This is a genomic window from Petrotoga mobilis SJ95 (assembly GCF_000018605.1).
Taxonomy (GTDB): Bacteria; Thermotogota; Thermotogae; order Petrotogales; family Petrotogaceae; genus Petrotoga; species Petrotoga mobilis.
This window is the reverse complement of the sequence record NC_010003.1, coordinates 472501-530171: the sequence shown is the minus strand read 5'-3', so window position 1 is coordinate 530171 and position 57671 is coordinate 472501. Positions and strand designations below refer to the sequence as shown.

Annotated in this window: 50 protein-coding genes and 2 tRNA genes (2 of these 52 only partly in view); 30 read left to right on the top strand and 22 right to left on the bottom strand. The window is 33.8% G+C overall.

Translation table 11 applies throughout. The annotated features are described in order from the left end of the window. Together PMOB_RS02515 and PMOB_RS02510 are read right to left on the bottom strand one after the other, a co-directional pair. On the bottom strand, nt 1-1317 hold the 5' portion of the coding sequence (locus tag PMOB_RS02515) for an ABC transporter substrate-binding protein (RefSeq protein WP_012208328.1). The gene continues 414 nt to the left of window position 1, outside the view; only the first 1317 of its 1731 coding nucleotides appear in the window; it begins with the start codon at nt 1315-1317; its stop codon lies off the left edge, out of view. 274 nt (nt 1318-1591) lie between these two features. Then, nucleotides 1592-2071 (bottom strand): GNAT family N-acetyltransferase, encoded by a 480-nt coding sequence (locus PMOB_RS02510; protein ID WP_012208327.1) that lies wholly within the window; start codon nt 2069-2071, stop codon nt 1592-1594. A gap of 175 nt (nt 2072-2246) precedes the next feature. On the opposite strand from PMOB_RS02510, the gene polX reads away from it, so the two are divergent. Continuing rightward, the gene (gene polX / locus PMOB_RS02505; RefSeq protein ID WP_012208326.1) at nt 2247-3959 is read left to right on the top strand and encodes a DNA polymerase/3'-5' exonuclease PolX; all 1713 of its coding nucleotides are present in this window, start codon (nt 2247-2249) and stop codon (nt 3957-3959) included. Nucleotides 3960-4007: 48 nt separating this feature from the next. Here the strand turns inward: polX and murQ are convergent, their stop codons facing one another. Genes murQ through PMOB_RS02490 form a run of 3 tightly spaced genes read right to left on the bottom strand, consistent with a single transcriptional unit; the run spans nt 4008 to nt 7601 of the window. Further along, on the bottom strand, nt 4008-4904 hold the full coding sequence (gene murQ, locus PMOB_RS02500) for an N-acetylmuramic acid 6-phosphate etherase (RefSeq protein WP_012208325.1): 897 nt from the start codon (nt 4902-4904) through the stop codon (nt 4008-4010). After that, nucleotides 4873-6459, bottom strand: a complete 1587-nt coding sequence (gene nagZ / locus PMOB_RS02495) for a beta-N-acetylhexosaminidase (RefSeq protein ID WP_012208324.1) — start codon at nt 6457-6459, stop codon at nt 4873-4875. Before nagZ ends, murQ begins: the two co-directional genes overlap by 32 nt. After that, nucleotides 6447-7601: an exo-beta-N-acetylmuramidase NamZ family protein gene (locus tag PMOB_RS02490; RefSeq protein ID WP_012208323.1), complete on the bottom strand. Its 1155-nt coding sequence runs from the start codon at nt 7599-7601 to the stop codon at nt 6447-6449. Before PMOB_RS02490 ends, nagZ begins: the two co-directional genes overlap by 13 nt. A gap of 511 nt (nt 7602-8112) precedes the next feature. Between PMOB_RS02490 and PMOB_RS02485 the strand changes: the two genes are divergently transcribed. From PMOB_RS02485 to PMOB_RS02455, 7 genes are read left to right on the top strand one after another with little or no spacing between them, the layout of a single operon-like run. Further along, nucleotides 8113-9708, top strand: a complete 1596-nt coding sequence (locus PMOB_RS02485; RefSeq protein WP_012208322.1) for an ABC transporter substrate-binding protein — start codon at nt 8113-8115, stop codon at nt 9706-9708. Nucleotides 9709-9768: 60 nt separating this feature from the next. Continuing rightward, complete coding sequence (locus PMOB_RS02480; RefSeq protein ID WP_012208321.1) at nt 9769-10743, top strand: ABC transporter permease; 975 nt, start codon at nt 9769-9771, stop codon at nt 10741-10743. A 6-nt stretch (nt 10744-10749) separates the two neighbouring features. After that, a complete protein-coding gene (locus PMOB_RS02475; RefSeq protein WP_012208320.1) occupies nt 10750-11574 on the top strand; it encodes an ABC transporter permease in 825 nt (274 codons plus the stop codon). A 3-nt stretch (nt 11575-11577) separates the two neighbouring features. After that, nucleotides 11578-12525 carry an ABC transporter ATP-binding protein gene (locus PMOB_RS02470; protein WP_012208319.1) on the top strand — a complete coding sequence of 316 codons (948 nt, stop codon included), beginning with the start codon at nt 11578-11580 and terminating at the stop codon, nt 12523-12525. Beyond that, complete coding sequence (locus PMOB_RS02465; RefSeq protein WP_012208318.1) at nt 12507-13469, top strand: ABC transporter ATP-binding protein; 963 nt, start codon at nt 12507-12509, stop codon at nt 13467-13469. Before PMOB_RS02470 ends, PMOB_RS02465 begins: the two co-directional genes overlap by 19 nt. Next, the gene (gene lysA, locus PMOB_RS02460) at nt 13456-14748 is read left to right on the top strand and encodes a diaminopimelate decarboxylase (RefSeq protein WP_012208317.1); all 1293 of its coding nucleotides are present in this window, start codon (nt 13456-13458) and stop codon (nt 14746-14748) included. The genes PMOB_RS02465 and lysA overlap by 14 nt, the downstream gene beginning before the upstream one ends. A gap of 3 nt (nt 14749-14751) precedes the next feature. Next, nucleotides 14752-16131, top strand: coding sequence for an NlpC/P60 family protein (locus PMOB_RS02455; protein ID WP_012208316.1), 1380 nt, complete (start codon nt 14752-14754; stop codon nt 16129-16131). Between the two features lie 118 nt (nt 16132-16249). Here PMOB_RS02455 and PMOB_RS02450 read toward each other — a convergent pair whose 3' ends face one another. Genes PMOB_RS02450 through PMOB_RS02440 form a run of 3 tightly spaced genes read right to left on the bottom strand, consistent with a single transcriptional unit; the run spans nt 16250 to nt 19224 of the window. Further along, nucleotides 16250-17080, bottom strand: a complete 831-nt coding sequence (locus tag PMOB_RS02450; RefSeq protein ID WP_012208315.1) for a carbohydrate ABC transporter permease — start codon at nt 17078-17080, stop codon at nt 16250-16252. Continuing rightward, nucleotides 17077-17952, bottom strand: a complete 876-nt coding sequence (locus PMOB_RS02445; protein WP_012208314.1) for a carbohydrate ABC transporter permease — start codon at nt 17950-17952, stop codon at nt 17077-17079. The genes PMOB_RS02450 and PMOB_RS02445 overlap by 4 nt, the downstream gene beginning before the upstream one ends. Before the next feature lie 9 nt (nt 17953-17961). Further along, nucleotides 17962-19224 (bottom strand): ABC transporter substrate-binding protein, encoded by a 1263-nt coding sequence (locus tag PMOB_RS02440; protein WP_012208313.1) that lies wholly within the window; start codon nt 19222-19224, stop codon nt 17962-17964. Between the two features lie 245 nt (nt 19225-19469). Between PMOB_RS02440 and PMOB_RS10160 the strand changes: the two genes are divergently transcribed. The 10 genes from PMOB_RS10160 to PMOB_RS02390 all read left to right on the top strand — a co-directional run bounded on the left by PMOB_RS10160 (nt 19470) and on the right by PMOB_RS02390 (nt 30415). Beyond that, nucleotides 19470-21155 carry a protein O-GlcNAcase gene (locus PMOB_RS10160; RefSeq protein ID WP_012208312.1) on the top strand — a complete coding sequence of 562 codons (1686 nt, stop codon included), beginning with the start codon at nt 19470-19472 and terminating at the stop codon, nt 21153-21155. 4 nt (nt 21156-21159) lie between these two features. After that, the gene (locus PMOB_RS02430) at nt 21160-22170 is read left to right on the top strand and encodes a serine hydrolase domain-containing protein (protein ID WP_012208311.1); all 1011 of its coding nucleotides are present in this window, start codon (nt 21160-21162) and stop codon (nt 22168-22170) included. Nucleotides 22171-22173: 3 nt separating this feature from the next. Continuing rightward, a complete protein-coding gene (locus tag PMOB_RS02425; RefSeq protein ID WP_012208310.1) occupies nt 22174-23391 on the top strand; it encodes an anhydro-N-acetylmuramic acid kinase in 1218 nt (405 codons plus the stop codon). A 40-nt stretch (nt 23392-23431) separates the two neighbouring features. After that, nucleotides 23432-23506 (top strand) — tRNA-Asn (locus PMOB_RS02420). Between the two features lie 146 nt (nt 23507-23652). Beyond that, nucleotides 23653-24402 carry a hypothetical protein gene (locus PMOB_RS02415; RefSeq protein ID WP_155811040.1) on the top strand — a complete coding sequence of 250 codons (750 nt, stop codon included), beginning with the start codon at nt 23653-23655 and terminating at the stop codon, nt 24400-24402. Nucleotides 24403-24433: 31 nt separating this feature from the next. Then, nucleotides 24434-24919, top strand: coding sequence for a SixA phosphatase family protein (locus PMOB_RS02410; RefSeq protein ID WP_012208308.1), 486 nt, complete (start codon nt 24434-24436; stop codon nt 24917-24919). Next, nucleotides 24886-25764, top strand: coding sequence for a CHAD domain-containing protein (locus PMOB_RS02405; RefSeq protein WP_041534024.1), 879 nt, complete (start codon nt 24886-24888; stop codon nt 25762-25764). The genes PMOB_RS02410 and PMOB_RS02405 overlap by 34 nt, the downstream gene beginning before the upstream one ends. 30 nt (nt 25765-25794) lie before the next feature. Next, a complete protein-coding gene (locus PMOB_RS02400) occupies nt 25795-26736 on the top strand; it encodes an ROK family protein (RefSeq protein WP_012208306.1) in 942 nt (313 codons plus the stop codon). Nucleotides 26737-26738: 2 nt separating this feature from the next. Next, a complete protein-coding gene (locus PMOB_RS02395; RefSeq protein ID WP_012208305.1) occupies nt 26739-28262 on the top strand; it encodes a Ppx/GppA phosphatase family protein in 1524 nt (507 codons plus the stop codon). A 14-nt stretch (nt 28263-28276) separates the two neighbouring features. After that, nucleotides 28277-30415 (top strand): RNA degradosome polyphosphate kinase, encoded by a 2139-nt coding sequence (locus tag PMOB_RS02390; RefSeq protein ID WP_012208304.1) that lies wholly within the window; start codon nt 28277-28279, stop codon nt 30413-30415. Between the two features lie 20 nt (nt 30416-30435). Here PMOB_RS02390 and PMOB_RS02385 read toward each other — a convergent pair whose 3' ends face one another. From PMOB_RS02385 to PMOB_RS02345, 9 genes are all read right to left on the bottom strand, one after another. After that, complete coding sequence (locus PMOB_RS02385) at nt 30436-32466, bottom strand: alpha-amylase family protein (RefSeq protein WP_012208303.1); 2031 nt, start codon at nt 32464-32466, stop codon at nt 30436-30438. 27 nt (nt 32467-32493) lie between these two features. Next, a tRNA-Ser gene (locus PMOB_RS02380) sits at nt 32494-32582 on the bottom strand. Nucleotides 32583-32597: 15 nt separating this feature from the next. After that, nucleotides 32598-33491 (bottom strand): glycine betaine ABC transporter substrate-binding protein, encoded by an 894-nt coding sequence (locus PMOB_RS02375; protein WP_012208302.1) that lies wholly within the window; start codon nt 33489-33491, stop codon nt 32598-32600. 57 nt (nt 33492-33548) lie between these two features. Continuing rightward, entirely contained in the window at nt 33549-34013 is a 465-nt protein-coding gene (locus PMOB_RS02370; protein WP_012208301.1) for a DUF192 domain-containing protein, read from the bottom strand. A 65-nt stretch (nt 34014-34078) separates the two neighbouring features. Continuing rightward, a complete protein-coding gene (locus PMOB_RS02365; RefSeq protein ID WP_012208300.1) occupies nt 34079-34534 on the bottom strand; it encodes a peroxiredoxin in 456 nt (151 codons plus the stop codon). An 11-nt stretch (nt 34535-34545) separates the two neighbouring features. Continuing rightward, entirely contained in the window at nt 34546-35424 is an 879-nt protein-coding gene (locus PMOB_RS02360; RefSeq protein ID WP_012208299.1) for a thiamine pyrophosphate-dependent enzyme, read from the bottom strand. After that, a complete protein-coding gene (locus PMOB_RS02355) occupies nt 35421-37133 on the bottom strand; it encodes a 2-oxoacid:acceptor oxidoreductase subunit alpha (RefSeq protein WP_012208298.1) in 1713 nt (570 codons plus the stop codon). Before PMOB_RS02355 ends, PMOB_RS02360 begins: the two co-directional genes overlap by 4 nt. A gap of 115 nt (nt 37134-37248) precedes the next feature. Continuing rightward, entirely contained in the window at nt 37249-38064 is an 816-nt protein-coding gene (locus PMOB_RS02350; RefSeq protein ID WP_012208297.1) for a type I phosphomannose isomerase catalytic subunit, read from the bottom strand. Nucleotides 38065-38066: 2 nt separating this feature from the next. Beyond that, a complete protein-coding gene (locus PMOB_RS02345) occupies nt 38067-38666 on the bottom strand; it encodes a hypothetical protein (protein ID WP_012208296.1) in 600 nt (199 codons plus the stop codon). Between the two features lie 218 nt (nt 38667-38884). Here PMOB_RS02345 and PMOB_RS02340 point away from each other — a divergent pair, with 218 nt between their 5' ends. The 4 genes from PMOB_RS02340 to PMOB_RS02325 all read left to right on the top strand — a co-directional run bounded on the left by PMOB_RS02340 (nt 38885) and on the right by PMOB_RS02325 (nt 43324). After that, complete coding sequence (locus PMOB_RS02340) at nt 38885-39676, top strand: energy-coupling factor transporter transmembrane component T family protein (RefSeq protein ID WP_012208295.1); 792 nt, start codon at nt 38885-38887, stop codon at nt 39674-39676. 61 nt (nt 39677-39737) lie between these two features. Then, on the top strand, nt 39738-40676 hold the full coding sequence (locus tag PMOB_RS02335; protein WP_012208294.1) for a radical SAM protein: 939 nt from the start codon (nt 39738-39740) through the stop codon (nt 40674-40676). A 4-nt stretch (nt 40677-40680) separates the two neighbouring features. Beyond that, complete coding sequence (gene ftsH, locus PMOB_RS02330; RefSeq protein WP_012208293.1) at nt 40681-42642, top strand: ATP-dependent zinc metalloprotease FtsH; 1962 nt, start codon at nt 40681-40683, stop codon at nt 42640-42642. A 16-nt stretch (nt 42643-42658) separates the two neighbouring features. After that, the gene (locus PMOB_RS02325) at nt 42659-43324 is read left to right on the top strand and encodes an HAD family hydrolase (RefSeq protein WP_012208292.1); all 666 of its coding nucleotides are present in this window, start codon (nt 42659-42661) and stop codon (nt 43322-43324) included. A gap of 2 nt (nt 43325-43326) precedes the next feature. On the opposite strand, the gene PMOB_RS02320 is transcribed toward PMOB_RS02325, so the two are convergent. The 3 genes from PMOB_RS02320 to PMOB_RS02310 form a co-directional block, all read right to left on the bottom strand. After that, nucleotides 43327-43746, bottom strand: coding sequence for a hypothetical protein (locus PMOB_RS02320; RefSeq protein WP_155811038.1), 420 nt, complete (start codon nt 43744-43746; stop codon nt 43327-43329). 237 nt (nt 43747-43983) lie between these two features. Next, a complete protein-coding gene (locus PMOB_RS02315) occupies nt 43984-45861 on the bottom strand; it encodes a BMP family ABC transporter substrate-binding protein (RefSeq protein ID WP_012208290.1) in 1878 nt (625 codons plus the stop codon). A 191-nt stretch (nt 45862-46052) separates the two neighbouring features. Beyond that, nucleotides 46053-46778: a metallophosphoesterase family protein gene (locus PMOB_RS02310; protein ID WP_012208289.1), complete on the bottom strand. Its 726-nt coding sequence runs from the start codon at nt 46776-46778 to the stop codon at nt 46053-46055. A gap of 67 nt (nt 46779-46845) precedes the next feature. On the opposite strand from PMOB_RS02310, the gene PMOB_RS11130 reads away from it, so the two are divergent. Beyond that, nucleotides 46846-47238, top strand: coding sequence for an ABC transporter permease subunit (locus PMOB_RS11130; protein WP_158245462.1), 393 nt, complete (start codon nt 46846-46848; stop codon nt 47236-47238). On the opposite strand, the gene PMOB_RS02305 is transcribed toward PMOB_RS11130, so the two are convergent. Then, nucleotides 47156-48445 (bottom strand): RNA-guided endonuclease InsQ/TnpB family protein, encoded by a 1290-nt coding sequence (locus tag PMOB_RS02305; RefSeq protein WP_049755214.1) that lies wholly within the window; start codon nt 48443-48445, stop codon nt 47156-47158. The genes PMOB_RS11130 and PMOB_RS02305 overlap by 83 nt on opposite strands. Before the next feature lie 242 nt (nt 48446-48687). Here PMOB_RS02305 and PMOB_RS10155 point away from each other — a divergent pair, with 242 nt between their 5' ends. The 7 genes from PMOB_RS10155 to PMOB_RS02270 all read left to right on the top strand — a co-directional run bounded on the left by PMOB_RS10155 (nt 48688) and on the right by PMOB_RS02270 (nt 56705). Then, the gene (locus PMOB_RS10155) at nt 48688-49353 is read left to right on the top strand and encodes a PIG-L deacetylase family protein (RefSeq protein ID WP_012208288.1); all 666 of its coding nucleotides are present in this window, start codon (nt 48688-48690) and stop codon (nt 49351-49353) included. After that, entirely contained in the window at nt 49343-51124 is a 1782-nt protein-coding gene (locus PMOB_RS10150; RefSeq protein ID WP_012208287.1) for an amylo-alpha-1,6-glucosidase, read from the top strand. The genes PMOB_RS10155 and PMOB_RS10150 overlap by 11 nt, the downstream gene beginning before the upstream one ends. 133 nt (nt 51125-51257) lie before the next feature. Next, entirely contained in the window at nt 51258-52082 is an 825-nt protein-coding gene (locus PMOB_RS02290; protein ID WP_012208286.1) for an SDR family oxidoreductase, read from the top strand. A gap of 59 nt (nt 52083-52141) precedes the next feature. Continuing rightward, the gene (gndA, locus tag PMOB_RS02285) at nt 52142-53560 is read left to right on the top strand and encodes an NADP-dependent phosphogluconate dehydrogenase (RefSeq protein WP_012208285.1); all 1419 of its coding nucleotides are present in this window, start codon (nt 52142-52144) and stop codon (nt 53558-53560) included. 20 nt (nt 53561-53580) lie between these two features. Beyond that, nucleotides 53581-54609, top strand: a complete 1029-nt coding sequence (locus PMOB_RS02280; protein ID WP_012208284.1) for a D-isomer specific 2-hydroxyacid dehydrogenase family protein — start codon at nt 53581-53583, stop codon at nt 54607-54609. A 165-nt stretch (nt 54610-54774) separates the two neighbouring features. After that, the gene (locus PMOB_RS02275) at nt 54775-56292 is read left to right on the top strand and encodes a gluconokinase (protein WP_012208283.1); all 1518 of its coding nucleotides are present in this window, start codon (nt 54775-54777) and stop codon (nt 56290-56292) included. Next, nucleotides 56283-56705: a GNAT family N-acetyltransferase gene (locus PMOB_RS02270; RefSeq protein ID WP_012208282.1), complete on the top strand. Its 423-nt coding sequence runs from the start codon at nt 56283-56285 to the stop codon at nt 56703-56705. The genes PMOB_RS02275 and PMOB_RS02270 overlap by 10 nt, the downstream gene beginning before the upstream one ends. Nucleotide 56706: 1 nt before the next feature. On the opposite strand, the gene PMOB_RS02265 is transcribed toward PMOB_RS02270, so the two are convergent. Next, nucleotides 56707-57671: the 3' portion of an MFS transporter gene (locus tag PMOB_RS02265; protein WP_012208281.1), read on the bottom strand. 220 nt of this gene lie beyond the right edge of the window; only the last 965 of its 1185 coding nucleotides appear in the window; its start codon lies off the right edge, out of view; its stop codon occupies nt 56707-56709.

Genomic DNA, 57671 nt, shown 5'->3' with positions numbered 1-57671 from the left:
ATAAGCTATAGGTGCATCAGGGAAAGATGTTTGGATGTCTATACCTACTGCTCTTGCTCCTTGTGCCACGATTTGTAAAGAAGCATTCCAGTCTGTCCAACCGTATGGGCATTCTACGGTAAATGGGCCAAGTCTTGTTCCATCAGGAAGAACATATATTCCATCTTTACCTTTTGTTGCTCCCAAATCTTCTTCTAATATCCTTATAGCTTCTTTCGGATTGTATTCCCAACCGTATTGTTTTACCAAGTTTTCATCGAAGTATTTTGCTTCACCACCGTAGGGCATTATAAGACTGGCTTGAACCTTAGGAGAATAATTAGACATGGCAAGTTCGGAAATTCTTGCGTAATTTACCGAATATGCAATAGCTTTTCTAACTTCAGGCAAACTGAGAGGATATTTGTTCACGTTAAACCACAACGAAGGCATTGTTGCAGGCATATGATAAGGGATCTCGTCGTACCATGTACCAACAGGAAGCCCTTTCTTTTCCCACATTTCCCATATTCTTGGAGTGAATTGCTGAGAAACGTCTACTTCACCATTTTCAAAGGCCAAACTACCTTCGTCATTACTTTTGAAAATAGGATGCACTATGTATTTAGCTGCGGGTTTTTTCCCACCGTGTAAAGCTTCGTTTCCCCAATAATTATCTACTCTTACTAAAATAATAGTTTCTGGACTTTCATAAAAAACTTTGTATGGACCAGAGCCTACAGGATTTTCATTTCTAAACTGTCTGATTTTGGTCAAATCATAATTATTTTCTGCTTCAACCTTAGACCAAATATGTTCTGGAAGAATGAAGGTAGCTCCAAGTGCGTCTTCTACCATCAATCTGTTTGGATTATCTGGTTTCATCTCGAAGATTACAGTGTGGTTATCTACCTTGTAAACATCTTTCAACCATTCCCAAATCTGAAGACCTAGTGGATATTTTTGCCCTAATTTGTAGGAATATACAACATCATCTGCAGTAACGGGTTCTCCATCGTGGAAATACGCTTTTGGATTTACTTTTACCTCTAATCTTAGTTCATCAACCCACTTATAGGATTCTCCCAAAATAGGAACATACTTTCCATTGAGGGCATCCCATGTGAATAATGTTTCATATATCCAAATATGTTGTCTAGGATCAGAAACGAACGTCATTGGCCCACCTGCAAGCGGATTATCCGTTGTTGGTGGTCCCCACTGAAAACCTGCGACATACACTGCTTCTTCTCTGGGGATTTGGGTTACTTGAGCGAATAACGCGCTTCCCATAACCAAACTTGCCAATAAAAGAAACACAACAAACGCTTTTTTCATACTCTTTTCAGCTCCAATATTTTTGTTACATTATCAAGGAAAGGCCTTTCCATGAAAAAATTATATTAAATTCCCCTATCTCCCTTTAACATCCCAGCTTAATTTCAAAAAGGTGGAAGGTGCTCGTAGTATCGAAAATACAAGTTTCATTGAGACTCAACACAATACTACCCTGAAACATGTTACATCGCAAATCTGATTATGGGTGATGAGAAGCAATTAGGAGTAATTATTTTAATTTATTTAATAAAAACTCTGTTTTTTGTAGTTTTTCTTAATTTTTCAAAATCCCTTTATAGAATCCTGGTTCAGAATTTTCTATCAATGTAGCGTTTGCCACTTTTTCGTAAAATTTAGCAGGACCAACTCCTCCGATTATGGCATATGCATAACCACTTTCTTCCATGCTCTTTAGCGCTATTAAAAGTAACGCTTTACCAATATCTTTTCCTCGGTAATTTTTGTCTACACCCATTGGACCAAAGAAATTTTTGCTTGTAGCATCAAAACAAGAAAAACCAATAATTTTGTTCTTATCTTCGTCTACAGCTATGAAACAACTGATAGGTTTGTTAGAAAAAGATACATCGCATTCGCTTGCCCAGTGATCACCAAATTCTTTTTTGATCCAATTCAAAACGATAAATTTTTCAGGTGCCTTTGCTCTCCGTACTGTTATTTTTGAATCTTTTAATTCAGTAAATACCTTCTCATCGTAATTCAAATCGTAAAGTTTCACAAGCATATCTGCCATTTTTTCACTCCTCTTAATTTATTTGAGTTACTAAAGTTTAAACGATTATACCATCAGATTAATCGTTTTAAAATGGACGTTAAGAATGATATAATATCAACCGAGGTCAACTGCTTTTCCAGCCCTACCCAATCCTATCTGGGAGAGTTGCTGAACGAAGGAGAGCTGAAGTAAAATGGATAAAAAAACTGTTATAGATATTCTCGACGAGATAAGTCTTTTACTGGAATTAAAAGGAGAAAACCCTTTTAAAATCAGGGCGTATTATAATGCTGCACGTGCTCTAGAAACTCTTGATGAAGATATAGAAGTATTAGTCAAGAATAACAAACTAAAAGAGGTCAAAGGAATAGGCGAAGCCATCAATAAAAAGATAACCGAACTTATCACCACAGGAAGACTCGAATACTACGAAAATTTAAAGGCATCGATTCCCGGAGGTCTGGTTGAGATGTTAAAAATACCAGGTCTGGGACCTAAGAAGATAAAAACTTTGTACGATAAATTGGATATAAAAACCGTTGGAGAACTGGAGTATGCTTGCCTTGAAAATAGGCTGGTTGAGCTCCCCGGATTTGGAGAAAAGACTCAAAAGAAAATCTTAGAAGGTATTAAATTTGTAAAAAGGTTTAGCAACCAGCATCTATTTTCAGAAGCATATTCCGAAGCTGATTCACTCAAACAATATTTACTTAAAACAGGGCTCGTTATAAGATGTGAGATAGCTGGAAGTATCAGAAGAAAAAAGGAGATAGTAAAAGATATAGATATATTGGCAACTACTAACGATCCTCAAAAATTAATGGAAATATTTGTAGAATATGACAAAACAAGAGATGTGATTGCTAAAGGAGATACGAAGACAAGTATAACTTTAGAATCAGGGATTAACACTGATTTAAGGGTAGTAAAGGATGAAGAGTACCCGTACGCCTTGCACCACTTCACCGGTAGTAAAGAGCATAACACCGCCATGAGGCATAGGGCAAAACGAATGGGTATAAAGATGAACGAATATGGTTTGTTTAAAGGGGATACTCTCATCAAATGCCAAGATGAGGAAGAGATATTCAGAAAATTAAATTTGTCTTATATCCCACCTGAAATTCGAGAAAATATGGGTGAAATTGAAGCAGCCGAGAAAGGTGAGATACCAGTATTGATTGAAGAAAAAGATATCAAAGGTGTTTTTCACGTACATACTAATTACAGCGATGGGGCGAATACTCTTACCGAGATGGTAAATGGTGCAAGAGAACTAGGTTACAAGTATATCGGTATTACAGATCACAGTAAATCTGCCCGATATGCAAATGGTTTAAAAGAGGAAGATATATTAAGACAGTTCGATGAAATTGATAGATTGAATGAAAAATATACGGATATAAAGATACTAAAAGGCATAGAATCAGATATCTTGAAAGATGGTTCACTGGACTATGAAGAAGATTTATTAAAACAGTTTGATTTTGTAATTGCTTCGGTACATTCTAATTTTAAGATGAGCAAAGAAGAGATGACTGAAAGGATTATAAAAGCTGTAAAGAACAAATACACAACGATTTTAGGACACTTAACGGGTAGGTTATTACTTTCAAGAGATGGATATGATCTTGACGTTTATAAAGTTATCGATGCTTGTGCTGAATACAATAAAATAATTGAAATAAACTCAAACCCTCATAGGTTAGATATTGATTGGCGATACATTAAATATGCAAAAGAAAAAGGAGTTAAACTTGCCATCTGTCCAGACGCTCATAGAGTGGAAGGGCTACTAGACGTAAAATATGGAGTAGGTATTGCACGTAAAGGTTGGCTTAAAGCGAAAGACGTGATAAATACCTATAATATCGATCAAGTGTATGAAATTTTCAAACGAAAATGAAATATAATTTGATAAAAAATCCCCAAATATGGGGATTTTCCTATGAGTTTAATTCTTTAATGTTTTCAATGCTTCATGCAATACTTCGTTTTTCTTTAGAGCTTCGATACAAAATTCTTTGTCTTTTCCAGATAGAATCATCAGTATTGCCAATTTGGGTTTCATATCAGCCTTGATTAAGTACTCTTTGCAGGTTTTTTTATCTAATCCGGTTACCTCAGAAATTATTCTTACTGCTCTTTCTTCTAATTTTTGATTCATGATTTTTACGTCCACCATGTAGTTTTTAAAAGTCTTTCCAAGTTTTATCATGGTGACAGTGCTTATCATATTTAAAACCATTTTTTGGGCTGTGCCCGCTTTCATTCTTGTACTTCCTGCAATGACTTCTGGGCCCGTTCTCAAAGAAACTACAATATCCGAAAATTCCATCAATTCAGGGTTTTTTACGTTGCATATTAAAGCAGTTTTACATCCTATTTCTTTTGCCAGAGATAAAGCACCTTTTACATAAGGGGTTCGCCCGCTAGCAGTTATCCCTATTACGTAATCTTCAGAACGGACGTTATTTTTTTCTAAGTCTTTTTTCCCGCTTTCTTCGTAATCTTCAACATGTTCTGTAGCTTGAAAGAAGGCTTTTTCTCCTCCCGCGATTAAGGGGAGAAAAATCCCGGAATCTATACCAAAAGTTGGAACTGTTTCTACCGCATCTACAACGGCCACTCTACCACTCGTCCCTGCCCCAACATATATGATCCTTCCGTGATTCTTAATAGCTGAAATACAGTTGGCAACCACATTTTCTATATTCTCTAAATTTTCGGCGATGGATAACGCTATTGTTGCATCCTCTTGATTAATTATTCTTAGTATTTCATGTATGTCCATCTCGTCCAAATTCTGAGTCTTAGGGTTACTTTTTTCGGTTTCCAGATTCTCTAGCATTTTCTAGCCTCCGTTTAATTGGTAAATTCCCAGTTGGTTTTATTTCTCCTTTGAGAATTTTAAGCAAAGAAGTTTGAATATTTTCATTAAAACCGTATGTGCAAATTCCGTACTTTACTTTAGGAATAAATACGTCATATGGGTTTCTTAAAGCAACTAAAATTAGTTTTTTTGATTTTTGGGACATGTTACTTATCAAATCAACCAATTCTGAATGCAAATATGCATTTTCAGCTAGAACCAAGATAGTTTTGTTTTTAGAGTTTTGAATTATTTCTTCCCTTACCAGAGGGTCAATTATTTTACTCGTTTCTAAAATGTTTACTTTTGCTTTGAGTTCTTTTGATATTGGCTCAATAATATAAGAAATTTGTGTTCTTTTGTCTTCGATTCCGTAAGATAATGACTCTTTAGCAAAGTAATAAATTTCATCAACGTTTTTTAAAGGCAAAAAGCTTTTGTCATGAGACATATTAAGAACAGTGATAGATTTATCAAAAATATTTTTAGCTAAGTTTATATATTCTTTTTTGCCAATTTCTTCTAGTGATATTTTATTATTGTTTTTCTCCCTCAAATCTGCTGAAATTTTCATTAACGATTGGATTCTCTCTAGTGATGAATTTATCTTCTTTTTAAAATTTTCGTTATTTTTATACTCTCTCAATACAGCGTTTTTGGCTGCTGATTGTTTTTCAAAAGAATGGCAGATACTAACTATGTCCATTCCGGCATTCAGTGATTTTATTACTGCCTCTTGGGCTGAATAAAAGTTTGCTACTCCCCCCATCTCAAAATCATCCGCAACCAAAACTCCTTTATATTTTAGTTCTTCCCTTGCCAATCCTGTTAAAATCTCTTCTGATAAAGATGCTGGTTCTTTTTTATTTTGTATCTTGGAAAGGTACACATGAGTCGGCATCCATGAAGGAGAATCAATATTTAGAAACGGGAATAACTCTGTTGAAAGAAGATCATCTTTGCTTAATTCGCCTTGGGGAAGGTCTAAATGAGGATCGGTGTTGACGTTCCCAATACCAGGGAAATGTTTTAGACAAGAAAGTACTCCCCCGTCATGCAATCCCTTCACATATTCACGGGCAAACTTTAGTACCACATTTTTATCATCGGAAAAACTTCTAATTCCAATTACAGAATTCTTTGGGTTGTTGTTGATATCAACAACTGGAGCAAGATTCCAATCGATTCCAACTGCTAACATTTCTTTTGCAAGTAAATTTGCAGAAAGATATGCATTCTCTGCTTCGTTAGTCGCAGTTATACCCATAGCGCTGGGTACAACAGTAAATCCTTTTTTTAATCTTGCTACCGTTCCACCTTCTTGATCGATACAAAATAAGGGTTCGTAATCTAAAAAATTTTTAATATCTTCGATAAACTTGCTAAGTTGATATTTGTTTTCTATGTTTCGTGAAAAGAAAATGATAACCCCAGGCAAAGTTGATTTTAAAACCTTCATATTTTCGTTGTTTAAAGAGGTTCCTTGAATCCCTATTAAGAATAGTTTCCCCAAAGCCTTCTCTAAACTTTCCATAGTTTTAATCCTCCATATAATAGTATATCTTCACAAAAATCAATGAAATCTTGGGAGCTCTTGTACAATTCATTTAAATAAGTGTCATTATTCTCAAAGAAAATTTTTTTATCCTCCCCCAATAAATTTTCTATATGATCTCTTTGTGTTTGACTTCCTTTATCTATGTATTTTCTAAACTCAAATTCTTCTTTTTGTTGAATTAAGTGGCGTATAATCTCTATGGCAACAATGGTAAAATTATCTTTAATTTCAGGGAAAAATTCTATGCCCTTGCACAATTCACCTTGGTATTTAGAAGAATTTGGTATAAAATACCTTTTTCTTAAAATTAAATAGGGAAATTTTTCTTTTATGAATTTGTATAGAATGTTTTCATCTATCCAAGGAGCTCCCACGAAACAGAAAGGTTTAGGAGTTCCCCTTCCTTCACTTACATTAGTCCCCTCTATGAGACAAGTTCCACTGTAAGCCAAGGTACAATCAAATGTTGGAAGAGAGGGTGAGGGAATATTCCACTTCAATTTAGTGTTTTCAAATGATTCTCCTTTCCATCCTTCAATAGGAATGATTTCAAGATCTAAATCAAGGTCAAGATATTTTTTGTAGTACTTTGCTAATTCACCTGGTGTCAAACCATATCTTAAAGGAAGTTCATATCCACCAACAAAAGTTGAATATTCTTTTTTTATTCGTGAACCAAAAACAATCCTTCCTAAAGGATTTATTCTGTCTAATATGATTATTTTTTTACTATTTTCTTGGGCGGAAATTATTGTATTAGCTAGAGTGTATATAAAAGTATAAAATCGTAAGCCAACATCTTGAATATCGTATACTAGTATGTCGATATCTTCTAACATTTCTTGTGTAGGCTTTTTGTGCTTTCCATATAAGCTAATAATTGGTATATTATATAAAGGATGAATCTGATCTGAGTATTCAACTCCATCAGCAAGACCATATAATCCATGTTCGGGTGTAAATATTTTTCTTATATCTACTCCATTTTTCAACATTATTTCTATGCCATCTTCCATATTTTTGTTAACTAAGGAATAATTTATTACCAAACCAACTTTTTTGTTTTTTAATTTTGTGAACCCATCTTTTTCCATTAAATCCAAACCTTGAAGAATCATTTAATATTCTCCCCCACTTTTTTTTATTATACATATTGTATCTTAAGTTATAACAATATGTCAATTCTATTTTTTTTAATTAAGAGCGATTATTTGGAATTATAGGCAATTATTTTGGATTAGAAGATTATATCTCGTTATCTCTAATTTGCAAAAGAAAAATTATAGTAGTATAATAAAAAAGTATAAATGTTTCAAATAAAAGTCATTACTTAAATACAAATTAAATTTCTTTTTTTTACAGTTTGATACTTTCTAAATCTTCACAAAATTTTGGTATTATACTAACTATACGAAGAGGGCAAATGTATAAAATCTGTGTATACGGTTAACCCTAGTACCACATCTATGCAATAAAGTTAATACGAAAGAGAAAGAGTTTGAAATTTGAAACCAAATTTACTTTGATTATGCTTGAATGAATTAGGGAGTATAGAAGAGAAGGAGTATAAAATAGGTTTTAGTTTTTCTGAATATAGTATTTTCAAAAAATTTTAAGGAGGGAACAAAGATGAAAAAGATACTTTTGTTTGTAGTGATTTCTGTTTTAAGTGTGTTTTCGTTTGCAAGTACTCTTTCTATGATCATGGATGTGACAGGGCCGTTTTCAAGAAATTTCAACCCTTATTTTTCAGGTGGTAGTAACTTCTCGGCTAGAGGTTTCATTTACGAAACTTTGTTTTACATTAACGGATATACTGGCGAGGTTGTCCCATGGTTAGCCACAGATTACGAATGGTCTGATGATTATTTGGAACTTGAAGTTACATTAAGGGAAAATGTTAAATGGTCTGATGGAGAGAATTTTAACGCAGATGATGTGGTATTTACTTTTAACATGATTAAAAGTTATCCCGCTCTGGATACTGGAGGTATGTGGAAAAAAGGCTTGAAAGAGGTAACCAAAGTGGATAATCAACATGTTAAGTTTGTTTTATCTCAAGTTGATACACTCATATATACAGATATTTTTAGCGTATACATTGTCCCCGAACATATCTGGTTAAATCTAAGTGATCCAACCACTTACACTGCTGAAAACCCTATTGGAACAGGTGCTTACTTGTTAGGACAATTTACTAGCCAAGTTTATACATTGGAGAAAAATCCAAATTATTGGCAGAAAGAAAAGGTGAAAGTCGATACTATTAGAATTCCTGCCTTTACTGGAAACGACGCTGCTCAACTGGCTTTAATGAATAAAGAAATTGATTGGGGGACTTTGTTCTTTCCAAATATTGAGAATATATTTATTAAAGCCGATCCAGAGAACAGAGGTTATTGGCTCCCGGAAGGGAACCCAGTCCTACTCTTCTTTAACCTTGATGATGAAAGGTTTAAAGATGAGAATTTCCGAAAAGCTATTGCTTTGGGTATAGATAATGAACAGCTGGTACAGATAGGAATGTCGAATTTAGCCACTGTTTCTAATCCGGTATTGATAAAAGGTGGTTTCTCAGAATTAATCAATGATAATTTAAAACATATGTGGTATGACAAAGATGCCGAACAAGCAAAAGAGATGTTGAATGATTTGGGGTATAGTATCGGTAGAGATGGCATATTCACTGATAGTAATGGAAACAAATTAAGTTTTGAACTGATAGTTCCTGCTGGATGGACAGACTGGATAGCAGTGTCACAAGTACTTTCCTCCCAATTAAAACAAATAGGGATAGATGTAGTTGTATCACAAGTCGATTTTGGATTGTATTTAGAGAGAATTAGAAATAAAGATTTTGAATTGGCGTTGAGTTGGGTGAATTACGGTATAAATCCTTACTTTTTCTATGAAAGGTGGTTGCACTCTAGGAATGCTTATAGTGGTGACAACAGAGGTGGTTGGATTAGCTTAACCACAGACTCTTTGTTGGAAATTTTCAGAAAGACTTCAGATGAAAAAGAGAGACAACTTGCTATTTCCTCACTCCAACTCATTGTTTTGCAAGAAATTCCTGCTATTCCTTTATTTTACAATCCAACATGGTTTGAATATACTACATATAATTTTGAAGGATGGCCTAATAAGGAGAATCCATATGCTTTACCAACTATAACCGGAATGGATAAAGCATACATAATGATGAACTTGGAACCTGTTAAGTAAGTGAATTCAGGGAATAATAACGACCCGCCCCTTTTGGGGCGGTTTTTGGAGGTATAACGTATGAAATATTTGAGAGAAAAGATTTTCTTTTTTGTAATAGCTTTAATTGCTGCACTTACAATCAACTTTATATTGCCGCGGTTGATGCCTGGCGATCCTGCAGAAAGAATACTTTTAAGAATGGGTGGAGAGGTGCAGCCTGAAGCAGTTGACGCAATGAGAATAGCGTTGGGCGTCGATAAAGAAACACCTATACTCAAACAATACTTCTCTTATTTAAAAAATACTTTAACTTTTAATTTTGGTGTGTCGTATTCATATTACCCTGTTGAGGTAAAGGATTTAATTTTTTCATCTTTACCATGGACTATTGGGCTTGTGGGAATTTCAACGGTAATCAGCTTTATTTTAGGAACTTCTTTGGGAATAAGAGCGGGGTGGAAAAGAAATACACCATTTGATTCTTTTGTAACAATCATTGGCCTAATAATTAGAGGTTTTCCATATTTTTGGTTAGCCTTGATTTTGCTTTATGTTTTTGGATTTATGTTAGGAGCATTTCCACTTTCAAATGCTTATTCAACACAAGAATTTTTAACTGGATGGCGATTTGTAGGAAGTGTGTTATATCACGGATTTCTTCCTGCTCTTACATTAGTCTTAGCTTCCTTAGGTACCTGGATCTTAACCATGAGAAATAATATGATATCAACACTTTCAGAAGATTTTATAGTGGTTGCCGAAGCTAAGGGTCTGAAAGATAAAGAGATTATGAATAGGTATGCAGCAAGAAACGCGCTTCTTCCCAGCGTAACTTCTTTTGGTCTTTCTTTAGGTTATATAGTAGGCGGAGCATTATTGACAGAAATTGTTTTTTCATATCCTGGAATAGGATATTTAATGTATAAGGGTGTTACTAGCCAGGATTACCCGCTAATGCAAGCCATTTTCTTCATTATATCTTTATCCGTTTTGTTAGCTAACTTTTTGCTTGATTTTATTTACATTTTCCTAGATCCAAGGACAAGGGGTTGATAGTATATGATAAAAAAGCTAAACAAAAAAGCCATTGTGGGGTTATCAATAATATTATTTTTTGTTATAGTAGCTGTATTTGCTCCTTTTTTTGCACCTTACAATCCCAACGATTTTGTAGGACCCCCATATAGTCAGCCTACCTTTAATCATCCGTTAGGGCTTGATAGGATGGGAAGGGACATATTATCTCAATTGATTTATGGAACGAGGCTTTCTTTAATAGTTGGGCTTTCAACAGGGGCTTTGATGACGAGTATTTCGATATTAATAGGGATGACAGCTGGATATTTTGGAGGATTAGTTGATAGGATACTTTCCACAATAATAGACGTTTTTATGGTAATTCCGGGTTTGCCTTTAATGATAGTTATAGCTTCTTACATAAGAATTAGGGGAGTTGTACCTATTATTTTAGTAATAGCATTCACAAGTTGGGCTCCTGGAGCAAGGGTTATAAGATCACAAACGCTGACAATGAGGGGTCGCGAGTTCATCCTTGCTTCAAAAATAACAGGTGAAAAAAGTGGAAGAATAATCTTTTCTGAGATCATGCCAAACATGTTTTCTTTGCTTTCTTCTAACTTTTTTATGGCTTGTTTAACAGCGATTGTTGGTGAAGCTTCATTAGAATTTCTTGGATTTGGAGATGTTAGTTCTATAACCTGGGGAACAATGTTGTATTGGGCCCAAAACAGCAGTGCCCTATTAAATAATTCATGGGGCTGGGTTTTGGCTCCTGGAGCAGCTATAGCAACATTAGGTGCCAGTTTTGCTTTGCTTAATTTCTCTATTGATGAGATTACAAATCCAAGACTAAGAGGGGTGTGAGTAGTGCTTTTAGAAGTCAAAAATTTAAATGCTGGATATAGAAGCAACAATAAAATAGTGAGGGCAGTTAAAAACGTAAGTTTCAACGTGGAAGAGGATGACTTCTTAGGAATAGCCGGTGAATCAGGATGTGGTAAATCTACTTTACTTTTTTCTATGCTCAAACTTTTAAAAAAACCAGGTGAAATTTTTGGAGGAGAAATTATATATAAGGGTGAAAATATTCTAAAAATGGATAAAGAAAAGCTCAGAAAGAAAAGATGGGTAGAATTTTCGTTAGTCACCCAAAGCGCAATGAATGCTTTAAACCCTGTTTATAAGATAAAAGATCAGATTATGGATGTAATATTCGAACATAGTAACTACTCAAAAAGTGAAGCGATAGGTATGGTTGAAAAAGTTTTACACATGGTTGGAATTCAAAAAGAAAGAATGGAAAGTTATCCCCATCAATTATCTGGAGGAATGAAACAACGAGTGGCTATAGCAATGGCTTTAGTTTTTTCTCCTTCATTAGTGGTAATGGATGAACCAACTACATCGCTAGATGTTGTCGTTCAAAGGTCTATTATGGAACAAATAGATGAGATAAGGAGCAAAAATAAATTTTCAATTATTTTTGTAACCCACGACATATCTTTGTTATTTGAGCTATCAAAAAGGATTTCAATCATGTATGCAGGAGAAATGGTTGAAATAGGCCCTACTAAAGCTGTATATTCAAACCCATTGCATCCATATACTGAAGGATTAATAAATTCTTTTCCAAAGTTAACGGATGTATCAAAAGAATATAAAGGAATACCTGGTAGAATACCAGATCTCTCAAAAGAAATAAAAGGATGTCCATTTAAAGAAAGGTGCAAATACAGAAAAGATTTATGTGATAAAAAACCAGAATTTAAAGAGGTTACTCCGGGGAGGTGGGTTGCATGTCATTTTCCCCGGTAATATCTTTTGATAATGTAACAAAGAAGTTTCCTGTTAGAAAAGGATTTAAAACTCAATATGTCCATGCTCTGAGAAATATTTATTTGGATGTTTTTCCAAAAGAAATCATCTCAATAGTTGGAGAAAGTGGGTCAGGTAAGACTACTTTGTTAAGGGTATTATCTCGTGTTTACTTGGAAAACAACGGAAGTATAAAATTCAAAGGTGAAATAATTCCTAAAAAATTTAAGAGGAATGAAGAATTAAAATTCCGAGAACAGATTCAGATGATCTTTCAAGACCCTTTCTCTTCCCTCAATCCAGTAAAAAGAGTGTATCAAATATTAAAAAGACCTCTTGAACTTCATAAATTTGAACAAGTAAACCAAAGGATAAAAGAAGTTCTTGAAGAGGTTGAACTTACGCCAGTAGAAAACTTTATCAATAAATATCCTCACGAACTATCTGGAGGTCAAAGGCAGAGAGTAGTTATTGCAAGGGCCATAGTTACAAAGCCTTCTGTAATATTGGCGGATGAACCTACTTCTATGTTAGATGTTTCCATTAGAGCGGGTATAATGAAATTAATGTTGAAAATTAGAGATGATTTAGATACAACATATATTCACGTAACTCATGATTTAGCAGCTGCTAGATACATTTCAGATAGAATAGCCGTGATGTATGCAGGTATGATAATGGAAGAAGGAACAGCGGATGAAGTAGTATTAGACCCATTACATCCTTACACAAAATTACTAAGGAAAGCCGCACCCGATCCAGACAAAATAACTTCAGAAAAGTTAGGAAATACTGGAGAAGTACCAGATTTAATTAATCTTCCCAAGGGTTGCCCTTTTGAACCTCGTTGTCCCTTTGCTATGGAAAAATGTAAAAATTATCTACCCCAATACTTTCAGGTAGATAACAGAAAAGTGAGATGTTTTTTGTATGAAAATAGATAAAGATGGTGTATTGGAAATTTCTGGGGTAAAAAGTACTCACTTAGCTAACGAGTATGGTACTCCATTATTAGTATTGGATGAAGCTCAAATTAGGGAGAATATCAAAAGGTTAAAAAGTGCCTTCGAGAGTGCTGATTATACTAATTATGAAATCGCTTATGCTTCGAAGGCATTTTTGAATACAGAGCTTTGTAGAATTTTACAAAGTGAAAATGTGTCTTTAGATGTGGTTTCGGGTGGAGAACTGTATATAGCCTTTCATAGTTCTTTTCCTGCAAACAAAATTTTTTTTAACGGAAACAGTAAGACTAACGAAGAATTAGTTATGGCTCTAGAGAATGATGTAGGTCACATTATAGTTGATAATGAAGATGAATTTAGAAACATTGAAAGGATCAGTAAAAGATTAAGAAAAAAGGCAAAAATTTATTTTAGGGTTATCCCCAACATTACTCCAGACACTCATAAGTATATTTCAACCGGTCAAAAAGATTCCAAATTTGGGATGTCTTTTGATGACATGTTGAAACTTATTAAATCCATCAAAAATTCTGAAAATTTGGAGATAAAAGGTATTCATGCACATATAGGTTCTCAAATAAACGAGGCAGAACCTTATGTGGAGTTAGTAAAGACTTTTTTTGATCTTTTGAACAAAATAAGAGAAGAAACAGGGGCTGTTTTACCAGAAATTGATATTGGTGGAGGATTCGGTGTAGCGCACTCGACTTTTGAAAAAGCTATAGATATTCAGGAGGCTATAAAAGGAGTCATTCAAGAAGTTAGATTTTTATCAAGTAAATTTCATTATCCTTCTCCAAAAATAATAGTAGAACCAGGTAGATATATTATTTCTAGCGCTGGAACCACACTGTACACTGTTGGCACAATCAAGAGAACAGAAAATAAAAAATATGTGGTTGTTGATGGAGGCATGGCTGATAATATTCGGCCTGCATTATATGGTGCAAAATATGAGGTGTTTATTGCGAATCGGCCAAAAGATACAATCAACTTAGAAAAGGTTACAATAGCTGGTAGGGCCTGTGAATCAGGAGATATTTTGATTGAAGAGACTTGTCTTCCAGAAATAAAACCTGGAGATTTGTTAGCGATCCCATCTACTGGAGATTATACCAATTCGATGTCAAATAATTATAATGGTTTTCTAAAACCCGCCATTGTTTTAGTCAAGAATGGGAAACATAAGCTGATAACAAGAAGAGAAGTTTACGATGATTTGATAAAAAGGGATATCGAAAATAGCGAATGGAGATAAAGAATGGTAAGTGAATTTATATGTACTCATTTAAAAGATAAAAGGTTATATGATCCAGATTTTTGGATTGATAGGTTGCATAACCCCGATGAAATTTTGGTGGATGAATATGAAATAAAATCATTCAACCATCTTCTATATAAGAAGATGGTTGAATCTCATTTAGAAAACTATTATTATGTTTTCTCTGATTCTAAAAAAGAAGTAACATCAGATGATTTTATAAACGAAATTGAAAAGATAATGTCGATGGAAGATTTAGAAAAATTAATGCAAGAAAATTTATTTTTCAAAGATAGTGAAAAAATAAAACCATTGAATAAATATCAATTAAAAGAGTTCCTTTCAAACTTTCGAGATTTCAAAAAGGGGATTTCTGCGGATATTCCGATATCTTTTGGCTTAATAACCAATAGAAGTGGCCTAAAATCGATCCCTTTTAAATATCCATTGGGAATAACACCAAATTATCCTTTTCATGATATTACCAGGCTCACTACTCTTTCACCAGGAGAACCGATTTTAATATACAGAAGAAGTTTTAAACTGAATTGGTATTTTGTTCAGAGCTCTTTTTATTCAGGATGGATAAACAGAAAAAGTTTAATTGAAGTTTCTAAAAAAGAATTTTTTGATTACAATAAATCAACAAGAACTCTAATATTGATGGAAAGTAAAGTTTGCACCGAAGAGTTGCCTACCATTGGTAAATTTCGTTTTCAGATGGGAGATAAGTTAGTTCTAGCAGATGAAAATGAAACAAAAAAATTTTATTTTGAAATGAACACCCTATTTCCTGAAGGGTGTTATCCGATAAAAATCCCTCTTAAAAATAGATTGGACAATGAAACATATGGGATTTTTCCAGTTTCTTCGGCAAAAGAAGTAAAAACTTCTTTCCTTGATTTCAACCAGAGAAATTTAATTAAACAAGCGTTTAAAATGGTTGGTGAAAGATATGGCTGGGGAGGGAGCGATTACAATAGAGATTGTTCACGTTTCATAATGGATATATTTAAGTGTTTTGGAATATATTTGCCAAGAGATACTAAGTATCAAGAAATCATGACTCCTGCTGAAAGAACTTCTTTTCCTCAGCAAACAGAGGAAAGGAAAATAATTTTAGATGGTTTAAAAACCGGGGATATTCTTTTTATGAAAGGTCACGTGATGATGTATTTAGGTAAATTTGGAAATGAATACTATGTAATACATCAAGGGGCGGGCTTTAAAGAGAAAAAAACTAATGGAGATTTTGAGAGTTTCGATATTCATGGTACATTTATTATGCCTCTTTCTGCTTATACTTTAGGTACGAGAACTACTTATTTGGACTCTCTTTCATCGGCTGTAAAAATCACACAAGGCCTTAATAAAATATAAAAATTATCAGAGCTTATATTTTTCTATCTTTTTGGGTGAAGCATATTTTTTGAAATTTTTTTAGTTTTTTCCTAAAGCTTTTTTGGTGAAAGAAGAAATGATTGTTTTAAAATCCTTATCAGTCTTTTAAACTTCCCTGTGTAAGGCCTGCAATAATATACTTTTGAGAGATCGAAAATACTATAATTGTTGGTAAAAGAGCGATCACAATTCCAGCAGCCAGCACATTCCACTGAACACCTGCCTTTGATACAATAGAATATAGCCCAACAGGTACGGTATATTTGTCGGAGGTGTTTAAAAACATCACAGCAGTAAACAGCTCATTCCAGTTATTTACAAAAGAAAAACTAAGAATAGCCGATAAACCAGGTAACATTAAGGGAATAGTGATTTTAAATAGAGATTGGATTTCATTACATCCGTCAATTAAAGCAGCTTCTTCGATACTTTTTGGAATTCTATCAAAAAAACCCTTAGCCATTATTGTACTAAAAGCAGCTCCAAAACCACTATAAATTATTACTAAGCTGATTAGTTTGTTGATTAAATTTAAATTTGAAAACATTGTATATTGTGGAACCATGATTAAATAAGTTGGGATCATCTGAGAAAAAAATAAAAATAATATAATAGGATATTTCCATTTGAATTCTTTTCTTGAAAGTATATACCCACTTAGCATGGCAAATATTGTTGAAACAAAGGAAGCGCCTAAAGATACGAAAATACTGTTTACAAAATACCTTTTAAAATTGACGAATTCAAATAATCTCTTGTACCCTAATAGAGTAGGATTATTTGTCCAATACCTAATTGGAAAGGAGTATATTTCTTGGGGTGGTTTTAACGAAGTTAGTATAATCCAATATAACGGGAAACTTGCAAAAATAAAAAACATAGATAGTAAAATTATACGTATAAATTTAGGCAAAATTTTTTTCTTCATAGGCTAAACTCCCGTTTAGAAGTTAATTTTAAGTACATCATAGTATAAATGAAAAGAATTAAAATGATAACTACACCATGTGCTGCGGCTTTACTATAGTCTGATTCATAAAAAACGGTATTTATCATCTTTACAGCTAAAATCTCAGTACTTCCACCAGGTCCACCACGTGTCATGCCGTAAATGATATCAGGGAAATTCATAACCCATATAGTTCTCAATAAAATGGTATTTATCAGAGTAGGTTTTATATAAGGTATAGTGATATTAAAAAGCTTTGTGAAGTAACCTGCGCCGTCGATTTCCGCAGCGTCGTAAAGAGAATCAGGGACAGACTGTAAGGCTGCTAAAATCATAATGGCAAAAAAAGGTATTCCATACCAAACATTCACTAAAATAACAGAAAACATTGCTAACGAAGGATCCGAAAGGAAACTAATGTTTTCTTCAATAATTCCAATTTTTATTAATATATCATTGATCACCCCAAATTGACCATTTAACAACCATGACCATATTAAGCCTATGGCAAATCCAGAGATTGCCCATGGATAAAAGACTAATCCTGCATATATGCCTCTACCTTTAAAAGGCTCTTTCATTAAAAGAGCTAAAATAAAACCTAAGATTAGCTGGAAAAGCACAGAGAATAAAACCCATTCCAAAGTGTTCCAAATAGTATCTATATAAAAAGGGTCGGAAAAAATGGCTTTAAAATTTTCAAAGCCTATCCATTCAATGTTTTGGAAGTTATAAAGGGAGTAATTTTTAAAAGACAACATTACCCCACTGATAGTGGGGTATAAAATGATAAAAGATATTAATAACAAAGTGGGTAATAACAAGAAAAAAATGAATTTTCTTCGTTTCAATTAAACCACCTATTTAATGCCTGCATCTTTCCAAAAGTCAGTCCATTGTTTTAAGCAACTTTCCACAGAAAGTTGCCCGAGCAACACCTGCTGCATTGTTTTTTCCTGGAATTCATTCCACTTTCCCCAGTTTTCATTATCTAAGGGGTACTGAGTAAATTGATAATGTTCGGGATCGTCAAACATCCTGGTCCAACCTTCGAAAATTTCTGAGCTGAAATATGAATCGTACGTATAAACTGATTCTAATACTGGTAAAGCACCATAACTCTTGCTCCAATATCCGTTTATTTCAGCTGAAGCAACGAATTTAATGAATTTCCAAGCCAAATCCTTATGTTCTGAATATGTAGGAATTCCCCAGCCAACGAATCCAAAGGAAGGGTAAGCTTTTCCACTTGTTCCTAGGGGAAGTGGGGCAGTTTTATATTGGCCTGGTTGAAGCATTTCGTTTAGCATGCCAGTGGTGTCAGGATCTTGAAATAATAGAGGTGTTATGCCAGAAACAAACGAATTAACTTGTTCATCCCATCCCCAGTTAATTGAATCTTTTGGAGATGTGTCTTTATACAAACTAACATAGAAATTTAACGCTTCTACAGCCCTTGGATCTTCAAAAATAATTTCACCAGATTTAGTTAAATACATATTGTTTGGATCTATATCATCAAAGAATGAAGTGATAACAATATCAATAAACGCGGTTGGATAACCCTTACCTCTAAATGCGAAACCATACTGATTTTTGCCGGATTCTGTTAATGTCTTTGATATTTCGTACAATTCAGGCATTGTTTTTGGATAGTTTTCAATCCCGTATTTTGCTAAAATATCTGGTCTGTAAAAGAGTGCTTTTACAAAAATGCCGTGAGGTAACAAATAAGGGATACCTTGGTAAATGCTGGCGGCTTCTAAAACTCCTTCGACCATGTCATCTTTTTCAGGCCAGGACTCGATATAGGGAGTCAAATCTTCTAATTTCCCCATAGCAGCTAATGCACTTAAATCCCAGTCGCCTATCTCTACAATATCAAGTGGTTGTTCTGTACTTACCATTAAATTGATCTTTTGATAGGCTGTTTCGTATGGTGGAGAGATAACATTAATTTTTACTCCAGGATTCAAAGTCTCGAACATTTGTATTATGTTGTTTAAGGTAGGTGTTCTGTAGGGGCTTGAAAAGGCTTCAATTAAATTCAAAGTTATAACTTCTTCAGAAAAAACGAACAAACTAACAATCAAAACACACATTAAAACAAGTAATTTTTTCATAAAACACACCCCCTAGTTTAATAAGTTTTGTATAATTATATCATATCTGCGAAAAAGATGAACATTTTAAAAATAAACATGATATAATACAAAAAACAATTATTGATAATAAAGTAATTACTTTATTCCATATTAAAATATTTTAGAAATAAAAAAAGGGTGGGGAGCGGGGCGAAGGGGCGCTAAATCAAGTTATAGAATTTTTAAAAACAGTATTTATTTCATATTTGAATGGAGGAGTTTTAATGGATTTGTTTCTCAGATTAAATCCAAAACCAAAAAAATTATTCTATGAAGGTGCAAATATTCACTTTGAAAGTTCGAAGCTTTCTATTTTGAAAAATTTCGAAGAAGAAAGCTTTATTAAGATTTTTCCGAGTGAAGATTTTGTCTTTGTAATAGACCCAGTTTATTCCGACTTAAAAATAGAATCTTTTATTTCTCCTTCTGAAAAGGACTTAAATGAATTTATCAAAAGCAATGATATAGAGTTAAGTATCGATATTATGGATTTAGAAAGCTATTTGATTAAAGTCGAAAAAGAAAATAGGACGGTTAAAATCTTTTCAAAATCAAAGAAAGGTATTTTTTATGGATTACAAACTCTAAAACAACTTATTGACTTAGAAAACAAAATTCTACCAGTAGTAGAGATATTCGATTCTCCTTCTTTTAAAATGAGAGGAGTAATTGAAGGTTTTTATGGGGAACCATGGAGCCATGAAAACAGATTGGATATGATAAATTTTTGTGGAAGAAATAAAATGAATACCTATTGGTACGCTCCAAAAGACGATCCATATCACAGGGAAAAATGGCGAGAGGATTATCCAGAGGAAGAAATGGAAAAAATAGATGAGTTAATAAAAGTCTCAAAAGACAATTTTGTCGATTTTGTGTTTTGTGTAAGCCCAGGACTTAGCATGAAATTTAGCGATCAAAAAGAGTTTGATTTATTGTGCAAAAAATACTATGAAATTTTAAGTAAAGGTGTAAAAAAATTTGCTATTCTTTTCGATGATATCCCTGAAAAATTGAATTACGAAGAGGATGAAAAAAAGTTTGAAGGGAATTACGGTTTGGCTCAGACATATATAGCAAACAAGTTATTCGAGTTTTTAAAGGGGAAAGATTCAGAGGTTAACCTGTACTTCTGTCCAACGGAATATTGGCAGGAAGAGGATTCGATGTACAGAAGGACGATGAAAGAACACTTAAATCCTGAAATTCCTGTAATATGGACAGGGAATGGTGTATGGTCAAAAAGAGTAAGTAGAAAAAACGCAGATAAGATTTCAAACCAGTTCGGTCATGATTTGATCTTATGGGATAATTATCCGGTAAACGATGCAGATCAAGGCGAACTTTTCTTAGCCCCGTTAATGAACAGAGAAAACGACTTATGCATTTCAAGAGTAAAAGGGGTTATCTCAAATCCGATGAATCAGCCATATGCATCGATGCTTGCAGAACAAACAATAGCTGATTATCTTTGGAATTCACAAGGTTACGATCCTTGGCGGTCTTGGAACAAATCTATTTTTAATTTGGTAGGGTCAGACTTTTTTGAAGATATGAAATTATTCAGTGAAAATTTTCTAAAATCGAGAATTTTTGAGGAGACATCCTTTAAGTTGAAAAGTCTAATAAAAGAATTCAGAAAAGATCCTTTGAATAAGGGAAAAGAGCTAAAAGAATACTTGGAGAGGTTGGGCAATCTTGATAGAAAATTGAAATATATGAAAGATAAAAAATTATATGAAGATATACAACCGTGGTTAAAAAAGCTTTCCCAGCTTGCAGAAATCGCTAGTAAACTGCTTAGTTCTAATGAAAAAGTTGAGATAAAAATTGAAGTAGATAGATTAGGTTCTTATGTTGTTTGTGATGGTATTTTAGAAAGATTTATAGAAGATTTCGAAGGGAAGTGATGATTTGAAAGACAAAGATATCGAATCTTTAAACGAAATTGTTTCATCGGGAGTAAATAATGTGTATACAGGGGCATCCATTTTAATAGGTAAAAAAGAAAAAATATTGTATAAAAATACTTTCGGAACAAAAGATGAAAAAGAAAGACTTACTGAAGAGGATATCTTTGATTTAGCAAGTGTTACCAAAGTGGTTGGAACTGCAACCGCAGTTATGAGACTAATAGATGAAAATCAAATAAAATTGGAAGATAAAATAGGCAAATTCATAGAGGTAAGTAGTCCAAAAAGCGAAATTACTATCTTTGAATTATTAACTCATACTTCTGGAATGCAAGCTTATTCAAATCTATGGGAAGAGTATCGAGGAGAAGAGTTGCTTAAGCACATAATCAATATTCAGCCCCAAGAAAACCCTTACAAGTGTTACGAATATTCTTGTTTGAATTTCATAACACTGATGAAAATTGTTGAAGAAGTTACTCAAAAGAATTACCAAGAGTATGTTGAAGGTATTTTTAAAAAAATAGGGATGGAAAATACTTGTTTCAACCCAAAGAATCAAGATAAAGCCGTATCCACATCTATCCGAGAAGGTAAAAGGTTAAAAGGTGTGGTCGAGGATGAACTCGCCTACTATTTAGGTGGAGTGAGTGGTAACGCAGGTTTGTTTTCTAATGCAAGTGATTTAAGGATTTTCATAATCAGTTTGTTAAATGGGGAAATAGTTTCAAAAGACACTTTAGATCTTTTTACCACTACTGTGGTAAAAAGAGGGGAAAATGCTACTCATATAGCCTGGATGGCTCCACCTGTTGCAGGATGCCAATACTCACTTGATAGTACAGGATTCGGCCACAATGGTTTTACAGGTACATCCATTTGGATTAGAAAAGACGGGTTATTTTCAATATTTTTGACAAATTCTGTTTATTACGATAGATTCTTAAAAAAACCTGAATTGAATGTGATAAGAAATAAGATAAATAATATAATTTTTCGAAAAGATCATTAATAAATGAACACTTTAGAAGTAAAAGGAGAAGATATTATGTTGGTTATAGGTTTAATGTCAGGGACGTCAGTGGATGGAATAGATGCTGCACTAGTTGAAATAACAGAACAGGGTGAGCAAAAGTTAAATGTAAAGGTTGTTAATTTTATAAATACACCTTATAGTAAAAAAATGAGAGGGAAAATTTTAGAATGTTCCGACCCTGCAACTGGTAGCGTAGATAAAATCTGCAGATTGAATTTCGAGCTTGGAGAATTGTTTGCTCAAGCCGCCAAAGAGGTTGTTGAATCAAAAGGTTTGAATATGCAAGATGTTAGTTTAATAGGTTCCCATGGTCAAACTATCTACCATTATGTGAGTGATGATTTTATTTCCACGCTTCAAATAGGTGAAGCTAGTGTAATAGCAGAAAGAACTCAAGTTACCACCGTTAGCAATTTTAGGGCGAGAGATATCGCAGCGGGAGGGCAAGGTGCACCACTTGTACCATATGTTGATTATATTTTGTTCAAAAGTAATTATTACAACAGGGTTATGCAAAATATTGGAGGAATAGGAAACTTCACCTATATACCAAAAAAATCCAAGTTAGAAGATATAAAAGGTACTGACACAGGCCCAGGAAATATGCTTATAGACGGCGTAGTTCAAATTCTAACCAATGGAGAACAAAGTTATGACAAAGATGGAAGGATTAGTGAAAGAGGTGAGATTTCTGAGGCTCTTTTAGCTGATCTAATGGCTCATCCTTTTATAAAAAAAGAACCTCCCAAAACAACAGGAAGAGAAGTTTTTGGGTTAAATTATGCTAAAGAGGTGATAAACAAAGGAAAAAGTATGAAATTAAACGACGAAGATATTGTTGCAACCGTAACAGCTTTTACAGCTAAATCGATTGTCGATGCTTACTTAAGATTTATAGGTACTAACATAGACCAAGTTATAATCTCTGGTGGAGGAAGTTATAATCCTACTTTGGTATCGATGATAGAAGATTATGCAAAAAAGATGATAAGCAAAAAAGCTTCCGTGATGGTGCTCGAAGAATTAGGTTTTTCAAGTGACGCTAAAGAAGCGGTAGCGTTTGCAGTGATAGCTTATCAAACTTACAAAGAAAGAAAAAATAATGTACCTCAAATAACTGGAGCCAAAAGGTTTGTTACCCTTGGTGAAGTAGCCCCCGTAGATAAAAATAAAAATATTGACAAAACACCATTTTGATGATATAATCATTTTTGGATTTTGAAAGTATTTTATTTTTTCCGGGTTAGCTCAACGGTAGAGCGGGTGGCTGTTAACCACTAGGTTGGGGGTTCGAATCCCTCACCCGGAGCCACCATAGTCGTATCATCCCCTCATAGCAGCGAATTATTTCGCTGCTTTTTTTGTTTTTGTATCTAAATGGTATAATTGAAATAAATTATAGAATATGCAAAAACTTAAAATGAGGTGATATCAATTACACCAAGATTTTCGAAAACATTGAAAAAAGCAAAAATAGAATTTGACAAAATTCATCACTTTTTGGTAAGAGATCCTGTGGTGAAAGAAACCTTGTTTACTTCAAGTTCAACGGTTTATTCTGTTTTAAGAACTATTAACTTGTTTTTTTCTTTTGTTGTATTTATCCCTATTATAGGAAGCATTTGGGATTTTAACTTACCACATTTTTTAGGATACCTTTTAAGTGCTTTTGGAGTTTATTTAACTTGGGTTTTTGAATGGGTAACAAAATCTACGATTCTTGAAGAAATACGTACAGTAACAATAATACAAATTTCTTTACATAGTGTATTTGGTATGTGGTATCAATTTTATGATCGCTTTGAAATTTACGATTTTATTCTTCATTTTACAGGAGGTATTTGGCTTTCATTTCTTATATATCCCTTAGTAATGGGCTCTGAACTAATCTGGACTAGGATGAAAATGTCTTTTTTCTTTCTAAAAGTATTTGTTATTACTCTTTCTATTGTTATGACACTAGGAGTGTTTTGGGAAATAGGAGAGTTTATTTCGGATTTAATCTTTAGAGATTATCCTGGATACAGAATAGCTCAAGAGGACAGCCTTTTCGATACAATGACGGATTTTATTGGGAATTTTATAGGTAGTCTTACTGGAATATATATTTTTTGGAATACTCTCAAAAGATTGAACAAAACTCGTGATATGGATTCCTTATTAGAAAGAATCGGATCAACTTTAAGAGATTATGTGAATTCTTTTTAAAAACCGTTTATACGAGGAGGAATGTTTGCATATGAAAAACCTAATAATAGTTAGGCACGCTAAAGCAGAAAAAAGATCCGTGGAAATTGATGATATTGAAAGGAAGTTGACAAAAGTCGGTAAGAGCGATGCTAAAGAAGTTGCTGAATATGTTACTAAAGCCGCAAATAAGGTTGATCTTTTGATTACCTCTCCTGCTTTAAGGGCAAAAGAAACAGCAGAAATCTTTGCAAAGTCTTTTGAATCTAAGCCAAAGATAGTAGAAGAAGAATTATTGTATGAAGGAGAAGTAGAAGAGATAATTGAAAAAATCTCAAATATTACAAAGGGATATAACAATGTGATCATGTTTGGACACAATCCAACTTTTGACGAACTTGCAAAAAAATTAACAGGTGATGATTTGCATTTGAGAAAGGCCGGAGTAATTTGTATTGAAGGAGAATCATTCGATGATATTTTATCTGGGAAAGGAAAATTAAAATGGATGGTGGATCCGAAGTCACTAAGCTCTTAAACGATATTTTAGTAAATCCATGGATGTTTTTGAAAGAGTACATCGAATATTTTGAAAAGATGAAAAACCGTCTTCTAAAAAACATCTCTAATGTTTTAGATGAAGAGGGTGTCGATACTGTTCACGACATGAGAACATCGTGTAGAAGGATAGAAGCAAGTATAGATTTTTTGGAAGGATTTTCAAAACGCGAAAGCTCTAAGAAAGCTAAGAAAAAAGTAAATAAGATATTAAAAAAAAGCAATAAATCAAGAGATTATCAAGTTCACATAGACTTTCTTTTAAAAATTGAAGGGCAAAATAATGAAATAATCGATTATTTCGAGAAAAAATACAGTAAAGAGAAGGAGAAGGTTAAAAGTTATTTAAAATCTTTAAAAATCTCAAAGTTAGATCATCTACTAGAAAGTTGTTTAAGCTTCTTGGTGTTTGATTTTATACAAAATTTTCAGATAAATAAGCCTTATTTTGCCAATCTTTACACAAAAGAATTTGAGGAAGTTTATGAAGAGTTTAAAAATACCGATAAAAGTGACGATAAAAAACTGCATAAAATAAGGATAAAGGTTAAAGATCTGCGTTATAAAATAGAGATATTAGGGGAGTTGAAAGGTAAAACTTTACCTGAAGAAGACATGTTTAAGCAGATTCAAGATATTTTGGGGACTCATCATGATTTGATTGTTTTAAAGAAAAAGTTGGTAAAAAAAATTCAAGGAGATAATGTCATTGCGTTATTAAAAGAAATGGATAAGGAACTAACCCAAATACAAGGAAAGATTAACGTTGATGTGAACGAGATTTTTGAAAAGTTATGCAACAATATTTCTAGTCAAGAGGCTTAAATTTGAATCTTATAAAAAGGGGTGTAAAAAATGAGCAATTGGATTGGGATAGACATAGGGGGAACTAAAATACTCGGGACTTTATTCGATGAGAAAGGTAACAAATTGAAGACGGAAAAAAAGAGTTCCAAAAGTTCAAAAGGCAAAGAAAAAGTTGTCGAACAATTGAAGAAAGTTTTAGATTCCCTGCTGACAGAAAATAAAGATGTAAAAGGGATAGGGATAGGGGTACCGGGGGTTATAAAAGATGGAAAAATTACCTTTACTCCTAACATGCCTTTGAATGAATTTAATGTAGTCGATTTTGTTGAGCAAGAGTACAACATCAAAACTATTATAGAAAATGATGCCAATGCGAGTATGTATGGGGAATGGAAGTTTGGTGCCGCTAAAGGAGCAAAAAATGCCGTAGGTTATTTTGTAGGAACTGGAATTGGAGGCGGTTTAATATTGAATGAATCATTATATAAAGGTTCATTCAATTTTGCTGCTGAGATTGGACACATGAATGTGTACCCTGAAGGACCTCTTTGCGGTTGTAATCTTCGTGGCTGTTTGGAAAGTTTGTCTTCTAAAGTAGCTATCCAAAGAGAAATAGTTAGAAAAAAAGAGAGAGGCGAAAAGACCTTAATAAAAAATAGTGATTTGAAAGGCATAGTGAAAAGTTCTACTTTAAAAGCTGCTTATGATCAAAGGGACGATCTAATAAGAAATATCTTAAACGACGCCGCAAGGTATATAGGAATAAATGCTGGTTCCATCATTAATTTATTAAATCCTGAAGTTATCGTTTTAGGAGGGGGAGTAATGGAGGCTTTAGGAGAACAATTGATGCCTATAGTAGTTGAAACAGCCAAGCAGTACTCTATACCTCATATCTTCGAGTGTTGTGAGTTTAAACTATCACAATTGCTAGATGATGCATGCTTGTATGGGGCTTTTTCGCTTGTTAAAGAAAAAGTAGGTGTATAACAATGGTAGCAGGTGTTATAAACATAGGAACAGAAAATATATCTTTTGATATTGCTCAGAACGATCAAGATGATATCGATATAATAGAAAGTTTGGATTACCCCTTATTCTTGGGAAGAGATACCTTCACAACAGGAAGGATATCTTTTGAAAAAGTGGAGATCCTAAGTAAAAAACTTTTAGGATTCAAAAGGGTAGCGGAGGAATATGGAGCAAGTAAATTGAAGGTAGTAGGCACCACCGCTTTGAGAGAAGCAGAAAATTTAGATTTTATTTTGGATCAGATCGAAACAAGAACAGGTTTTACTATCGATGTTTTAGATGACTACGAAGAAAAATCACATATCTACATGGAATTGATAAGAAACTTTGAAAAATATAAAAAGTACAAAAGGGATGATATTTTATTCGTTTACATAGGGACTGGAAGTATGGGATTAGCAACGTATTCTAAGGGTTTAATAGACAGCTCTCAAAATATAAAAATAGGTTCTGTTAAAGTCTCTGAGATGCTTAGGGAGTTGGAAGAAAACACCTTGCACTATAGTAATTTAATCAGAGAGTATTTAAACACATTTTATCAGCCTATCAAGGTTTGGCTTAGTAATAAAAAGATCAAAACCTTTGTAACTTGTGGCAATGAAATCGAGTTTTTAGCTGGACTTTTAGGGAAAAATGAGGAAGAAGTATTAAACATTCCCCAAGAGGAGTTGAATGAACTTTTCCAGAATTTGAAATCAAAGAATGCCACCGAATTATCAAGAGAATACGATATTTCTGAAAGTAAAGCGAATTCGTTGTTATCAGCTTTAGCTTTTTATCGATTGCTTTTAGAAGTATCTGGAGCTGAAAATATATTGGTTTTTCCGAAGGTTAATTTAAGTAGGAGCTTGTTATTTCAACGGTTGTTGAGCAGAAAATATAGAAGATTTTTTAATTTACTGGAAAAGAGTACGATCATTTCTTCTAGAAATATTGGTAAAAGATATTTCTATGAGGAGACTCACAGCCAAACAGTAGAAAAATATGCGATGAAATTATTTGATGCTTTAGAACCAGTTCATCAGTTAGGCAAAAGACATAGACTCCTTTTGCAAGTGGCTGCTATCTTACACGATATTGGAAAATATGTAAATATTAAGAGACATTATTTGCATTCGTATAACATAATAAAAGGTTCAGAGATTATAGGTTTAACTTCAAGAGAATTGGACATTGTATCAAGGATCGCTTACTTCCACAGTGCCCAAGATTTGGAGATTGATGATTATTCATCACAGCTGGAAAACATACCTGATAAGATTTTGATAACAAAGATGCTTGCCATATTGAGGCTTGCTGACGCCTTAGATGTCGCTCATGAAAATAAATTGGGAGATATTGAAATCAATTTGAAGGGTAATCGTCTGAGTATAACTACTCATTCACCAAAAGAAACTTTGTTGGAAGAGTGGGCATTGAAAAGAAAGGACAACTTCTTTTTGGAAGTGTTTGGAATACTTCCAGAGTTATTAAAAAAAGTATAAAGGAATGAAATTTTATGGCAAAAACTAGCAGCAACAAAACTAAAGAAAAGAAGATTGATTTGAACGATTACAAACATTATAACAATAGAGAGCTGAGTTGGTTAGATTTCAATTTTAGAGTGTTAGAGGAAGCTTATGATACAACAAATCCTCTTTTAGAAAGAGTTAAATTTCTTTCCATAACCTCATCCAATCTTGAAGAGTTTTTCATGATAAGGGTGGCTGGCTTGGAGGAACAACTTCAAGCTGGTTTCAGTGGAACGGATTTTTCAGGCTTAACTCCTAGAGATCAATTAACGAAGATTTCTCAAAAAACCCATGAAATGGTGGAAAAGCAATATAATTGTTTAGAAAATGAGTTACTACCTTCTTTAGAAAAGGAGAATATCAAAGTTCTCAAAGTTAATGAAGTTGATGAAGAAAAAAAGGAGTTTTTAGATAATTATTTTCAAACAACGGTTTTTCCCGTAGTTACCCCCATGGCAGTCGATCAAAGTAGGCCATTTCCGATATTACCGGGTAGTGGCATAAATCTAGGTGTTGAGTTAGAAGATGATAAAGGGGAAAGGTTATTTGCTTTTATACCACTACCGACGATTTTTCCAAGGTTTATAAAAATCCCCTGCAAAGATGGTACGTGTTTATTTTTAACTGAAGATCTTTTAAAAATGCATTCTGATTTATTTTTTAGTGGATACAAAGTAATTGAGATTTCTGAGTTCAGAATCACACGCGATGGAGACCTTTCTATTGACGAGGATGATGCCAGAGATTTGTTAATTGAGATTGAAAGTTCACTTAAAGAAAGAAAAACAGGTTTTCCTGTAAAGTTAGAAATATCCAAAAACATGGGGCAGAACCTGAGGAATTTCCTTGTAAATTCGCTAATTTTAAGAAGTGATAATATTTATGAGATTTCCAATCTTTTAGATTTAAGTTCTCTCATGGAAATAGCTAATTTAGAAGGGTATGAGCATTTAAAATTTGAGTATTATTCTCCTCAACCTTCCCCAAGCTTTTATGGTAAGGAGGATATCTTTAAGGTAATTAGGGAAAAGGATGTTCTTTTACACCGCCCTTATGAATCTTTTGAGCATGTGATAGATTTTTTAAGACAGGCGGCAGAGGATCCTCAAGTGTTGGCAATCAAACAAACTTTATATAGAGTCGGAAAAAGATCCCCAATCATAGATTATCTTATTAGAGCAGCCCAGAACGGCAAGCAAGTAACCGTTGTGGTAGAAGTCAAAGCCAGATTTGATGAAGAAAATAATATCCAATGGGCGAAAGAGTTGGAAAAAGCAGGTTGCCACGTGGTTTATGGACTTGTTGGATTAAAAGTACATGCAAAACTTTTGTTGATTGTTAGAAGAGAAGAAAGCGGTATCAGAAGATACGTTCATATGAGTACAGGGAATTACAATTACATAACCGCAAAATTATATGAAGACATAGATTTTTTTACTTGTAAGGAAAGCTATGCTCAAGATGTATCGGCTCTGTTCAATATCTTAACGGGGTATTCAAAACCTCCAACATGGAAAAAGTTGGGAGTTGCTCCTACAAGTTTAAGGGAAACTTTTTTACGATGGATTGATAATGAAATAGAGGTAGTTAAAAAAGGTGGGAAAGGGAAAATAATAATAAAAGTTAATTCCTTACTAGATGTATCTATAATAAAAGCTTTATATAAGGCTTCCATGGCTGGTGTGAAGGTTGACTTGATCGTTAGAGGGATATGTGCTCTAAAAGTTGGAATAAAAGGTGTCAGTGAAGGTATAACGGTTAGAAGTATAGTGGGAAGGTATTTAGAACATAGTAGAATATATTATTTTGAAAATAACGGATTACCTAAATTATTTATATCAAGTGCCGATTTAATGCCTCGAAATCTGGATAGAAGGGTTGAGACCTTGATACCAATAGAGCAGGAAGATTTGAAGCAACGATTGATAGATGTATTGAACCTTTATTTAAAGGATAATTTCAAAGCAAGAGAGTTACAACCGAATGGAGAATATAGAAAGCCTACCAGTAAAAAGTCAAGCTTGTTTATAGTTCAAGAGGAGCTTATGAAGGAAGCAAAGAAAAAGTTTAGAAAATTTATAAAAAAGCAAGAAGTTGACAAGTTTAACTTTCCAAAATTAAAGTAAAAAAGGGCTAAAAGCCCTTTTTAATATACAAAAAAAACTCTGGCTTCCCCTGGATTGATTGTTACTCTTAAATGTGCATCCTGAACGTTCCAAGAGCTTTCGCCTCTTCTGTAATTTTCCAATTTTGTTTGTATGTTATGCTCACTTTTCCAGGTATAATATCCAAGGTCTATATCGAAGAAATAAGGATTTTTAAAGTTAGTATTGATAGCTATTACAACTCCTTTTTCTCCGTTCCACCAAAACATCGCACTTGCGTCATCAGAAAAATCAATAAAATGGTAATTGTTAGAATTTTTCAAAAGATCTTTGACTTCCTCTTTTAGTGTGCCTAATAAGGAAAGTAATTTCACCATATGATGGTCTGTATCCCAGTGTAGGACATACCAATCAAAGAATGCGAGTTTGCCATAAAATTGATCTGTTGAAGGTAAATTTTTAAATCTTTCTTCCACAGGATCTTCTACATCTAAGCCTGTGTTCATAGGTTGAGGTTCAAAAAGCTCATATCCGGAGTTTATAAATGTTATTCCGTTTGGCATGAAAGTATTTACCACCGCTGTCAATTTTGAGAAAGTTTCTTCACCTTCTCTTGTAACCGCTCTTGGGGTATCTGGTGTCTCTGCCGTTGCAAATGTAGGTAAAGATAATTTTGGTGCTACTTCTGAGATGAATTTTTTGAACCAGCCTTCTTTTATTCTTGGCTCAGCCCACCATGAATTTCCCAAAATTCCATCGTAACCACTTTTTTTAGCTTTTAAATGATTGTCCATGTTCAATTCTTCAGCTATGATTACAAAGGCAGGGTCGTATTCTTTTGCCCTTTTTATAATTTCAGCTTCAAGTTCATCAGGTAGAGCGTGACCCATGTCCAACCTAGCACCATCTATACCGAAATTTTTTTGATAGAATGGAATAATATTTGCTATTAGGTTCCAAAGTTCGGCATTCTTTTCTTTCCCTGGGAACAAACTTGATTTAACTACGTCGAAGAGCACATAAGGAGGTTGATTTGTCTCGTCTATATATTTTAGAGCTTCTTCTGGATGAGAAAGATAGAGTCTTAAGAAAGTGACATCTTCCCATGCTGGTTGGGGATCATTTATCCAATCTGAAAATCCTGGAACGGTTATTACTTTAAACTCTCTTGCTATTTCATCCAAAAAATCTGGGTTGTCTTTATTTAGTTTTATAAAATTTTCCCATTTTTGTGGGTTCTGAGTTCTTGGATCCCATCTAAATTTTTTAAGATGATTTTTGACTTGTTCGTCATTGTACACAATTTTTAAATTTTCTTTGCTCGGTTGAACAAATCCCAGACCTTCAACTTTAGGAGGTGCAAAACCGTTCATTTCGTCTATATCTATCCAATAGAACCATTCGGGATGTTCTAAAATAAGGTCATTGTCCCTTGATCCTGTTCTTGGTACAAAATCCAACAAGACTCTCATTCCAGCCATATGAGCGGCTTCGACAAAAGCTCCAAATTCTTCATTAGGGGTGAATTCATTTTCCAAAAGTGTGTCGTGATAATCTTTTTCTACAGAGAAGAAATTTTTAACTGCATAAGGCGAACCAACTTCACCTTTTTTAAATTTACTGCTGGCTTGAGTTATTGGAAGTAAGTATATACTATCGACTTTGTACGTAGAAAAATAAGGGATTAACATCAACATTTTTAGGAATGTACCCGATTCAGTATAACCTTTTTCATCTATTGGAACGAATAAAGTAGTTTGATCATGAACATATGCAGCTGTAGCTCGTACGTGAGCAGAATAAAGTATGCTCGTTCTTATCCAATCAGGTTCTTTAACATTTTTAATGAAAGAAAGGGGTTTGCTGTAATCCACATCTTTTCCAGCATTTTTTAATAGATTATCGATTATGTTGGATATAAACTCATAGGGATTAACAAAAAATTTCCTCCCAGCTAGTTTAACTTTACCGGTATAATTAGGTGGCATCCATCTTTTCGGTATTGCATAATCGTCTTTACCCTGTGAGATTTTACTTTGTAAGTATTTATTAAGTTCAGATAGAATAGGCATCTTTTACTTCCCTCCTCATATAAAAATTGGCGGAGGCGGTGGGACTCGAACCCACAAGGGGATAAACCCCACCGGTTTTCGAGACCGGCCCCTTAGCCAATTCGGTGCACGCCTCCACAAATTATTGTAAACTATTTAATAAGGCCTAAACCTTGTAGATATTTTCTGGCAACAATTTCTGGTTCTAAACCTTCAAAATCAACCAAGTAGTTCAGCCTTATAATTATATCCTCATTTAAATACAATGTCAATGGTTTTAAAATTTCTCTTATTTCAGGGTATTCATCTATTGTTTCCTTTCTAACCAAAACGGAAGGATTGTAGTGTGGAAAGAAAGATTTATCATCTTCTAAAATCACTAAATCAAAACGTAAGATTTGCGCATCGGTAGAATATATCATAGCCACATCAATATTTTTACGTGCTAAGGCCTCATATGTTAACCCTGCTTCCATAGTTCTCACATTATTTTTTGGCAGATTCATATTGTATGTATCCATAACCGCAAAGATTCCATCGCTTCTTTCATAATATTCTGGATTAACTCCAAAAATTAAATCCTTTCCTTTTCCCGAATTAATATAATCAGCCAAGTCACTTAAACTTTGTATTCCGTTTTCTCTAGCAAAAGAGCTTCGTACCGCCAAACCATAAGTATTATTAAAATTGATCATATCTAACCACACGATGTTGTGTTTCTCTAAGTCTTCTTTTGCTACTAAATCAAACAGTTCCTCGGGATCATATATGTTTTCTGTATGTCTAAAATATGCTGCCCAAGCAGTTCCTGTGTAATCTACATAAGCGTCAACTTGACCGGTTTCCATGGCCTTGCGTAGCGGAAAAGAGGATAGTCCAAATTTTTCTTCTACATCAATCCCATTCCCTTGAAGAAGTAAAGAAACCATGCTTGACAATATATAACCTTCTGTAAAAGCTTTTGCTCCTACAACTACCTTTTCAGCTGCATAGATATAGTTCATACCAAACAAAATAATAAGTACCGAAATAAGTATTTTTTTCATTTTTATTATTCCTCCTTTTGTGTTTTTTATGGGCTTTGAAACAGTAAAACCTGTTTCTCATTCCTTTAGTGACCACTCAATTTTTGCCCCTTCGGTGAATCCGTATCGATCAAAGAAACCTGCTTTTACTTCTAAAGCAAATTTGAAAGGTGTGTAAATTATGTAAATAGGGCAGGGTGATTCTTCACAAGGTTTCATGTTTTGTATATCCAATATTGTTCCATTGGCATCTATAAAAGCAATGTCGAGTTCAACAAAGGTATTTTTCATCCAAAAGCTTCTTATTCCAGGACTTGGGAAAACAAAAAGCATTCCATAATCTTCAGGAATATCTTCCCTGTACATCAGACCGAATTCTCTTAATTCGTTCGTATTAGCAATTTCAATAGGGATTGTTACACTACTTCCCTCTTGTGAAATGGTTAGAGTCCCTTTTGGAAATTCTGGTATATTAATCGTTTGACTAAATAAATTGGTTGAAATAATCATCAAAATTAAAAGGGTGAAAGAAATTTTCTTCATAATTTTTAACTCCATTATAATAAATTAGGCTTCGAACTTTTTGTCGAAGCCTATTTAAGTTTCTTTCATCTTTTGATATAATTCATAATTTCATTTAAATCTGGTTGATCTCTTAATTCGTAAACTTTTACAAATTCAATTTTTCCTTCTTCGTCGATTAAAAAATTCGCTCTTTTGGAAAAACCGTTTTCTTCATCGAATATACCATATTTTCTAGCAACTTCTCCATGAGGCCAAAAATCTGACAAAAGTTTAAGTTTGTTGATTTTCATATTTTGAGCCCATGCTTTTTTTGAAGGTGATGCATCAACGCTAATTCCCAAAGGTACAACGTTGAGTTTTCCCAATTCGTCATACTTTAAATCCAAGTTTTTCATCTGGGTTTCGCAAACCCCTGTCCATGCTAAAGGATGAAAGGAAAGCAAAACCTTTTTTCCTTTAAAACCAGATAAAGAATTATCATCACCGTTTTGATCTTTCAATTTAAAATCTGGAGCCAAATCTCCAACTTTCAATGCCATCATATCACCTCTCATCTCATTGAGTTTATGAAATCTTCTAATTTGTTTAAATCTATGCTTCTTTTAAAAAGCGGATCTTTGTTTTGCTTATAAATAGTCAATTGTTCTTCAAAAGTTGGCTTACTCTTTTCTTCATATATTATACCTAGAGGGATTTTGTCCTCTTGAAAAGCTATTTGTAGAGCTTGTATTTTATCTGATGGATCATAATCTTCCCCTAATTTGTAAGTATGTTCATTAAACCAAGCGTAAGTATTTATTTTATTGAATGTCACACATGGTTGAAACAAATCAATTAGCGCATAGCCATTATGCCTAATAGCCTTTTTAATGACTTCTTTCGTGTTTTGCATATCACCCACAAAAGCTCGTGCCACAAATGTGGCTCCGTTAGCTATAGCAACAGCAATAGGATTGAAGGGGTTCAGTATTACTCCATTTACTTGAACAGGGGTGACCATTCCATGCTGTGAAGTAGGAGAAGCCTGGCCTTTCGTTAGTCCATAGACTCTATTATCGTGAACTATGTTTGTGATGTTAATGTTCCTTCTCATATTGTGGATAAAATGGTTGCCACCTTCACCGTACATATCTCCATCTCCACTTTCAGCTACTACGTATAAATCTGGATTAGTCGCTTTTATGGCAAAGGCCACGGGTAAGGTTCTACCATGAAGGCCATTAAAAGCATTGTTTTTAAAGTAATGGGGTATTTTTGCTGCCTGTCCTATTCCTGAAACGAGTACAAAATTGTTGGGAGTTATTTCCTCCATTTCTTCCAAGGCTTTTTTTAATATATTCAGTATTCCAAAATTTCCACAGCCTGGACACCAAGCTATGTCTAATTCTTTTTCATTTTCTAGAGTAAACATATTTTTTCTTTCGCTCATTGCAACTCCTCCCTTATCTTAGCGGTTAACTCTTCAACTGAAAATGGCATTCCATTGAATTTTAATATTTTACTATCTATTTTTATGCCAGTTTCTGCTCTTATTAACTTTGCAAATTGCCCTGTGGCATTATTTTCAACATCAATTATTTTTTCTGCCTTCTCTAAAAATTCAACCGCATTTTCCGGGATGGGATAAACTTGGCTAAAATGAAGCATAGCAAGATCCTTGTTATCTATATTTTCTAGAGCTTCTTTGACGACATTATAATTTGAACCCCAACATACGACGAGATATTTGTAGTTATCATTTCCATAGAATTCGGGAGAAATAAAATCTTCCTTTAAAGCCTCAAATTTTTTGAGTCTTTTTTCCACCATTTTAATTCGGATATCCAACTCTTCCGTTATATGACCTTCCTCGTCATGTTCATCACTATCTACAACAACTAATCCATTACCATAGTTAGGTATACCTCTTGGTGGAACTCCGTTTTTTGCTTTCGAAAGATCATATCTTTTATAATCTTCAGTAGTTTCTACAAAATATTTTTTATTTTCAATTTTGGAAAGGTCCAACTTTTTAACGTTATAATACGAATCAACAAAAAATTGATCTGTCAAAATGAATACGGGGATTTGATATTTATCTGCAATATTAAAAGCCTTTTGAGTTAAATAGAAGGCTTGTTCAAGGCTGCCAGGAGCTAAGACCAACCTTGGAAATTCCCCATGTCCAGCGTGTATAACAAGATTTAAACCTTCTTGAGCGGTTCTCGTTGGTAAACCTGTTGCAGGGGCAGGCCTTTGGGCTAAGTGAATTACTAACGGTGATTCGATCATTCCAGCTAGAGAAAGTCCTTCTTCCATTAAAGCAAATCCTCCGTCAGAAGTAGTCACCATTGATCTTGCTCCTGCGTACCATCCACCTATTGCCATATTGATTGCAGCAATTTCATCCTCAGCTTGTTCGACTAAAATATCGAAATTTTCTGAAAAATTGGCTAAATCAACTAGAACTCCCGATCCAGGTGTCATTGGATATGAAAAAATCGAATCACAATTGCCAGCTAACGCTCCTAGAGATACCGCATCGGTTCCGCTAATTAATAGATCGTCTTTTAGATTTTCATTTGCAGAGATTTTTATTTTTATCTCTCCACTTTCAGAAAAGTCTTTTCCTAATTTGTAACCTTCTGAAGCTGCTTTTATGTTATCTGAAACAATTTTTTCTCCCTTATCTCCAAATCTTTCTTTTAGATACTCTTCTATAGTTTGTTTGTTTATTTTGAAAAGACCCAAAATTACACCAACGGCAACTATATTTGCATATATTTCATTACCTATTTCTTTTGCGATAGAGAGGATGGGGACGTTGAAAAGATTTTTGTTTTTTAAATTCAAAGAATCGTTGTCAGCTATGATAAGGGTATCTTCAGTCACTCTGTCTCCAAGATGTTCAACAGAACTTTTTGTAAGAGGTATGAGTATATCTATTTTGTCGACGTAACTTTTTACAGGTTTAGAGCTTACCCTTATTTCAGTTGAATTACTTCCACCTCTAATCCTAGACATGTACTCTTTTGTGGCAAATACGTAATAACCTTCCCTTTTGAGAATAAATGTTAACAATCCTTCTATCGTTTGAATCCCTTGACCCGCTTCACCGGATAAGACGATTGACACATCTTCATTGATAGTTTTATTCATCAGGATACCTCCTAAGATTTTATTTTATGTTTATTCAATTATATCAGACAAAATAAGTCGAAAAAGAAATGGAATGTAAAAATTTTAAATTATTTTATAATTTTTGATTATGAAATTATAAAAGTGATTTCCAGCCATTTTCGTTTAATTTAAATTCCACAAATTCACCTTTAAAATTATAATTTAATTCTTCTGGAAGTACTATTGTTTCATAGCTTTTTAAGTTAACATATACGCCAAACCCTTTTTTATTTTGGTTGGCAAATCTGGAAAAGCTAAAGTATTTAGTACATAAACCTTCGGTCTTCCTTGAAATAGAGTAACTGGTGTGAATGTTGTTAAGAACTTTTTTAGATTTATCAATATGGATTTCTCGAGGTCTTCCCCAGTCGTATAATCTATAAGTTAAATCTGAGCTTTGCTGTATTTCCAGTAAAAGGCTGTTAGGACCTAAGGTGTGAACAGTTCCTGCAGGTATAAAGATGGAATCGAATTTGTTCATTTCGTAATTTTCTAGTACTTCATCCCATCGATTATCATCAAAAGCTTGCAAAATATGTTTGTTATTATTTGAAACTTTAATTTGGCCATTATCTTTTAGGAAATACCATGCTTCTGATTTTCCCCATGGTTCGTTTTCTAATTGTTTAGCCATTGTATCATCCGGGTGTAATTGTATGGAAAGCCAGGATGAGGTTGCGATTAATTTTAGCAACAAAGGAAAATTTGGGAAAAGTTCACTTGCATTGCCATATTCTTTTTGGCTATTTTTTCCATACAAGACGGTTTCAAATCCAGTTAGAGGAGAATAAAGCCAGGCTTCCCCTATTGGTTGGGTTTTTTCACAGTTGAAAATTCTGTTCAATTCATTATTTCCCCAAATTTTTTCACTAAAAATAGGTTTTGAAATAAGCGGCTCCGATATCTGCATGTTTACCTCCTGTTAAATGTTTTGAATTCATTTTCTAAAATATTAAGTCTTAATAATATTTTGTCTTTATATGTTTCTGAACCACCATTGTAAATACTATACGCATCTTCTTCCCCAAAACGTAATTTGATATCGTATAAGTATAAGATAGAAGTCAATAATTGCACATCAGGTCTTTCTTTTATGTTATCCCAATACCAAGGTTCTAAGAAATTAATTCTTTGATAAAATTCAGGGTAATTATGTTTTAAATACCAATAAGTAGGGGCTTGTATCTGAAAATATCCCAAACTTTCACCACTATCTCCTTTTACGTTTTCAAAATTTGTTTCTACTATTCCAATAGCTAACAATTCGATCGGATAAACATATTCAGTTACATAGGGGAATTCGTCATATAATATTTCAAAGACTTTGACGAATTCTTTTATCGTTGCATCGTCCAAAGTATAGTTGTTTTTTAAATATTCTTCAAAAAAAATGATCTGCTTTTTATAGTTTGAGGATTTAGAAACTAAAAAAACAATTATTATACATATTATTAAAATCAACAAAAGTATAAATAGGTATTTCATACTTCTATTTGATAAGGATTTTTCCATGTGTCTCTCCAAATTGATTTTTTGTAGACATTAAAATAATTATATCATCTTTTTACAAAAACACTTAATCAAAACTTAATAAAAATCAGTCATTCTGTTTATTAATGTTTTAAAAAACTACTAAATCTTTTCTCACAAATAATATAATAATTCTTGAATTATGTTAAAATATTCAATGCTGGGAATTAGAAAAAATGATTGATAAAAGGAGTATTTAAATGCTTTTGGATAATGTTGCCTTGGGAAGGTACGTTGAATTAGACTCATTGATGCATTCACTGGATCCAAGGGGAAAACTTTTAGGGTTGTTTGTTTTGGCAGGATTTGCTTTTTCTATAAACAGTTTTTATGATGTTTTGATTATGTCTTCTTATACTTTGGTTTTGATGTTGTTATCTAAACTAAGCTTGAAGTATTATATGAAATCCTTAAAATCAATATGGTTCATAGTCATCTTTGCTTTTGTAATTCAGTTATTCACAATAGGAGGGAACACACTTTTTAAAATCGGGTTTATCAGAATAACAGATACCGGTTTGTTTAATGCCGCTATAATTACCTTCAGAATATTATTTGCAGTTTTATTATCTTCTGTTCTCACGTTAACTACTTCTCCTACCTCTTTAGCTCATGCTCTAGAAGATGTCTTGAGATGGTTTTTTGTACCTAAAAGATTTGCTCATGAAATATCGATGGTAATGACGATTGCTATAAGGTTCATCCCTGTAATTGCAAATGAAGCAGATCGTATAATGAAAGCACAATTAAGTAGGGGGGCAAATTTTGATGATAGAAAATTTTCTGGAAGGATTAGAGGGGCTATATCTATAATTATTCCCTTGTTGGTATCTGCTCTGAGAAGGGCTGAAGATTTGAGTATTGCTATGGAAGCAAGAGGATACAATGGTTGGGAAGGGAGGACGAGGTTTAAGCAGTTTAATTGGAAAATAAAAGATACTGTTTTCCTCATTTCTTTTTGTTTAGTATGTTTCACTATTATTTTTATTTAAAGGGTGATATTTGATATAATTTAAATGAGTAAAAAAAGCGAGTATATATTGGAGGTGTCTGATGAGTTTTCGATATTTATACGGTCCTGTACCTTCTCGAAGATTGGGAAGATCCTTAGGAGTAAGCCCAATACCTCCAAAAACTTGTAATTTTTCTTGTGTATACTGTCAGTTAGGAAGAACAACTAACATGACAAACCAAAGACAAGAATTTTTTAATTTGCAAGATATTTTGGAAGAGTTTAAAGCTTATATTAAAAGCGGTGTATCCCAGTTTGATTTTGTAACTATAGTTGGTGAAGGTGAACCATTATTATACTCTAGAATTGGTGAACTAATAAAATCAATAAAAGCTTATGTTGATAAGCCTGTTGCTGTAATTACAAATGGAGCTCTACTTTGTGAAGAAAAAGTAAGAGAAGAATTAAATGAGAGCGATCTTGTAATGCCAACACTGGATGCTTATGATCAAATAACCTTTAAAAAAATAAATAGACCTCATAAAAGTATATCTTTTGATTCTTACGTGGATGGGTTGATAAGTTTTTCTAAAAACTTTAAAGGTAAAATCTGGATGGAATTTATGATGATAAAAGGGCTAAATGATGATGAAGAATCTTTAAGGAAAATCAAAGAAATATTTAATAGAATAAGTTATGATAGATTGTATATAAATTTACCAATGAGACCCCCAGCGGAAGATTGGGTAACAGTTCCAGAAAAAGAAAAAATTGAGCTAGCGCAAAATATCTTAGGAGGCATATCCCTTGATTTTTTAGAAGAAGAAGATTTTTACAGTTCTATAGAAGACGATTTGGAAGCTATCTTAAGTATAATAAAAAGACATCCGATGAATCAGCATGAAATCGAAAGTTTTTTGGATCAAAGAAAATGTGAAAATAAAAATGAAATTTTTGAAAAATTAGAGAAAGATGAAAACGTTGAAAAAGTACAGTATTTTGGATTAAATGTATATAGGTTAACATCTGTGAGGAGGTAAATAAATGCCTGAAAATAAAAACGATAAAGAAAATAAAAACGATAAAGAAAATAAAAACACCAAAGAAGAAAAAAAGAAAGTAAAGTTTTCCAACATAATTTGGGTTTATATTATATTTGCGGTTTTTTTTATTGGGGCTCTCATTTCTTTGAATTGGGAAAATAATCCTATAATATCCTATTCAGAAATGTTGAGTTTGATCAATGATGGCCAGGTTGAATCCATGAAAATAAACCAAAATGGAAACGTGGAAATACTTAGCAAAGACGGTACTACTTATGAATCTTTTTCGCCAGCTTTAGTAATCGATAAACAGTATGTGAATAGTTTAATTCAAAAAGGTATAAAGGTAGAGTATGTTGAAAGTGTTGGGACAAAGTGGTGGTTTGGTTTATTGATAAACATAATTCCAATAGTAGTAATGGTTCTTTTCTTTTTTTGGTTGTATCGTTCGGCTTCCGCAGGAGCTAGAAGCAGTATGAACTTTGGAAAGAGTGGGGCAAAAAAGTATGAACCTATCGGGGAAAAAGTTACCTTTAAAGATGTGGCAGGAATCGATGAAGTTTTGGACGAAATCGAGGATATTGTAAAATTTTTGAAAAACCCTCAAGAATTTCAAGAATTGGGTGCAAGAATGCCTAAAGGAACTTTGTTGGTAGGCCCTCCGGGAACTGGTAAAACTTTGACAGCAAGGGCTATAGCCGGAGAAGCAGATGTACCTTTTTATTATGCAAGTGGATCTGATTTTGTCGAACTTTTTGTAGGGGTTGGTGCATCGCGAGTTAGAGACCTTTTTAAAACAGCTAAAGAAAATGCTCCTGCAATAATATTTATCGATGAATTAGACGCAGTAGGTAGACAAAGAGGAGCTGGCCTTGGTGGAGGGAACGATGAGAGAGAACAAACTCTCAATGCCTTGTTAGTAGAACTCGATGGTTTTGACACGTCGACAGGGGTTGTTGTCATGGCTGCTACCAATAGGCCTGATGTTCTTGATAAAGCATTGCTTAGACCAGGTAGGTTTGATAAAAAAATAATGGTAGGTCCTCCAGATGTAAAAGGAAGAGAAGAAATTTTAAAGATACATACACGTAAAAAGAAAATAGCCCCTGATGTTGATTTAAAATTGTTAGCCAAAAGGACACCGGGCTTCGTTGGAGCTGATTTAGAAAACCTAGTTAATGAAGCTGCTTTAATAGCCTCAAGAAAGAAAAAAAACCAAGTAGAAATGAGTGATTTTGAAGAGGCTATTGATAGGGTACTAACCGGTCCATCAAAAAAGTACAGGATAATATCCGATAAAGAAAAGAAGATTCTATCGTATCATGAGTTGGGACATGCTGTATTGGCATATTTATTGCCTAATACCGACCCTGTTTACAAGATTACTATAATTCCTAGGGGTGCAGGTTCGTTAGGTTCTACTTTACAAATTCCTGAAAAAGACAAATATTTAATTAAAAAATCTGAAATACTTGATAGGATCGTTGTAGCCCTTGGAGGGAGAGCTAGCGAGAAATTAGTGTTTAATTTTGCTACTACCGGTGCTAAAGATGATCTGAGAAAAGCTACAGATTATGCAAAATCCATGATTTATAGGTTAGGAATGTCCAAAAGAATGGGCCCTGTGTATTGGGAAGGAGAAGAGGAAGAAATATTTTTGGGGAGTGAGTTGACAAAACAAAGAAATTATTCGGAAGAAACCGCAAAAGAACTTGACGTTGAAGTCAAGAAAATAATTAATTCTATGTACGATAAAGCTCTCGAACTTCTTAAGCAAAATAGAGAGAGGCTTGATCTTCTAGCTTCTTATATTTTTAAAAATGAAACAATTTATGGGGAAGAATTCAAAAAGCTTATGAGTAAAGACCTTGAAGAGTTAAAGGAATATATTGGGGGCGAAAAAGAAATAAATGAATTTCTTAAAATAGATGTTGTGAATCATGTTAATTATCAACCTGTGTAAAAGCTAGGAGGTAATAATGTTAAGAGCTATTATTTTTGATATGGATGGGGTCATTATTGACAGTGAACCCATCCATTATAGTGCAAATAAAAGAATTTTCGAAGAACTAGGAATCCCAATTAATAGAAGTTCATATAGTAATTATATCGGTGTAAGCAACCAAGAGATGTGGCAAGACTTAAAAAATGAATACAATCTACAACAAAGTGTTGAAGAATTGCTTGAAAAACAAAACTTAGAGAATTTGGAATTATTAAAAGAAGGGGTTAAAGAGCCAATAGAAGGTGTAATAGAGCTATTACAGACACTGAAAGAAAACAATTATAAAATAGCGTTGGCCTCTTCCTCGCCGATGAGATTGATCAAAGAAGTTCTTTGCATGCTTGACATTGAGAAGTATTTTGAAGTGGTGGTGAGTTCAGAATACGTTGCTCGTGGTAAACCTAAACCTGATATTTTTATATATACAGCTGGCTTGTTAAAAGTTAAACCAGAAGAATGTGTAGTTATAGAAGACTCAAAGAATGGTGTTAAGGCGGCAAAAGCTGCTGGAATGAAGTGCATAGGTTTTAAAAACCCAAACTCACTCAACCAGGATCTATCGAAAGCAGATTTAGTGGTGGAAAATATGAAAGAAATAACTTTGGAATTGATAGAAAAGTTAGAAAAAGTGGAAGCTTAAAATTAAGGGATTTTCAATGAGAAAGTGTATTCTAATCCAACTAACATCCATAAATCTTTGTTTCGAAAAATTGATTGTGTAAAAAAAGTTGGATTGTTTCCAATTTTAAAATCCAGTCGTAAAATGTTTTCAACAGTAGTTGGTGGAACCGGTCCATGAATGGAATACTTTTGCCATTCTTCTTCATTGTAAGGTGTGTCTATTGTGATCGTACCTTTAACTAGATGTTCATAATCTATTCCAAAATGTTCACCTTCTAAAAAAATTTTGAACAATTCAACATCAGGTCCATATGGGAAACCAAGAAAGTAGTTTATAGTTTTATCCTCCGCAAGAAGAAGATTTTTCCAAACGGGATAAGTAAAATCTTCGTTACCTTCACCTTTATTGTACAACCATGTGGAAGTCTTATAAAACTCCATCCCATAATCTATTTTTTGTCCTTTCTTTCTGCCTCCCATCATGAACCCATAAGCGTTTGGAGGGCTACTTTGGCTTTCGGTTGGTAATTGATACTGATCTAAAAGAAATTCAGAATACAGAGTATAATTTTTTAAATCTATCGTTGATGAAAGATATCCGGCATCGTTCGAACTTGGCTCATAAATGTTGTGATAAACTAAGAAAGGGTTGAGATCAACAAAATTTGGTACCCATTTTTAAGAATAATAAACGTTGTCCACAAACCAATCCATTTTCATTAGTTCTTCGTCTGAGATATCTTTGCCTTCCGAGACTTTCATATTACCTTCTTTATCAAAAATACCCCCCCTGAAAGGGTGAAACCTATTTTCCATAATATCCGTTTTCACAGTGTCAACAAGGTTTTTTGTTGTAGAAGGAACAATTTTGCTTATAGGTGACAAACAAACTACTCCACTCTTAAGTCCACCCCAAAAGTTCTCAATCTTTTCTGAACCAGAAAACAATCTAAATAAAGAAAAATTTGACCCTCTTAATACATCTTTAATTATGTTTTCGTAGTAAACTCCCCAATTCCATACAACAGAGGTTAAATGGGTAGTTGGAGCATAATCTTTCATGTCAATATGGTAACCAATAGTGTAGACGCCGTATTCTTCTCCAACTTTGCAAACTTCCGGAGAATCTTGATGATGGGTTAAAACATCCACTCCAATTTCATTTATCAAATACTCTGACGTGTCTCTTTCATATTCTATATTGCGCCAAGTATTCGTCCATCCAACAAATATCTTTGCTTTTGGATTAACAGCCTTTGCCCCTAAAGCAAAGGCATTTATTCCCATTATGACTTCAGGTATACCGTAGGAAGCAACGTAACCTATTTTATTGTTAGTGGTCATTGCACCTGCTATCATTCCAGAGAGGAATCTTGGTTCGTACATACGACCGAAATATGTGTTAATATTCTTTGTAGTACGATATCCGGAAAAATACATGAATCGAACATTTTGAAGTTCCTTTGTGTTCTGATTTTGTAAGAAGTCAAAACTGGTAGAAAATATTAGGTCGAATTTTTCTTCTTCGAGTTGTTCCAATATTTTTTCATACGTTTTTAAATCAGAAATATTTTCAAAATACTTTGTTATTATTTCATTTCCTAAACGTTTTTGAACATACCTTCTTCCCAATTCATGGGAATATGTCCATGCAGACTCTTCTATTGAGGTGTTATATAGAAAAGCTACTTTTAATGTTTTCCCTGCGAAGATCTGAGGTAATTTGAATAAAGGTTCTGATGGTTTACCTAGACGTTCTTCTAGTTCTTCTATTAATTCGTTGACTTGTTCGCTCATTTCTCTTTCGATAGTGGGAACATTTTCCAAACCAAATTTTTTTAGGTATTCTAAAAAAGCCTCTTCTTCAGTAAGCGAAATCGTGTCCTTAGCAATTTCCCTATATAGCTTTCTAAATAGAAGATATACTGAATGGACTAATTCATCATATTCATTCTCAACAAAATCACTTTTTTTCTTATAATCTTTGATTAACTCGTAAAGTTCTTTGAATTTGCCCTCTTTGTTGAACCAGATTATATTAATTTTTGTCTTTTTATAAAAATCTAAAAATTCATAGTAGATCCTTATTTCAGGATTGTTTTCATCCCATTTTGGAATCAATCTAGTAACTTCCCCACGGACTGAAAAAGCGTCTGAATATTTCAAAACGCTTACCCTTTTGTTCCCTTCAACAATATAAAACCAGTTTAAATATTCGTAGGCTGTTACAGGATCCCTTATTCCTTCAGATATATGAGCTTCATACAAATTGATCCATTTACTTGCAAATTCTGAGTCAATTTTCATTAAGGGATAAAAATTTGCAGAAAAAGATAGTGAACGAGAATGGTAGTACGTTCCTTTGATCCTTTCTATAGGGATATCTATAAGACCAAGTTTTTCTTCCTTAATTATTTCAGCGTTGTGGATGATATCTTCTAAACACGGCAGATATCCTTCTTTCCCTTTTGAAATATTAGCCAAAAAGTCTTTCTTTGCTAATCTATTAGCTTTTTCGTACTCGCTTCTGCTGAGACTTCTTGAGGTCCTATACATTAGGTTAGCCTCCTTTTTTTGGGCACGTTAAGGGGTAAACCCCTTAAGATCCCCAAGTTCAAAATCAAAGTTTATTATAAAAAAGATTTTTTGCAAGAAACAGTAAAACCTTTTAGGGATATATTCTTATATTAATAATTCTATAATACAGCAAAATAATTAAAATTTTATTTAAAAGAATTAATTACTTTCTAAATTAAAATGGTCTTAGGACTTATCATCTTATAAGTATAAATTTCTATTACTTCTTTCTTTTCTTCATCGTACTTTATTAATTTATAAGGTACCGCATTTATTAGATAAGATACATTATTTAAAAATTTAATTTCAAAATCAAGTTCTTGAAAGTCGTATCGTGGATGAATATGGCCGTATATCCAAATTTTTGGAAATGCTTTAAGATAAAACTCCCCCAAAGCTCTTGAAGGGGTATGAGATTGCCCGTATTTTTTTATAGTATTTTTAATGTAAGGAGGATTGTGTGTAACCATTATATCGATTTGCTTGTACTTATTACCTTTAAAGATTGTACTGAAACGTACCTCTCTATTAAATTTATTAATATCCTTTTCTTTGAAATAAAAAGGTCTATATCCATGAGCTAAAGCACCGGAAAATCCCGCTACTATTATGTCTTTGCCGATGAATTTTTTTAAGTTAACTATGCCATGATTTAAAACATAAGCTCCTTTGTATACCTTTGAGAAAGAGTTATTTTCTTCTTCGTATAATTTATAATACTTTTTATCATGATTACCATGTACCATCAAGCTTAAGGATGGTTTGAATTCATTCATCACGTAATCAATGTATTGCGGAGAAAGATCTCCAGCGCAAATAAGTAAGTCAAACTTTTTTTTGTCTTTATTTGTTAAATATATTTCCTCGTCAGAAATGGCAATTATATCTATCATCATTTTAATTCCTTTTTAATAAAAGACTCTATAAAATTATTTTATCAAAAAATAGAGATAAGTTGAAATTTTGTGTTATTATAAGGTAATCATTTCCTACAGAAGTGATAGAAAGCGCCAAAATCGATGGAGAAGTGAATTAAAAATATTTTGGAGGATCATAATACCTTTATCTCAACCCGTAATAGCTGCTTTGGCTGTGTTATCATTTACTTGGAGATGGAACGATTATATTTGGCCTTTGTTAGTTGTTAGCTCACCAAAATATATGACCCTGCAGCTTGGATTGGCATTATTCTCAGGTGAGTATACCGTACAATGGGGATCTCTTTTGGCAATGACAACACTCTCTTTAAACTTCCCCATTCCTGAAAGCAGTCTCACGGCAAATAAGGACAAGGGGATTTCAAAGAAGTTTGGCTTATTACCCTTATTCTTTGGGGCTGGTTTAAACAGCCTCTAGCCTGTAGGACGGTTAAGTCCATCAGGTTACTTTTGCGAAGTATGTTTAATGCACCATTGCAATCAGCATTAATAATCGTGCCTTGACAAGTTTTATATTGCCCCCTGGATATGCGTTTTCCGCTAAAGCTGTATGCCTGCGGATTATCGGCATTGTAAACAGGAATATCATCGTTGGCGAAAAAGTCAGCCTTTGAAGTATAGCTTTCTTCCTGCTCAATGTAGTTAATTCCGTAACGCTCACAAAGGGACTTGATTTTAAGACGCAAATTACCATGTGATATTTGGACAAACTTTTGGTTATTGCTCTTACCAAGATTGATGCTACGTTTCCAGTCAAGGTTATAGCCTAAGACAATATTGCCAATATCGTTTTCGATACAGTAGTTAACGATAATTCTTGCAGTTTTGTTCATATAATAGTTAAGACGGTTATTACGTTTCTTGGTATTGATATATTGACGATTGGTTATACCCTTAATCCCTTGCTTGTCCTTGATAGACTGCAACCTTGCGTTTTCTTTGTTATACCACTGGTTAATTGATTTTAATCTTTTACCGTCCACGATAAAGGACGCCCCAGTGTTTGTAACACAAGTTGCGAGGTTGTCAAGCCCAAAGTCTATAGCAAGAGCGTTACCTGTGTTAAGGTTAAGGTTTTCTTCTTCCTGAACATATACAAATTCAATATCAAAGAATTTAGAGTTGTACTTAGGGAAGATACGGATTTCTTTTACTTGCTTTCTATTTAACCTTTCAGGAAATGGAAGTTTAACTTCTCCAAATTCCTTCTTGAAGGCATTGGACATAGGCACGGTAAAATAACCGCCCTTAACCTTGAAACGCGGGATAATCAGCATAAAGTATCCATCTTTTGGAAGATAATGCGGAAGTCGAATGTCTGAAAACCTGTAATTGCCCTCTTTAGCCTTAGAAATAAGTGCAAAGAAAGACTTAAAGTTGCGGTCGACTACTTTCATGGTTTGTTGCGCAATGTCTGTATTAAGAAGTTGATAGTTTTCGTTTTCTTTACAGATATGGTAGGCTGATTCGTAGCGTAAATACTTTTTCTCTGTAAAGTAATATTGGCGAATAGCATATAGAGTTGAGTTATACAGGTTTTTAGACAGCTTACATAATTCTTTAAGGGCAATATATTCTTGTTTGTTTAAATTTCTTAGTTGATTCTTCTGGGTACGATACGTAATATCACCTCATTCCAATAGCATTATAACATGTTTGTGGGAGGAATGTAACTATCAAGCAAAAAGAAAGGAGAATGGTGCTTCCTTGAACTCCTTTGGGGGTGTTTTCTATGGATGAATTCAGCGGTATCCGCACCAAATATTTCTATGATTCCTGTTATGATTGTATTTTTAGCCTTTCAAAGGTATTTTGTAAAAGGTATAACAATGGGATCTCTAAAATAAGAAAAAAGGGAGGAGAAAATATGGTGGATGCACTTTTCATAGGGGCCCACCCTGATGATTATGAGGCTTTTGGAGGAGGAACAATACTTCGATTGAAAAAAGAAGGGAAGAGTTGTGGTGGAATAATCTTAACCGATGGCTCTGCAGGGAGAAACAACGATATCAACGTAAGAAAAATGGAGGCAGAACATGCTGCAAAATCTTTGAAACTTGATTATTTTGAAATGATAGGACTGAAAGACGGATATTTAAATGAAATTAATAATTTAGCAGCATTAATCGCAAATCTTATACGAAAATATAGGCCCAAGATCCTTTTCACACACTATTTTGAAGACAAGCACCCCGATCACAAGGCAGTGGGAGAAAGTACTAAAGATGCCTTATTTTTAGCCAGAACGAAAAGAGAGGATTTAGAGAATGAACCTTACAATTGTTCCAACGTTCTTATGTTCATATCTGACATCACAAAGATTCCTCAATCTAAATTTCATGTAGATATCACTGATTTTTTGGAAGATAAAATCAAGGTTTTAAGGTTATACGAATCTCAAAGGGAAGTCTTAGAGCCCATACCTTTGATGAACAAATACATAGCAGCCGATGTTTTAGAGGGAAGAAACAAAGCAGTAGAAGTATTTTATCCTCTAACTTTGGTAAAAGGGGAAGGATATTATGTATTATAAGATTGAAGAAGATGGAAGCTTAACTTATTTTCAAACATTTCCGAAAGAATACATAATAAGTAACAGATCTTCCACGATGTTGTTGAAAAATTGCATGCCTTTTTCTATCTTTTCCAATAAATATGGAACGGTAATCTCAAAAATAAGATTAAACTTTTACCCAGGTCAAAGAGTGAGATTTTGGCCTGATGGTATGTCAGCTAATAATGGCTTATCAAAAATGACTGTTATGAGCGACCCATCTGCTTATTCTTTCCTTGTTAAATTTAAAAATGTAAAAAATTTAGTGTTCTCATTCACCCCTGTTTTTAAAAAAGAATTCAAACTGCCTTTTTTTGATAAGATAGAAATTCCTATAAGTTACCAACAGGAAGTAGAAAATAATGGTTTGAAATTCGCTGATGACTTTAAAATTATCATTAAAAAGGGTGAGATAAGAGATCTAATAAAAGGTGAAAAAGTAGCCTTTGTGTTAAGATCTGACGAGAACAACGAAATAGAGATTATTATTGGGAAAGATGAAAAAAATTTAGAAGAAAAGAATACAGAATACCTTCATTATCTAAACAGTTTAGTACAAAACAAAGACTTAAGTGAGCTAGAAAAATCAGAGTTTTTGTTTACAATGCACACGGCTTTTTCCTCGATAAAAGATTATGATGGAAATCTAGCTTTAGCAGCAGGGGTTAATTATTCTTTTCCCAATAGAACATATTTCAGAGATAGTTTTTGGACTATCCAGCCAATAATGAAAGTGGATCCGAAATTTGCCAAAAACCAAATTTTATTTTTATCCGAAGGTGTTCACGAAGATGGGAGCTGCCCCAGTGGTGTAATGAAATTAGGTGAAGAAGAATTGGCTTTTATTAGAAGTAAAAAAGATATGTTACCCAAAAAGGCAAAAGAATTTTATAAATACGAAAAAGATTGGTGGTCAAACCATCATGACTCTGGAGGGTACTACATAATACTTTTGTCCGATTACATTAATAATACTGGAGACTTGAGTATTTTAAAAGAACGATTTCAAGATGGCACCGTATTGGATAAGATTGGTAATATTCTTAAAAGGTATATTAGTTTAGATACTGATAATGATTTATTATTTGAAAAGCCTTATGATTCAAACGATTGGGCGGATAATGTGTACAGAAATGGAGCTGTTACCTACGATTTGGCGATTCAGATAAAAGCCTTTGAAGAAGCTTCTTTAATATATGATTTAATCGGTGATAAAAAGATTGCCGAAGATACAAGAGAAAAATATCAAATAATGAAACATAATTTCAACAAAAAAATGTGGAACGAGAAAAAAGGATATTTTAATGATTTTATTGGTGACTATTTAGAAGATCACTTGAATATAGATACGATATTGGCTTTGCTTTTTGATATAGCAGATGAAGACAAAAAAAGAAAGACTTTAAACGCTATGGAGAGAATGCTTGAAACAAAGAATAACAAAGAGCAAAAGTTTGAAGATTGGGGGGTTATGTCCGTTTGGCCTTTTTTCAAATCAAAAAAGCACCTTTTCAGTAAAAGTGTTTTCCCGTACAGGTACCACAACGGAAGTGATTGGCCTTATTTGTCTTCTATATATGCTCTGGTTAAGAAAAGAGAAGGTATGGATTATAAATATCCTTTAACTAGATGGTGGGAATACTCCTTGGAAAAAGGATGGATAAACCCTGTGGAATACTATAGTCCAATCTATGCTCGAGGATCACTCAACCAAGGATGGTCTTCCATGGCTGCAACATTATTTTTTTGAATTATCCACGATTAAAAGTAATTTGAGTCGATTAGGCAGAATTAGAAGCGGTTATAGTATAAATAATTAATTTCATTTTAGAACGAATTAATTGTATAATATAATTAAGAATTTTTAAAAGGAGATGATCAAAGTGAGTAAAGTCGAAGATTATTTTAACGTGGAAGGCAAAGTAATAGCGATAACAGGTGGAGCAGGTGTTCTATGCTCTGAAATGGCTAGGTCTTTGGGAGAAGCTGGTGGGAAGATTGCTGTACTGGATCTATCAGAAAAAGCTCTGGCTATGTTAAATAATGAATTAACAGAAAAAGGTGTTGAACACATAACGATTAAAACCAACGTCTTACAAAAAAATGATTTAATAAGAGCAAAAGATGAAATTCTTAAAACATTTGGTAAAATAGATATACTGATAAACGGAGCGGGTGGAAACAAACCCGAAGCAACAACAAGTAAAGATAAATCTTTTTTTGAACTCCCAGAAGACGCAGTACAGTGGGTTTTTAACTTGAACTTCTTGGGAACATTTTTGGCAAGTCAAGTGTTTGGAGAATATTTTGCAGAAAAAGGTTATGGAGAGATAATAAATATCTCATCAATGAACGCATTTAGGCCCTTGACAAACATTCCTGCATATTCTGCAGCCAAGGCTGCTGTGAGTAATTTTACACAATGGTTAGCGGTTCATATGAACCAAAACTATTCGAAAAAAATAAGGGTCAATGCAATAGCTCCAGGATTTCTCTTAACTAATCAGAATCGATTCTTGTTGACGAATGAAGACGGTAGTTTAACCCAAAGGGGAAATCAAATATTAGATCATACACCTATGGGAAGGTTTGGAGAACCTAAAGATCTAATTTCTACAGTAATGTGGTTGATAAGTGATAGTTCTGAGTTTGTTAACGGTGTTGTTGTTCCAATAGATGGTGGTTTCGCTGCTTATAGTGGTGTATAAGTATGTCCTAATCGTATTCCTGAAAGTCAATTTAATAAAAAATGGAAGGAGTTGATATAATGGATCAACAAAAGAACGATATTGCGGTTATAGGGATGGCGGTGATGGGGCAGAATCTTGCTTTAAACATGGGATCAAAGGGTTTAAAAGTATCCGTTTACAATAGAACAAGTGAAAAAACTAAAAGATTTGTTGAAGAAAGGGCAAAAAACAAAAATATTCAAGGGACTTATTCCCTTGAAGAACTTGTTAATTCACTAAAAACACCAAGAAAGATTATTTTGATGGTTAAAGCTGGTAAACCAGTTGATGATGTAATCGAGGAACTTTTGCCTTATTTGAATAAAGAAGATATAATCATAGACGGAGGGAATTCTTATTACAAAGACACAGACAGGAGATACGAAGAATTACATAAAAAAGGAATAAGATTTTTAGGAACCGGTATAAGTGGAGGGGAATACGGCGCATTACACGGTCCATCCATCATGCCTGGGGGAGATGAATCCGCATATGAAGAGGTAAAAAATATACTCGAAGCGACTGCTGCTCAAACAGAAGATGGTCCATGTGTTACTTACCTTGGTCCAAAATCAAGTGGTCATTATGTAAAAATGGTTCACAACGGGATAGAGTACGCCATCATGGAGTTGATAGCAGAAACTTACGATATTATGAGGAAAGTGCTTAAAATGACTCCTCAAGACATGAGTAAAGTATTTAAAGAATGGAATGAAGACCACAAATCTTATTTGATGGAAATTACTTATAAGATTTTAGAGTGGAAAGACGAAGAAACGGGTCAACCAATTGTTGACGTTATTTTAGACAGTGCAAAACAGAAGGGTACAGGGAAGTGGAGCGTTCAAGACGCTTTAGACTTAAATATATCAATACCCACTATAAACGCTGCCGTCAACGCAAGAACTTTATCCTCAATAAAAGACGAAAGGATAAGGATTGGGGAGATATATGAAACACCCACTGAAATGAATTTGGATGAAAGCTTCATAAATTCCCTAAGGGATGCCTTGTATATTTCAACGATAATTGCTTACGCAGAAGGTATGAAGTTGTTGCAAGTAGCATCCAAAGAATACGGGTATAATTTAGATTTGTCAGAAGTTGCAAGAATTTGGGAAGATGGCTGTATAATAAGATCCACATTTTTAAAACCAATCCAAAGAGCATTTAAAAAGGACCCCAATTTAGTAAATTTGATAATTTCCGACGAATTCAAAAGTGATTTTAAGAAAAAAATTCCAAATTTGAGAGAGGTAGTTTCCCAGATCAAAAAAGCAGGTATACCTATTCCTTCTCTAAGTTCTGCTCTAGATTATTTCGATGGATTAAGTTCAAAAGAGCTGCCTGCGAATTTGATTCAGGCACAGAGGGATTATTTTGGCGCTCATACGTACGAAAGAAGAGACAAAGAGGGAATATTCCACACAGAATGGCAAGATATACATAATATATAATAAAAAAGGGGGGCAAAGAGGTGGAGGAAGACACTACTAACATCGCAATAGTAAATTCCAGCACTTTTGGTATATATTTTCCCGATTTAATGCAAAGATTAAAGAAAATAGGTATCGTTGAAAGAATAACGGTGGATCCTAAAATATCAGGAAGAGAGTTAGCAAGCAAATTGAAAGATTTTAAATTTGTTATAGCAAGCGTTACACCAAATTTTACTTCAGAATTTTTTCAATACAACAAAGATGTGAAACTAATTGCACGGCACGGTATTGGATACAACAATGTGGATATAAAAGCAGCCACTGAAAGTGGCGTTATGGTTACACGGGTTCTTGGTATTCACGAAAGAGATTCCGTTGCAGAACTTGCTGTTGCATTGATTCTCATATGCCTGAGACAAATTATTCCTGCGAATAAAGCGGTTGAAGAATATAAATGGCAAGATAGAAAAAATTTTGTCGGTGATGAACTATCAAAATTGACGGTAGGAATAATTGGTTATGGAAACATTGGAAGCCGTGTTGCTGAGATAGCAAAAGAGGGATTCGGTTCAGAAGTAATAGCTTATGACCCTTATATAGCTGACAAGGTTATAGAAAAAACTGGGGTAACACCTGTAAGTTTTGAAGAACTTTTAAAAACATCCGATGTAATAAGCCTGAACGCTTCTTTAAATGAAGGGAACTATCATTTTATAAACAAAAGTGCTTTCAACTTAATGAAAAATGGGGTTGTAATAGTTAATACGGCAAGGGGAGAATTGATAAACCAGAATGATTTTATAGAAGCTTTAGAATCAAAGAAAGTTTCAGCCGCAGGGCTTGATGTATTAGAAGAAGAACCAATAAACCCAAATAATCCATTATTGAAATACCCTAATGTGTTCATACTGCCTCATATAGGAGGATATGGAAAATATTCATTGAGAAAAATGGATGAAAAAATGGTTGAAGATATAGAAAAATTGATGAAAGGTGAAATCCCCGAACAAATAGTTAACCCAGAAGTTGTAGAAAAAATAATAACACAATTCAAAGGTCGAAAATAAGTTATTAATTTAAGGTGAACTGCAGCGAAAAATACTTCCTTAAACCTTATGGGTGGGCAGCGGGGCGAAGGGGCGCTAAAACAAATTAAATGCAACTTACAACAATAGAAATCTTTCAAAATTTTTTGGACATTAAAAGAAAAACAACAAAAGGGGTTTTTGGTTATGAAATATGTTTTAGTCCTCGATGTAGGAACGACAAACATGAAAGTAGCGATTGTAAACGAAATAGGTGACATCATCTCTCAAGAGGTCAAAAAGATAAATTTAATTCAGTCTGCAGAAGGGGTAGCAGAACACGATCCTCAAGAATTGTGGGCAAACTTTTTGGATATCTCGAAGAAGATAATCACGAACTTCGAAGGTGATATTTCATTATTAATTTTTTCTGGGTACCAATTCGGTTTTCTACCGATAGATAAAAAAGGAAATCCTTTGATGAACATGGTAACGCTCTTAGACACAAGGTCACAGAATATAATGAACGAAGTTGAAGAAAGATTTTCCTTTAAAGAAATATACCAGAAGACCGGTTGCCCCCCTGCTTTTAATTATACAATAGCGAGAATTTTGTGGTTGAAAAAAGAAAAACCAGAAATTTTTGCCAAAACCTATAAGTTCTTGGACATCAAAAGTTTCTTCACATTCAAATTAACGGGTAAATGTTACACGGAACCAAGTTTAGCTTCTGTTACACAACTTTTGAATATAAAAACGCAAAAATGGGATGAAGAACTAATAAAAAGGTTAGGGATTGAAGAAGATCAGTTGCCTGATCTTGTACCTGGCAACGTAATAGTGGATACCGTAAAAAAAGAAATAGCAATAGAAATGGGTCTCGAAAAAGAAGTTCCTATTATGTTAGGAGTATATGACGGTGGAGCGATGATTTTAGGAATGGGGGGTTATAAAAAAAGCGCTGTATGTAATTTAGGTACCACTGCAATGTTTAGAAGCGCGTATAATGAGCCGTTACTTGATAAAATAGGGCAGTACAGGCTTCAAACCTATGCTTTATTACCTGGTATGTGGGCTATAGGAGGAGCGGTGAACAATGCAGGTGTAGTATTGGAATGGTTTAGAAACAATATAGCTAACGGTATGAGTTATGATCAAATAAACGAAGAGGCTTCGAAAGTTAAAGCCGGTTCCGAAGGTCTTATTTGTTTCCCGTTTCTAACAGGGGAAAGAGACCCAAGAATAGGCAGCTTATCTACCGGTAGCTTTTTTGGATTGAAGACTTATCACAACTTAAGTCACATGGCAAGATCTATATATGAAGGTGTAGGTTATGGGCTGAACATGATAAAAACAGCTTTAGAAGAAAACGATGTTAATTTAAGAAGATTGACAGTAGGAGGCTCAGGCAGCAAAAGCGATGTCTGGGTTCAAATTTTAGCTGATATATTCAACATCCCTGTAACCAAATCAAAGACCGAAAATGCAACGTTGATAGGTGAATCGATGGTAGCTTTTTCACAATTGGGAGTTTACAACGATATTGAGCAAGCTGGTGAAGTTATGATAAAGTTGGGAAAGTGTTTTGAACCCCAAACCTCTTCAGTTAAAACATATGAGGCTTATTACAATTTTTTTGTACAAATGATTCAAAACTATCGGGATATGTATAATTTACATACCCAATTGATCAATTCTTTAGGTGGGGGAGAAAATTGGCAATAAAATTCAGAGAAGCAAAAATAGAAGATTATGAGCAGATGTATAGATTATGGCAAACAACAGAAGGCATGGGTTTAAGCGAATCTGATACAAAAGAAAATATTGAAAAATTTTTGAATAAAAACCCAGGTTTAAATTATGTATGCGAAGATGATGGAAAAATTATTGGTACAATCCTATGTGGCGAAGATGGAAGAAGAGGATATCTCTACCATCTTGCGGTTGATAAAAAGTATAGAAGAAATGGGATAGGGAAAGAATTGGTAAACTTGGTTTTAAACAGTTTAAAAGAAAAAAGTATTATAAAATGCCATTTGTTTGTTTATTATGAGAATGAAATTGCTAAGACATTTTGGGAAAAAACAGGGTGGTACAAACGTAACGAATTGCTGATTTATTCCAAAGATATCAAATAAATCAGGGTTTACTATTGATCACAGGTTTTCTCAAAATTAAACCGTTTGCCTTTTCCACCATGAGTATCATAAGAAAGGCTAATATAATCAAATATATGGGATATAACCTTATATCGAAATGTTCTTGCAAAAATCCAAACAAGGGTGGCATAAGAGTTGTTCCAAGATATGCAGATGCCATCTGTACCCCTATAATGGAATGTGAAACATCCTTACCAAAATTAGTTGGTGTTGAATGTATCAAACTTGGATAAATCGGTGCACAGCCTAAACCTATGAGAATAAGGCCTATAAACGCCGTATAATTGCTAAAAGGAAGAAACAACAGTAACAATCCTAAAATTATGATTCCTTGCCCCAAACGTATCATATTTTTATTATTCATTTTGAATGTGATAAATCCAGATATAAACCTTCCTATTGTAATTCCGAAATAAAATGAAGCAGCCCATTTGGCCGCTATTTCAGCAGCTATACCTCTATTTAGAACTAAATAACTTGCCGCCCACAAACCAGTAGTTGCCTCTAAAGCACAATAAGAGAAAAAGGCGATCATAATAGACATTGTCCCGGGTAAAGTAATAACCTCTTTTAAAGAATAATTTTTATATTTTTCTTCTTTGGTTTTGTTACCTGTTTTCTTCTCTTTCCACAGCGGCAAAGTAAAAAACAGTACTGAGGTTAGAACAATTTGAATTAACGAAATAGTAAAATATCCTGAATTCCATTTAAAACCCTTAGTCAACAATATTCCCATAATATATGGTCCAATTGTGGCTCCAACTCCCCAAAAGCAATGTAACCAGTTCATATGTCTAGCTTTGTAATGCAGGGCGACAAAATTGTTAAGTGCTGCATCAACACTTCCTGCACCTAAACCGTAAGGTATCCCCCACAAACACAAATGCCAAAAAGAAGTTGATATAGAAAAACCAAACAACGCTACAGCAGTCATTCCAACGCTTA

What these genes read in the sequence shown, in the direction of transcription:
- PMOB_RS02510 (WP_012208327.1), bottom strand. Translation starts at nt 2,071, where the DNA reads ATGGCAGATATGCTTGTGAAACTTTACGATTTGAATTACGATGAGAAG.
- polX (WP_012208326.1), top strand. Translation starts at nt 2,247, where the DNA reads ATGGATAAAAAAACTGTTATAGATATTCTCGACGAGATAAGTCTTTTA.
- murQ (WP_012208325.1), bottom strand. Translation starts at nt 4,904, where the DNA reads ATGCTAGAGAATCTGGAAACCGAAAAAAGTAACCCTAAGACTCAGAAT.
- nagZ (WP_012208324.1), bottom strand. Translation starts at nt 6,459, where the DNA reads ATGGAAAGTTTAGAGAAGGCTTTGGGGAAACTATTCTTAATAGGGATT.
- PMOB_RS02490 (WP_012208323.1), bottom strand. Translation starts at nt 7,601, where the DNA reads ATGATTCTTCAAGGTTTGGATTTAATGGAAAAAGATGGGTTCACAAAA.
- PMOB_RS02485 (WP_012208322.1), top strand. Translation starts at nt 8,113, where the DNA reads ATGAAAAAGATACTTTTGTTTGTAGTGATTTCTGTTTTAAGTGTGTTT.
- PMOB_RS02480 (WP_012208321.1), top strand. Translation starts at nt 9,769, where the DNA reads ATGAAATATTTGAGAGAAAAGATTTTCTTTTTTGTAATAGCTTTAATT.
- PMOB_RS02475 (WP_012208320.1), top strand. Translation starts at nt 10,750, where the DNA reads ATGATAAAAAAGCTAAACAAAAAAGCCATTGTGGGGTTATCAATAATA.
- PMOB_RS02465 (WP_012208318.1), top strand. Translation starts at nt 12,507, where the DNA reads ATGTCATTTTCCCCGGTAATATCTTTTGATAATGTAACAAAGAAGTTT.
- lysA (WP_012208317.1), top strand. Translation starts at nt 13,456, where the DNA reads ATGAAAATAGATAAAGATGGTGTATTGGAAATTTCTGGGGTAAAAAGT.
- PMOB_RS02455 (WP_012208316.1), top strand. Translation starts at nt 14,752, where the DNA reads ATGGTAAGTGAATTTATATGTACTCATTTAAAAGATAAAAGGTTATAT.
- PMOB_RS02450 (WP_012208315.1), bottom strand. Translation starts at nt 17,080, where the DNA reads ATGAAGAAAAAAATTTTGCCTAAATTTATACGTATAATTTTACTATCT.
- PMOB_RS02440 (WP_012208313.1), bottom strand. Translation starts at nt 19,224, where the DNA reads ATGAAAAAATTACTTGTTTTAATGTGTGTTTTGATTGTTAGTTTGTTC.
- PMOB_RS10160 (WP_012208312.1), top strand. Translation starts at nt 19,470, where the DNA reads ATGGATTTGTTTCTCAGATTAAATCCAAAACCAAAAAAATTATTCTAT.
- PMOB_RS02425 (WP_012208310.1), top strand. Translation starts at nt 22,174, where the DNA reads ATGAACACTTTAGAAGTAAAAGGAGAAGATATTATGTTGGTTATAGGT.
- PMOB_RS02410 (WP_012208308.1), top strand. Translation starts at nt 24,434, where the DNA reads ATGAAAAACCTAATAATAGTTAGGCACGCTAAAGCAGAAAAAAGATCC.
- PMOB_RS02405 (WP_041534024.1), top strand. Translation starts at nt 24,886, where the DNA reads ATGGATGGTGGATCCGAAGTCACTAAGCTCTTAAACGATATTTTAGTA.
- PMOB_RS02400 (WP_012208306.1), top strand. Translation starts at nt 25,795, where the DNA reads ATGAGCAATTGGATTGGGATAGACATAGGGGGAACTAAAATACTCGGG.
- PMOB_RS02395 (WP_012208305.1), top strand. Translation starts at nt 26,739, where the DNA reads ATGGTAGCAGGTGTTATAAACATAGGAACAGAAAATATATCTTTTGAT.
- PMOB_RS02390 (WP_012208304.1), top strand. Translation starts at nt 28,277, where the DNA reads ATGGCAAAAACTAGCAGCAACAAAACTAAAGAAAAGAAGATTGATTTG.
- PMOB_RS02385 (WP_012208303.1), bottom strand. Translation starts at nt 32,466, where the DNA reads ATGCCTATTCTATCTGAACTTAATAAATACTTACAAAGTAAAATCTCA.
- PMOB_RS02375 (WP_012208302.1), bottom strand. Translation starts at nt 33,491, where the DNA reads ATGAAAAAAATACTTATTTCGGTACTTATTATTTTGTTTGGTATGAAC.
- PMOB_RS02370 (WP_012208301.1), bottom strand. Translation starts at nt 34,013, where the DNA reads ATGAAGAAAATTTCTTTCACCCTTTTAATTTTGATGATTATTTCAACC.
- PMOB_RS02365 (WP_012208300.1), bottom strand. Translation starts at nt 34,534, where the DNA reads ATGGCATTGAAAGTTGGAGATTTGGCTCCAGATTTTAAATTGAAAGAT.
- PMOB_RS02360 (WP_012208299.1), bottom strand. Translation starts at nt 35,424, where the DNA reads ATGAGCGAAAGAAAAAATATGTTTACTCTAGAAAATGAAAAAGAATTA.
- PMOB_RS02355 (WP_012208298.1), bottom strand. Translation starts at nt 37,133, where the DNA reads ATGAATAAAACTATCAATGAAGATGTGTCAATCGTCTTATCCGGTGAA.
- PMOB_RS02350 (WP_012208297.1), bottom strand. Translation starts at nt 38,064, where the DNA reads ATGCAGATATCGGAGCCGCTTATTTCAAAACCTATTTTTAGTGAAAAA.
- PMOB_RS02345 (WP_012208296.1), bottom strand. Translation starts at nt 38,666, where the DNA reads ATGGAAAAATCCTTATCAAATAGAAGTATGAAATACCTATTTATACTT.
- PMOB_RS02340 (WP_012208295.1), top strand. Translation starts at nt 38,885, where the DNA reads ATGCTTTTGGATAATGTTGCCTTGGGAAGGTACGTTGAATTAGACTCA.
- PMOB_RS02335 (WP_012208294.1), top strand. Translation starts at nt 39,738, where the DNA reads ATGAGTTTTCGATATTTATACGGTCCTGTACCTTCTCGAAGATTGGGA.
- ftsH (WP_012208293.1), top strand. Translation starts at nt 40,681, where the DNA reads ATGCCTGAAAATAAAAACGATAAAGAAAATAAAAACGATAAAGAAAAT.
- PMOB_RS02325 (WP_012208292.1), top strand. Translation starts at nt 42,659, where the DNA reads ATGTTAAGAGCTATTATTTTTGATATGGATGGGGTCATTATTGACAGT.
- PMOB_RS02320 (WP_155811038.1), bottom strand. Translation starts at nt 43,746, where the DNA reads ATGGAGTTTTATAAGACTTCCACATGGTTGTACAATAAAGGTGAAGGT.
- PMOB_RS02315 (WP_012208290.1), bottom strand. Translation starts at nt 45,861, where the DNA reads ATGTATAGGACCTCAAGAAGTCTCAGCAGAAGCGAGTACGAAAAAGCT.
- PMOB_RS02310 (WP_012208289.1), bottom strand. Translation starts at nt 46,778, where the DNA reads ATGATGATAGATATAATTGCCATTTCTGACGAGGAAATATATTTAACA.
- PMOB_RS10155 (WP_012208288.1), top strand. Translation starts at nt 48,688, where the DNA reads ATGGTGGATGCACTTTTCATAGGGGCCCACCCTGATGATTATGAGGCT.
- PMOB_RS10150 (WP_012208287.1), top strand. Translation starts at nt 49,343, where the DNA reads ATGTATTATAAGATTGAAGAAGATGGAAGCTTAACTTATTTTCAAACA.
- gndA (WP_012208285.1), top strand. Translation starts at nt 52,142, where the DNA reads ATGGATCAACAAAAGAACGATATTGCGGTTATAGGGATGGCGGTGATG.
- PMOB_RS02275 (WP_012208283.1), top strand. Translation starts at nt 54,775, where the DNA reads ATGAAATATGTTTTAGTCCTCGATGTAGGAACGACAAACATGAAAGTA.